The organism is Bacillus sp. BSL6 (assembly GCF_052928345.1).
Genome location: NZ_JAVGCW010000009.1, coordinates 1 through 56336 on the forward strand (window position 1 = coordinate 1; position 56336 = coordinate 56336).

Below are 56336 nucleotides of genomic sequence, written 5' to 3' on the forward strand. Positions count from 1 at the left end.
CCAAGGGATTAAGGTGCCTAGGTTACTTTTGTTACCTATTTTGAGCATTAAGCCCCCTAATAGAATACTTATATATATATTTATTTTTTGTTTATATATATTTTTAGTAACAAAAGTAACAAAAAGAATATAAAAAGTACCTTGAGCCCTTATGTACCAAGGGTTTTAAGTAATTTTAAATGTGTTACTTTTAGTAACACTTTGGCTATTTTCATCGTTTTTCAGTAACTTTTGCTGCTGAAAAGTATTTTTTCGGTCTGTTAAAGTAACACCTTTGATGTAATACTTATTTTTGTTACCACGTTCTCTTTTGAATCCTTGGGATTCTAAAATTCGGTAAAATGCTCTATTTTTCAATTGATGCTCACCATTTCGGAAACACCAATTGGAATAAACTTCATATAATTCTTTTGCTTCAATTTGAACATCTTCTCGTTTAAAACAACATTCGAACATAAACGGACCGAGAATATCCATTTCCTCTTTGTAATCACCTGTTGCTTTCATAACAATTGCTGGATCGTTTAGTCCCGACTTCTGCCACTTCAAGCAACCCTCAATCGCCCAATTCAGAATGCCAGGCATTTCAAGACTTATCTTCTCTGGTAATTTCTTATCACGCTTCTCTTTTGGAAGTTGTAAGTTAAATGGAATCAAGCGAATACGTCTCCAAATACCTTCATCAACACCTTTAATTACTGGCTTATGATTTGTAGTGAAGAAGACTTTAAACTCTGGTATGAACTCAAAATATTCTTGTCTAAGGAAACGAGCCAACACTGGTTCACCACCTGTAATTTGCTTTACAAAAGCTTCTGAGAGTTGTTCACCCTCTTCACTTTCTATTGCAGATACAAAACGAGCTCCCACTAATCTAGCGATATCATTATTGGCTCCTGTTTCTTTCTTCTTGATGAAAGTATCTGATTTAGCTTGTTTACCGTATTCACCCAAAAGGTCCTTAATCGTATTAATAAAGGTCGATTTTCCATTGGAACCTCCACCAATCAAGAACACCATTATTTGCTCCGTAATTTCCCCTGTTAGTGAGTAACCAATTAACCGCTGCATGTATTCAGTCAGTTCCTTATCACCTTGGAAAATTTGATCTAAGAAATTAAGCCATTCAGGACACTTTGCATTTTCATCAAAAGCAATATTAGTAATTTTAGTTAAACCGAGTTCACGATCATGTTGCTGCAGCTTCCCTGTTTTTAAATCAACAATACCGTTCTCGACATTGAATAAATATTTATGTCTATCAAAGTCCTCACGTTCTCCTGGTACTAATGGCATAAGGTCCTTAATACTGTTCATTCGGATGTTTCTACGCTCACACATGCGCGCCCATTTCGCTTCTAATTCATCTTCTGACTTATAAAGACTTCTAAGAACTTTTGCTGTAATTCTTTCAATCTCTTTTTTTGTATCCAACTTCCAACGTTTGCCGTCCCATATATACCAACCGATGTCGCTGACATATTTGATTACATGTCCATATTCATATGCGATGCGTTCAGCGTTTCCTAGCTCAGTTAAACGGAATTTCTTTTTTGGCTTGTCCTCCACAACTTCAACCGCATCTTCATTAATGAAATCAAAGGAAAATTCTTCGAATTGTTGCTTATTATCTAAAATAGTTGTGGAAGTAGATGAAATGGCTGTTCCTATCGTTCTTTCGCCGTACGTTTCATTTGTATCGCTAAAATGAATAACATCCCATTTATCACGAATTAAGCTAGTCTCACGGAACATCGTATCCATTCGAGTTGCTGATTTACCTGTCCAGAAAGCTAAGTGGTTACATAAAGCAAGATCAGTTGCCGAATGGTCATTATTTATTAAGTTGCCATTGTATAACGAACGAATTTCATCACCATTCTTACTTCTAAACATTCTTTCCCATAGAGCATCGTTCGAAATTTTGATTTCATCTTTTTCAAACTCTGCTAAATTCACACGACCTTGAATGTCGCTATCATCAAAATATTTTTCGAATACTTCAGCTAGTTCATCCGTTCGCTCATATACATCATTGGAATTCTCACGATTTCCAGTAAAGGTAAAGAAGCGGCCGTATGAATAAATTTCTAAACCATGCTTTGTATTTTTCCGTCCAGTACCTAAAACAGATTGTGGAAGACCACCTCTGATAATGATGTGAATCCCATTTCCTGACGGCGAAAATTCTGTATAGCTATCTAATGTATCGATAATCTCTGTTGCAAAAGTATTTGTTTTTCCATCCACAACACACTTATCAATATCTATACCGATGTAATTGTCTTGCCTGCTGAACACGAAACCTATTCCGTCATAGTCACCTTCTAAGTAAAATTTGACCGCTGTTGCAAATGTTGACCAAGTACGCCTGTTATTTGCTTGGGCCATTTCGCCAGTGACCTGGCACGGAACTTTTGTCTTCTTGCCATTTCGCGTTTCGAACTTCCACAAGATCCATTGAGGAAGGGCCTTTAACTCGGCAGGAATTTCATTAAAATTGTATGGATTCTTTTTCATTTTGCCCTCCGATTATTTGCTATTCTTCTAAATAATCATTAATATCTGCTCCCAGTGAATTGCATGCCCTTTGCAACGCTTCTCGCAGCTTATTGTTTTCATTTTGTAAATCTTCCTGTTGTCCCATTAAAGCAATTAACATTTTTGAACCTGGAGGATTATTAACCCACTCTTCGCTATTTCTTAAAAATTTAACTTCATAGTTTTCTGTCAAAACTACATTGTATTTTCCATTTTCAACTGGGATATTATAGATGTCTTTCACCTTTATTCGCCTCATTTCGCTGATTTAGGGTATAAAAAAGAGAAGTCGACAAAACCGACCTCTCTATTTAGTTATTTAGAATGGTAAATCATCATCGCCAACAGTAATCGGTGGTCCACTTGGTTTAGGTGGCGTTACATTCGATGGTGCTACAAACTTAACTTTAGCGAATGTTTTCTCATCCTTATTTGTTTCATGTTTTACATAAGCTAAAACCGTTTTACCTACAATCTCACGCACAACAACAGTTAGGTCTAATTCTTGTTTCCCTGTGTAGCCACAAGCTTTTAAGAATGAGTTGCGTTTTCTTTCAGTGTCTTCTTTATAATCTTGAATATTACTAGTTAGATATAGAGTGTTATATAGGATTTTTGCTCCTTGATGTTTTTGTTCAATATCTGAACGGATTTCTACATCAAAACCGATAGAATATTGACCTTGCCATTCTTTTGCTTCTGCAGTAATAATCGTAACTTCATACTTGCCTTCTTCTACCAATCCAAACCCTTGTGATACATTTTCTTCATCGAAATTAATTTTGAAACTCATTATTTATTTCCCCCTGTTTTTTCATTTGTGGATGTCACTATTAATTCTCCTTGTACGCAGCCTTTACGCTGATCCAGATGATTCTTCGCATAAGTACTTTGGTCTCCTTCTAAGACAAATCCTCGTGTACCATCTGCCTTTTTTGTTAACCTCGCGACAACACTAACAACACCTAAAATATGATTAACAATTTTATCCCGAATATCTGGAATGAATTGTGTATATTGCTGACCATTTTCATGTGTAATAGTTTGCGTTGTCTCCCAAGCTGTGAAAATAATATTTGCATCTAAGGCTTTGAATGTTTCTACTAACTTTAAAAGATGGTTATCTAGTAAAGCGTAATCCTTCAATTCAGGCATACCGCTTTTTGTATTTTCCCCTTTCTTCAATAACCATAACTTTTGATAATGTGTTAGGTTATCGACAAAGATATTGTCGTATTTATTGATGTTCGCTTTAGCATGTCCATAGAATTGTAAAATGCTATCATGTGGATTACTTTCATCAATCTCCGCCACATCTACATTTTCATATCCTTCTAAAACTTGACTCGTCCCATCGATATCAAGGACTAATGTTTTCCCTGGTAACAATCCAGCAACTGTTGTCTTGCCGTCACCTGGTTTTGAATACATGATAATTTTTGCCCTTTTACTTTTGGTAATTTCAGTACCGTTTTTGGTTTTCATTTAATTCACTCCTTTTTCATCTAACAAACCAAGGTTGTATGCAGCTTTCGCTGTTCTATGGCCAACAAGATGCCCGCCAACAGTATTCGCATAAGGTGATAACATCTTTTTAGATGGATCATAAAAACCTGTTTCTAATTCTTTTTTGGTAAATGGAGCATTATATCTTAATATTGGATAACTATTAGATTGAAGCTTTGCCCCCTTGCCACGTTTAGCCCAACTGTAATACTTTCGTTTACCTTGAAGATAGATTTCATTCCCATCTCTATTTTTGTAGTACCAATCATTTAGTTCAGGACCAATTTCACTAGCTCCACATTCGTAACAATGATATGGACCACATTGCACCATCCCTACTCCTACATCCACCCAATCAGCTTCCATTTTCGATTTACAATACGGACACTCTTGTGTCGGTGTATCGTATGCACCCATTCTTATACCTCCACACTATAAGAAATCATCTCTGGTTTAACCGTAACCCCTGTTTTCTTTAAACCACTTATTAAATCCATACCTCTCAATCCTTTCTTGTATCTTGTTTTGACAGCATCATAATTAACTGTATATTTCTCCGCTATTTCGGATAATGTAAGAGATTCATCATTTACACTAGTTACTACATTAGTTCGTATGTTTCTTGCTTGTTCTTTTGATGTGGCCCATCGGCAATTATTTGGTCTATAACCTTCATTTCCGTCTATACGATCAATAGATAGGTTATCTTCATATCCATTGTTCATACTCCAGTCATAAAACAATTGAAAGTTATTAAACCATTCATTACATACCCTTATTCCTCGAGCACCATAGTTTTGATAGTCTGGTCTATTTGGATTAGTACATCTATCTTTCATGTTTCTCCAAATTCTATATAGACGAGAGCATGATTTACCATGTTTGTAATTCCTATTTGTAACTTTCTCTTTCTGCAAACAACCGCAACTTTTTGTTTGACCATTTACTAAACTCGCACCAAGTACTACTTTTTTTGTTCCACAATCACAGCAGCATAACCAAGTTATTTTTTTGTGCTTGTTCAATCCGAATTTCTTAATAACTGTTAACCTATTAAATTTCTTTCCTGTCAAATCTTTAAAGCTAGGCAAAATATTTACCTCCCTTTATACTTCTACACTGTACGTAATTGTTTCTGGCTTAACTGAGACTCCAGGAACTAATTGTCCATCCCCATCAACAATTACTTTCTCATCACCAATTTGAACAATTTTTAATGTCTTCTTTAAATCAGCCCACTTAACACTATTTTTAATAAATTCAGCAAGGTCATTTTGAATAACATAATCTAGAAGCAACGCTTCATCACCTTTATCAGGGGTTTCCTTACTCTTACGAGTTTTTGATTTACCGTAAGGCGTACTAATTGTTTTCTGTTTTGGATCCACTGCAAGTTGTTCCGCATGATAACGTTGAATATGACTTTCAAAGAAGGTGATACTATTGTGGACGGAAATCAACTCACCTTTTTCCCATTCAGCAATGCGATCACGTTCAACATTTGCTAATTGGTTAATTTCCTTTTCCTTTGATTTAAGAGCAGACAATTTACGGAATGCCCAATTTAAACCGTTAATATCCGTAATTTCAAATTGTTGCTCCGCATCTTGTAATTGGTCCACTTCCATTAATTCATTTTGTTGTAATGCATTCATCGATATTACCTCCAAATGTATTTTTAAATTTCTTTGCATCGTAAACAGCAAAGTATGTGAAGCCATTTTTCGTGAAATTAACTCGAATGGGATAATCCAAACAATCACGCTTCACTACTTCTAGATCTCCTTCTTCATTCAGAAGTTCTTCTAACAATCGATAATTCACATGAACTTTGTTATTATCGAAAATCCCCAGAACGCCATTGGCATAAGCTGCATTCATAGCTTGTACCTGTTTCTCAATCACACTAATATCCATTAAAATTCCACCACCTTGGCATATTCCACTGTTCTGCGGATAACTTCTCCACCAACATCATTGGCTACTTGTTTTGATTCTTCATATTCAAATTCCATTGCACTTTTCACTAACTTAGTTACGACCAATGGATTTGCTTTACTAACAAACAAATTACCTACACTTACTAGATATATAGTTTTAGGTGCTAATTGTTTATCCATGCAGATTCCCCTCGCTTAAAAGTAAAATCAGGTCCATTTGCTTTCCCTTTACGTCCAGCTTCAGCTTTGGACATCTTAGGCATAGTTATGGCCTCTTCTATGCTCATCTTCATTTTGTTACTTGTACGTGTATATAAAAGTGATTTACTAATTCCATTAGCGGCTGCACGTTCAATTTGTTCCAGCGTAAATTTACACATTGATATGTAATCTCCTTTACACGAAATCAATTCATGCTATAATGACTGTGAATATTTTTACTTAAATCACCTGTTGGCGCAGGTGGTTTTCTTTTTATACTGCTTTAAAGCATTCAACATTGTGTTGCTCAATTAAGTATTCCGTTAGATTTTCTTTAAGTACGATATCCTGTCCGAACATAAAATACTTATCATCTTGTTTAATTTCACAACCATAGACATCTTCAATTGGATGATCAGGTTCCTTAACTTCCTCTTCAGCAATGTCTTCCACAAAGATTGCATCGATATTGCTCATACCAATGTGAAGTGGTACCTTTCCAGTAATACCTTCCCATTCTATTTTTGATAATGCACCAAAACTATTGTTAAATGTTTTAAATTGTTCAGCTGTAAAACTAACCTTTGCACCTGACTTAAAAACCAACGTTACTTCCTTCAACTAACTCACCTCCCTTCGAGATGAAACCTTACGGTTCATTTCGTATAGCTTACGTTTAGCCTCTAATTCCATAGCTAGTAACAATGTAGGACTGTTCTTTGCTTCAGCACATCTTTTTCGTACCTCATGCCCTTTCATGATTCTTGTTGCGGATAATACTCCGTTCATTTTTGTTCACTCTCCTTGTTTATTTTTCAAATAGATCATCCACAGTTGTCTTAAAGTGTTTAGCTAATTTTTTCGCTTCTGTTAAAGTAAAATCACTCTTTCCTGTTTCTTTTAAGTAATAGGTCTGTTTCGATATATTTATTACTTTACTGGCGGCTTCCTGAGTCATTCTATTTTCTCTACGAGCAATAAAAAGATTTTGATACATAATCTCATCACCTCATTTCGACAAGGATTCTCTTAAAAGAACAAAGCGTTCTTTATAAAGTGACAAAATTCGACATTTTGTTTTGAAAAAAAAGTGAGGATTCCTCCTCATGAACTAATTATTTTCATTCGACTTCTGTTAAATCGTTTTTCTCTTGGTATTCGAAAAGATATTCCAAACTATGTTTTGGAAAAAAATTATTTTTGATTTCAAGGGCTTCATTGTAATAAAAACGAAACTTACCATTTATTTTGTCACTTACGGTTGCATACCTAAGATCAAGATGTGTCGCTAAATCTGAAATCACTATACCTTCTCGAGCCATCTCCGCACGCAAATTCGGATACATTTGATCACCTCCTAATTACTTTTGAACTAATTTTCGTTCACAAACCAAATATAAACGAAGTTTCGTTTGAAGTCAACGAAAAAAATAGTAATTTAAACTAATTTTCGTTCAAGTTACTATTTACAGCATTACGTAATTGAGTTATGATGTTATTGGATGTACGAAAAATCGTACACTAAACACCTGAAGAAGGGAGGTGTTTACAGTGGAAAAGTCTGAAGTTATAAAACAATTAATAGAGAAGTCTGGGTATAGTAGAAGAGCTTTTGCTGAAAAAATCGGTCTTCCACCGACTACATTGCAATCGATGTTATCAAGAGGAATGGGAAAGGCAACAATTGATAATGTAATAAAAGTTTGTAAGGGGTTAGGGATTACAATTGATGAACTAGAAAATATGGCTGAAAATGATTCTTTACAAAGTAACTTGCCTATATACGAATCAATAGATAAAGAACATTCCAACATCACTTACATTCCAATTATCGGTTCAATTGCAGCAGGATTACCTATATTGGCAGAAGAGAATATTGAAGGATACTTACCTATGTTAGACACTTTATTAAACAAAAGAAAAAAATACTTTTACCTTACCGTTAAAGGTACTAGCATGAATCTTGAATTCCCTGATGGAGCATTCGTTCTTGTGGAAGAAACCCCATTTGTGGAAAATGGACAAATTGCAGTAGTAAAAGTGAATGGTTATGACGCGACTGTAAAGAAAATTTCTAAGTCAGAGGATGTCATTACTTTGATACCATTGAGCAACGATCCTATACATGAACCCAAAACATATAATCTTATTAAAGATGATGTTAAGATCGTTGGTCGTGTTATACAAGCCGTTAAGACATATTAATAACCACCTAAGAGTAGACAATTGTCTGCTCTTTTGTAATAAAAGGAGATTCTTATGACTATTTACAAAGATGAAAAAAGAGGCACTTATTACTTTGTAGTAAGGGTTAGACAATATGATGGCACTTTAAAACAAGTAAAACGTCGTGGATTTAAAACAAAAAAGGAAGCCCGTGAAGCTGAAGCGAAGATGTTAGTTGAAAAAGAAACCACTTCAAGTTTAACATTCGCCCAATTAGCGGATAGTTATTTTGAATGGTATTCACAAAGACGCAAACAGTCTTCAATTAACACTATAAAAAACGCAATTTATAATCATTTATTAAAAGAGTTTGGTAACATGAAAATGGATCAAATCACTGCAAATCATGTAATGCATTACCAAAACAAAATGATGAGTAAATACTCAGCTGAGTACTTAAAGAAATTTCATACAACACTTTCAGCTATATTTAACTTCGGAATAAAATTCCATGGGTTAACTACCAATCCTGCCAGAATCGCTGGTAATTTTGAAAAAGACTCAAATAAGAGGATAAATTTTTGGGAGTTTGAAGAGTTTAAAAAATTTATTTCAGTTGTGGACGATCCATTATACAAAGCCTTTTTTACAACCCTTTATTATAGTGGTGCCAGAAAAGGTGAACTGTTAGCTTTAACATGGTCAGATATTAATTTCGAAGAGAAGACAATTGATATTAATAAAACAGTATATAACCGTCAGGTCACAGAACCAAAAACAAAGTCTTCTAAACGAATTGTCATGTTGCCTAATTTTACAATGGATTTATTAAAAGACATAAAAAAAAGGGCCAATTTATCGGTCCCAATTAAAAATGATTATGTTGTGTTTGGTGAATTCTATGACTGTATAGCTACGACTACACTACATAAAAAATATAATAAATATCTAAAGGCAGCTGAAGTTAAAGAAATAGTAATGCATGAATTTAGACACTCTCATGCATCTTATTTAATAAATAAAGGCGTCAGTCCACTTGTAGTAGCTCAACGCCTAGGTCATTCAGATGTAGCAACAACTTTAAATACTTATAGCCATTTATATCCATCAAAACAATCGGAAGTAGTTGCATTTATGGAGAGCGATTTGGTATAATCGTTACCAAATCGTTACCATGAACGTTTAAACCGTTGATAGTATAGCATTAGTAAAGACCCTGTTCGTCAATTCCTTTTTTCTATCTTATTTTGCACCTAATTTTTCTTTCACTTTTGCAGGAAGCTCGTCTTTCTTAACTTCTTCCCAAGCTGTTACACCTTTTTTATCTGAATTGTATACGCGTAAGAATGCTTCTTTACGAAGATTTTTTTGAGCATTAAATTCTAATTCTTTTTCTTTTCCGTCTTTATCAAACCCTTTTAATTTATACTCAAAATGTTTGTATGGCTCTCCATTATCAGACTTACCATTATACTCTTTTCCATCTACTGTAATTTGAACGTAGTACTCATCTTTACCCATACGATTTAAATCACAGCCAACTAAAAGACTCGCAAATACAACTAAAATACTAAAAAGTGCAATATATCTTTTCATTTCCTTCACCTCATGTGTTTTTCTTATATTGTTATCTTAAAGCCCAGAGCTTAAAGAAGAAATTCAAAAACATGACATGAACATTACACTTTTGTAAGATAGTAATTATTTCTTCACTTTAGAAACCGCCATCCCGTCACCAATTGGCATGAGTACAGATTCTAAATATAGATGAGTTGCTACTACTTCATTATAAAAAGCCTTAAGGGAAATGAATGAATCATCTCCCTTAAGGCTTTTTATCCTCTATCTCTTTACTGCCAATTTTTTATGTACCTATTACCGCCAATAACGTCTTTCACGCCACTTTCGCCACTTATCACGTAATTTCCTTATACCGTTTATTACACCTTCTATTATGCATTCTATTATAATATCTATCACAAGGTATCTTATACATCTAAAAATAGGACCTATAACGTACTTCAATATAAATTCAAAAATATCTTCCAGCATATATCCCCTCTTTCTACCCTTCAATTATAACTGGAAAAAAGAGAACTTTAAAAGAAGATCAAATAAATAATCATGCAAGATTTGACCAACTTAAAGCTACTTCAGCAGCTATTTTTTGTATCAACTAGCAATTTCGTTTTCAATATGTGAAAAGGGATTTCTAAATGATGAAGTGAATATATATTTATTGTTTTCTAGCTCTCAGGTGATTTTTTACATAAATTTAATTATATCCCAATTAAAGGTTTTGAGAGGAGAAATAATATGAATCCTATTTTATTAGATGTTCCGTTACAAATAGAAACAGATAGACTCATTCTTCGAGCACCACTGCAAGCTGGTGAAGGGAATGTATTACACGAAGCTATTAAAGATTCCATTCGTGAATTAAAGCAATGGTTGTCTTTATTCCAGTCCATTCCTACTGTTGAAGAAACGGAAATTCTTCTGAGAAATGCCCATATAAATTTTTTGAAAAGAGAAAGCTTTCGCTACCTTATCTACCATAAGGAGACGAATAATTTTATTGGAACAGCTAGCCTTCACCGAATTGATTGGAATGTTTCTAAATGTGAAATTGGATACTGGGTTAACACGCAATTTAGTGGCAGTGGATACATAACAGAAACAGTACGTGCGTTAACAAACCTTGGATTTCAGTTATTTAAATTTAGAAGGATTGAAATCCGATGTGAAGCTAGTAACACGAAAAGTCGTGCGATCCCTGAAAAATTAGGTTTTGAGCTTGAAGGGGTATTACGTAATGAAGATGTTTCAGCTGACGGCAAACAACCAGCTGATACTTGCATCTATGCAAAGATAAATTAGTTTAAGATTTTAAAATTTGTTATACAAATATCTTAAGGCTCGTTTCTAAATTTAGAAGGCGGCTTTTTGATTTTTTACTGTAAAAGAAAAGACCTCCTTAACGATTGCACTCCATCGCTAAAAAGGTCTTTCTCTATTTCAACTAAAAACTTAGCACTCTTCTGGCTTACCAGCATTCGTCGCTGTACGGAAAGATGATCCACATCCGCATGATGCAATTGCGTTTGGATTATCAATTGTGAATCCGCCGCCAAGCATAGATTGTTTATAATCAATTTTTACTCCTTTAACAATCGGAGCACTTTCTTTATCGATAACAAATTCGACACCGAAAAACTCAAGAACTGTGTCGTCTTCTTTTGGTTCTACTTCAAATCCTAAGCCGTAAGAAAGACCACTACATCCGCCGCCGTGTACAGCAAGGCGCACGTACTTCTCTCCATCTTCAGCATCTTTTAACATATCTTTAATTTGAAAAGCTGCTTGTTCTGTTACTTCAATCATGAAATACACCATCCTTTCTGTTCTCGTTCTATTATACATCTTTACGCTTCTATCTTGTACTCATACACTCCGTGGCAAATTACTTCTGCTGGTCCTTTCATTAACACGTTGCCTTCTTCTGTCCATGCAATCATTAAATCGCCACCAGCTAAATGAACTGTAATTTCCTTACCACGTTCCATTTTTCCATTTAAAATAGAGGCTACAACTGCAGCACACGCCCCTGTTCCGCAAGCTTGTGTTACACCAGATCCACGTTCCCAAACGCGGAAGTTCATCTCTTCCTCATTCAAAATCTCAATGAATTCAACATTTACTCGTTCTGGGAACATTTCATGTGTCTCAAGAACTGGTCCAAGTGTTGTAAGAGGTGCTTGTTCTACATCATCCACAAAAATAACTGCATGCGGATTTCCCATTGAAACAGCTGTAAATGCATAACGATGGTTATTGTATAAGAAGTTTTCACGAATAAATGGTGTTTCACCTTCGCCAAGCATCGGTATTTCTGCACGCGTTAAACGCGGTGCTCCCATATCAATTTTCGCTAACGTAACTTTCCCTTCTTCTACCGTTACTTCAGCCGTTACAATGCCAGCTAACGTTTCAATTGTGAAAACTGTATCTTCTACTAGTTTATGCTCATACGCATATTTCGCTACGCAGCGTAGACCGTTACCACAGCTCTTTCCTTCTGATCCATCATTATTAAACATGCGCATTTTCACCGGCGCTACGTCAGACGGACAAATTAAAATCATTCCATCTGCTCCAATACCAGTATTAATATTTGAAACCTTTTCCGCCACAAGAGCTAAATCTTCTTCAGGAATTTGTTCTTCAAACATATTTACATATATATAACTATTGCCAAGACCATGCATTTTTGTAAAAGAAAATTGGCTCATTTGTATTCACTCCAAAAATAATTTGTTATTTCAAGTATAAAATGCACGCTTTTAGAACACAATATGAATGTCCCCCGTTTCTCATATTTGACAACATTTGGCGATGAGCCATTCTTGCGCAAATTGTGTAAGAAAAAAGCCCTTCTAAAAAGGGCCTTTTTTATTTATATACAATATTATCCTCCCCTGCGAAATAAAATTTTATCTAATAGAAAAAGAAAAAGGTGCTGCCGATTGCAACACCTTAAAACATTGGATTTTCATCCAAATACTCATATACATTATTAACAAGTTCTTCTACTGTAGCCCCTTGTACCACTTCACCATTTACAAGAGCAAACGGTCCTTCAAAACAAATACCACAATATCCTAAACAACCATACTCCATTACATCTAAATTCGGATCTTTTTCTAATTTCTCTAAAGCGGCTTGTGAACCACTCGCAAGGTTACCTACACAAAATTCAATTAATGGTTTAATCAAAATTCTCCCCCCTGTACTACAAAACAAATTACTTTCTGACTTCATCTATAAGAAAAAAACTAAGCTGTTTCTTGTTGTTTTCATTACACCTTCTAAACTATTTAGTTACTTCATTATTTCACTTCAAAATAGATGATTCCTTCTATATAACATGCTATTTACGATGAAATGGTAACTAAATAATGCAGATCGTTTACTCTACTTTTCTTCTTATTGTACAACAGAGTATTCATTCATGCATTGTTATTTGTTCACAAATTCGATATAATTTGATTGAGTAAAGTCAAAATATTTTATTAATATAAAATTTTATGATTAGGGGATATTTCAACAGAAAAGGGGTAATCCATCATGAAACACCTCGTAATATTAGGTGGCGGCTACGGTGGAATGAGAATTCTGCAGCGGCTACTTCCAAGCAACCAACTTCCGGATGATGTACAAGTGACATTAATCGACAAAGTACCATATCATTGCTTCAAAACTGAATATTATGCATTAGTTGCGGGTACTATTTCAGAAACGCATATTCGTATACCGTTTCCTGAACACCCACGCCTCAATATTCAATACGGCACAGTAACAAATATTGATCTCGAAGAAAAAGCTGTTCATCTCGATGGCGGCGAAGCGATCCAATATGATGATTTAATTATTGGACTTGGCTGTGAGGATAAATACCATAACGTTCCTGGGGCGAAGGAATATACACATAGCCTACAATCGATTGAACAAACACGTAAGACATATGAACAATTAAATAGTCTAGAACCAAATGCAACGGTAGCTGTCGTTGGTGCTGGATTAAGTGGCGTTGAGGTTGCAAGTGAACTTCGCGAAAGCCGTTCTGATTTAAAAATTTACTTATTTGATCGAAAAGATAGAATTCTATTCCCATATCCAGAGAAATTAAGTAGATATGTAGAAGAATGGTTCGTAAAACATAAAGTTACTATTATACGAAACTCTAACATTACAAAAGTAGAGCCAAATATTGTGTACAACCACGATGAACCACTTGAATGTGATGCAATCGTCTGGACAGCTGGTATTCAAGCAAATGAAGTTGTTCGAAACCTTCCAGTTGAACAAGATGGTAGCGGACGGGTTGTTTTAACAAAATATCACAATATTCCAAATAATGAGCACGTATATGTTGTAGGAGATTGTGCAGCACTTCCACACGCACCATCTGCACAACTTGCTGAAGGTCAAGGGGAACAAATTGTCCAAATATTATTAAAACGTTGGCATAATGAACCACTTCCTGACGAACTACCTGTCATTAAATTAAAAGGTGTTCTCGGCTCTCTTGGTAAGAAGCACGGCTTCGGTTTACTCGCAAACCAACCACTAATGGGACGTGTACCGAGGTTATTAAAATCCGGTATCCTCTGGATGTACAAATATCATAACGGTTAATACTTAAAAGGCTGTCTACTAATTAGACAGTCTCTTTTATGAGTTAAAACATAATTATCAGACACATTTTTCTCAATATAGATAATAATTTATTTTTCATTTTTATATTAAAAACTATTGATGAACAGTGTATGCTATTTATAAGTTGTTTTATTTCCTTTAAGACCGAAGTCATTCGGTCTTATTTTTTGTGTTGTAAATACTTTTATAGGAGGCATTTCATTTCACTTATGAACGTAACGAAACTAAATGATCGCATAGAAGCGAAGAAGAAAGAATTGATCTATCTCGTTGAAAAGTACGGATTCACTCATCATAAAGTAATTTCTTTCAGCCAAGAATTAGATCGTTTACTTAATTTATTAATAGAACTCAAGACGAAGAAAAAACGTTGCTCTTTATAACCGTTATCTTCTCTTTTTTGATACGATATAACTAGAATCAGAAAGGAGCCATCTATGTTTATATTAAAAGACGTTACATATAAAGATATACTGCACATTCCTTATTTACAGATTCAAAAAGAAAAAATTACATGTATTATCGGTGAGAGTGGGAGCGGAAAAAGTACATTGCTCCGTATGTTAAATGATCTACAATCTCCAACATCTGGAATAATTGAATATAACGGAAAACTAATTTCTGATTATCCCCCTATTCAATTACGACGTGACGTAGTCATGCTTGGGCAAACACCACCTATTTTTGATGGAACCATTAAAGACAATCTATTAATGGGACTTCGTCTTTCTGAAAAACCATTTCCAAATGATGCTGCCTTGCGAAGTGCATTAACGACTGTTAGCTTGGAAAAAAATTTAGAAGACAACGCTGATTCATTATCAGGTGGCGAAAAACAACGACTTGCTTTTGCACGTATCGTACTTATGGATCCACCTGTCTATTTATTAGATGAACCAACTTCGGCGTTAGATAGCGATACAGAACGACGCGTTATGAAGCAATTCACTACGCTAGCAAGAGAAAAGAAAAAAACAGTTATCTTCATCACACACTCACAACAACTTCCAGAAGAAATTGCAGACGATATTATTGAGATTAGTAAAGCAAACGGTGCAACTAGAAAGGAAGTGCTCTCAGTTGAAGGGCGTGATTGAACTCCAAATTTGGCAACTTGCCGCTGCATATATTTTCATTCTTATTTTAATCGGGCTCGTGAAATTAAAAGGGATACCTCGCGAAAAACAAATCGCGCTCGCAACGTTCCGTATGACGATTCAGCTCGTACTCGTTGCATATGTCCTTACATACGTATTTGAAAACAGTAATCCATTTTATACAATTGCTCTTATTACTTCTATTACTACCTTTGCAATTTTTAATATTTATAAACGAGTGAATATCCCAATGTCTAAAGAATTAAAACGAGTAGCCGCCCTTTCCATGGTAGCCGGATCAATTGGGCCACTTCTACTATTTATCTTTGTTATTATCGGTCATGACCCTTGGTATGCGCCGCAATATATCGTTCCGATTACAGGAATGTTAGTTGGGAATGCAATGACTGGTGTTTCTCTCGGTGCAAATACGTTCTTAAACAATATGAAATCACAAAGAGGTCAAATTGAAGGAGCACTTATGCTCGGCGCCACACCGAAAGAAGCCGCTGCTCCGCTCATTCGAGACGCTTTTGACTCGGCTATTTTACCAACGATCAATTCTATGGTCGGAATGGGGATTATAAGCTTACCGGGCATGATGACTGGTCAAATCTTATCTGGTGTATCACCATTTACAGCTATTCAATATCAAATCGCAATTATACTCGGTATTTCAGGAAGTACCGCTTTTGCTGTTATTATCTTCTTGCAGCTTGGATATAAAACTTTCTTTAATAAGCGGTGTCAGTTGAAGGAGATTGACTATGGCGGACGGTAATCTAGCTTTTTGCTCGGTAAATGATGCACCTTTCTCGGTGAGTGAAATTATATCGACGATTTTTCGAATATATCTATCATAACTCAAAATATATCAACGATTTTTGAAATATATCGACGATTCGACAAGGAATATCGACTTACCGACAAAAAATGACATAATAAAAAGAGGAGGCCTATACGCCTCCTCTTTTTATTTACTTACGCCTTCTTAACAAATTGTGATTTTAACTTCATAGCTCCGAAACCGTCGATTTTGCAATCAATATCGTGATCGCCATCAACTAGACGGATACTCTTTACTTTCGTACCGATCTTCACAACTGAAGAAGTTCCTTTTACTTTTAAATCTTTAATGACAGTAACAGCATCGCCGTCTTGAAGAACGTTTCCGTTCGCATCTTTTACAACTTTTGCACCATCATTATTTTCAGCTTCTGCTTCTTGGCCCCACTCATGAGCACATTCTGGACATACGAAAAGAACGCCATCCTCATACGTATATTCTGAATTACATTTTGGACAATTTGGTAAAGTAGCCATAAATTTATTTCCTCCGTTCATTATTTATACGTAAAAATCAAAATTGATGTTTACATCTCGATAAATAAAATTTGTATAGCATTTCTATATAGTGCCATAGTCTCACGTTATTGACAAGCTTACCTCAAATTCTCATTTTTTATTGTATTTTACAAATTTTCAATTCGTATGGTGTTTCCAAGTAAAAAAGAAGAACCTTCACAAGATTCCCCTTTTCAAAATGAACGAGTTCTCACTAGAACCCCCAACCATTTTCTTCAATGTAAAATTGATATTCTTCTAACTCTTCTTCACTTAACTTCTTATTATTTTCATGTACTTCTTGCCATTCAAAATAGTCTTCACTAAAATAAACAGCAAATTTAATTTTCACGTTCTTCTTCTCTGTATAATCATAGCCAGTAAATTCTACTACATCATAATCTTGTTCTTTCTTCACAAACTTCCAAGTTGGATTATCCGTCATAATCTCTAAAGTAATACCTTCACTACTTGAACGAACGACATTTTTAATATTCGGCTCAGTTGGTAAAAGTGAGAGTCCGAACATAGCCCCACCAAACACGATTCCAACTATAACCTGGAAACCAACCATACCAGCAAAACTAACTCCACCCTTTGATTGTAAGTAATACGCCTTCTCATGATCTGGCATATCTTCTCCCTTATGTAATACACGAACAGCGTGCTTATAATATAAACGATTTCCTTGCCATCCAGTAAATATCATCGTTCCTAACTGAAGGACTAAACTACATGTTAAATAAATCCCATCTGGAATATCTATAAAAGGAGTTACAACGATACTAGGTACCGCCAATAACGTAAGTATCATAAACAACTTATACATTTTACGATAAGCTAACCAAAAAGTTGGGAAGAAAAAGGCCACCCAATTCCACGTATTCCTTTGCGCTGGATTTTCTACTTTCCCCCATTTAAAGTCATAATAAGCTGTATTCTTTTGAACAACTTTATGCAACTCTTGCGGGGAATTTGTTTCTTGTAAAACAGTGTCCTTCACGTACATCATCCTTTTCTTCTTTCTACATACATGTATTTTATAGAAAAAAAAGAAGGAATCTAACAAAAAGTACATATATTTCATAAAAATGAACATAAATCGAATATATTCCTACAATTTCCCGTTTATTATTCCATTTTACTTTTAAATATATTAGAATACTTATGAATGATAGGTTTAATACACTAAGTTAATTATTTTATATATTCACTAAAAAGGATGCATCAAAATCATTTTATACATCTTTTTTAGTGAATATATACTACTATTTTAAAACAAACATCTCGACTTAAGAGAACTCACAAATTAGCTTTCTACTATTTCAAACATATTTCCACTTACGCAACTAATGAATAACGCATCATTGACTTTCTCCATTGCTACAATAAAATCTATTGCAACAACATTTTTAGGCAGTTTAATTATATCTTTTACCTCCCCACATGCAGCATCAAGTATTATCAATTCTAAATTTGAAGTTGCAATATAAATTTCTCCACCTTTATATAACAAAACCTCTGTAATATCATGTAGAGTATTATTGTTCCAAAGCACTTTACCTGTTTGAATATTAATACCACAAATTCTGCCTTCTCCTAAGGACAATACCATCATCTCTCCGATAAGAAATCGAGGCAATTCAATTTCAGACGGCATATTTACTTCATATAATTTTTGACTATTCTTATGATCATAACATTGTATTTGTCTACTTATATCTTCATATCCATACTCTGTTCTTGTTAATATTATTTTTGATTCATCTGATGCAATGTGAGAATACCAGGCCTCATCAAGAGCTTTTTCAAAAATTAAGTTACACCCCTCTTTTCCGTATTCCCACTTTTGTAATACCTCCATTGCTACACATATAAAATGTTCATTAGTTAAAGCAACTGGTTCATTTGGATTACATTCTTCAATTGTTTGTTTCCATCGTGTAGAAGCGTCTAATAATTGAATGGCAATTGTAGCGTTACTATATACATCCATTTCCCCATCTTCATCAGAAGGATTCCCTGCTAATACATAGTAATCTGGGCCCAGATGGCACTGCAATTTTTCTCCTCCGACTCGAACATTCTTTTCCCATACTTTTACTCCACTTTCAAGCTCTAATAAAACATTGTAGCCTTCCTGTGTAATAACTAATAAACGTGGTAATTCTTCCCTCGTAGTTTTTACATCTTGTATAATATGTCCTTCTATTTCTAAATTCCATAGAAACTCCCCAGAACTTGATGAAATAGCGTACAATTTCGCAATATTTCCTCCAAATCTATTCGCATGCCAAATAACTGTGACACCATTCACAGTTATGCAATTACAATCTTCTACTAGTGGAATATGACACTGCCAAATCTCTTCTTTCGTTTCACTATCGAGTTTACGAATTTTGTGGTTATTTTCCTCTACATAAAAGATACTCTTCTCATCATGAGATAGTACCGGAGTAAATATCGGTTCAACCTCTATCCCCTTTAAATAATTCCAGTTTAATTCATACTTACCACTTGTAGAATGATATGTTCGGTACATAATTGCGTTATTTCCATTTACAAGTTCAGAAAGAAATGGCTCAATTTCTAAAATTCTATGATACATATCTTTTATTCGGAAAGAATCAACTCCACTTATGTAAATCTGCTCTATCTCCTTTTTAAGAAACGAAAAGATTACTCGTAAAAATTGCTCGCTAACAACACTAGCTAACTTTTTTCCTCTCTGATTAATAATAAGAAAGTCCCCATCCTTCTTCTTAAACTCTACCTTTTTTTCATATCCATCTAAAAAAATCACAGCACCATCATCTTTAAAACATTCACCCCATGCGTCAAACAACTGACAAATCGGGTCGACTATGTCTGTTTTTTCTTGCAACACAATACTCTCATCTATACTAATTACTATTTCTCCGGTATTTTCTGTCGGCAGTTTATTTAGTTCGATTTGAAACTTTTTCATTATTTCCTCCCTCTATTGCTCGTTATTCAAACTAACTATAATATATGACATAAGATTCTTAAAACTATTATTTGAGGTGATCCAATATGAAGACTACAATTTGGACAGAAGATGATTATTTAAAACTAGCACCCATTAACGACGAACTAATCAAAAAAGCAGAAGAAGTACTGAATGTAAAGCTTCCAGAATCGTACATAAACCTTCTAAAAGAACAAAATGGAGGAACGCTTCGCCTTGATGCTCATCCTACTTCAGAGCCGAATTCTTGGGCAGACGATCACGTTAATGTTTCTGGCTTATATGGCATTTCTTTTGATGAAAATGAATCTAGTATTTTAGAGAGCCGTTATTTCATTCAGGAATGGGGAATGCCTGAGAATCTCGTACTTTTATCTGGGGACGGACATACATGGATTGCATTAGACTATCGAAATGTTGCTGAAAATCCTCCCGTTATATTTATTGATAATGAGGTTGAGCAAATTATTGAATTAGCACCTAATTTCGAGAGTTTCTTACAAAACTTAACTACGTACAATTATGACGAAGAGTAATTCTCTCTAAAGGAGTACGCAATAGTGCAAGATTTCATTATTAGTTTACACACTGCTTTAAAACCACTTGGATTTAAGAAAAAAAGAAACACATTTTCCAAAGCTGAAAACGGATTTTATAAACTCATTAACATACAAAAAAGTCAATTTGGAGATGACTTTTATATACATATAGGAGTTCATCCTATCGGTCTCCCGCAGCTTATCACGGACCAATTACTAATTAAAGAAAACATCTCAATATTCGATTGCATTCTGCGAACGAGAATAGAGCCTATACATATGAAACAGAACCAGTTATTGCATAATGTTTCACATGAAACTATCGACATTCCGAATTATCTTTCTACTATTTTCGACTGGTTTCAAGTGTGAGCATCTTATGAGAATTTAGTAAAAATAAATATACATTCCGTTACTCCAGTACTAGCCGTCGTTCCAATATTACAGGAAAAAGCGTTTTTGCTTCTTACTTGTTTCTCTTTCTACAATTTAAAACAGTACGAGCAAGCTAATCACTACTTCCAGCAATATTTGCAATGTGCTGTACATCTGAATACCGAGGAAAAAGAGCCCGTATTCTTTCACGAAGTTGACATGTATATGAAAAAACTAGTAGAAAACGCAATGTGATTTCATATTGTGCTTTCTACTAGTGCTTTATCACACTTTTATATCCTTCTCCTACAACGCCCAAGTAATATTCATTTCTTCAAACGACTCTTTACTAACTTTCAATCCTTCACTATCATCCATTCCGATCATTGCTACTTCTTCTTTAGACAACATAATTTCTTCGTTTGGATTTTTGATTTTTCTCTCATATACAAGTTGTACAAGCTCTATTTGTTCCTCTGTCAGCTCATACTCTTCTTCTAGTCTTTCCATTGCTGATTCTGTATCAAGTAATGGAATTTCTAATAAGAATCCGCCATGCTCTTCCATCTCTTCAAATGAATCAATTGAATACGCACCGCTATCCTCAATCCAAAATGCAGTTGTAATAAAAGGAACTGTTTCACCTTCTACTTCTTCTAATACATATTGAAGTGCTTCTTCTTTCGCAATATCTATTACTTCCGAAGGTGCCCCTTCAAAATAACTTTTCGCATCAATCCACTCATCAATTCTCTCACTATTCACATCTTGAAGACATACAATCGTATAATCCGGATGAAACGTAATTGTCCCTCTTCCACCTTGACTATCTTGCATACTGTAGTTACATCCATCCCATGAACTTTCATGCGAGAAATCAGGAGCATGTGCTACAAAGATTGCATTTGCAATTGAATTTAAGATGCAGCCTTTCCATAATTGTTCTCTATCTATATGTAATTTATATTTACTCATCGTCTTCCTCCACACACATATTTTTTCTATTATCTTTCCTCTACATAATACTTGTAAAGCCTTTCCCACCTACTACATAATACGAAAGACGCCCTTTCAAAAAGGCGTCTTTTTTACAGTTGAAAATTTACTAATAAATAAAATGAATTGTTTAATACATGAATTCCAATTGGAACGAGTAAATTGTTTGTTTTCTTATAGGTGTAGGCTAAACTTATCCCTATACCAAAAATATATAAAATACTCCCTACTGTAAGGGGATGCCCTAAAGTAAATATGAAAGCACTTATAACGGCACTACTAAGTGTAGAGAAGCGCTGAGATAATTTCATAAAAAACATACCTCGGAATACAAGCTCTTCCCAAATCGGCGCAAAAATCGTGAGTACAACTACATATAAAATGATTTCATTTTTAGTAGGCTCTATTACTATATTAGATTCCTCCACACGAAGCCCATGTGGTAAAACTAAATTTAATACCGCAAGATATATAAGCAGTACGATCATCGTCATTATTATTGTTACATAATGTTTTGAGTTATTGAATTGTATTGATTTTAGTAAATGCACACAGTAATTTCTTGCCGGTGCATACATTACAATAATCATACAAAACGTGAAGGGTGAAATGAGATGATTTACATACCACGGATATAATGAGAATTCATATAAAAAGTTCAAATAACCAATTCCATACATTACCCCAAAAATAATTACTATCATACCGATTACTTCTAGCATACTCATTTGTACATTCTTTTCTTTATATGTAACTAATTCCGTGTTCACCATATCCCCTCCAGTATAATTAAACCTTTTTAACCATTATATACCAAATCAAACGTAAAAAAAGACAATACACTCAACTGTATTGTCTATTTTCTTCCCTACCATTTCTCTCTGCACGTCTCAATTAAGTGCAGCAAATACCTCTTCGTCATATCTGCCCTTCTCCACCTTGAGAGCATTCTCTTTTCTTTTGGGTTCTGCCGTATTCTCGCTACTTCTTTTAATAAAAGCTCCCATTCTTCCGATGAACGTTCTAATAAGTATTGCAATCCTCTATCTTTTGAAACGATTGTTTTATAATTTAGTGTATATAAAATGCGCCCCATCGTAACAACCGCTGATTCTACCCATTCTTCTATAAAGAATAAATATGGCTGCTTCGCCTTCCCACTCCAATACTGTTCTACGTTGTATTTCATCGTATTTACTACATCATCCCACCTTATTTGGAATGAAAGTTCTTCTGCTTCTTTCCCGATTACTGTAATACCTTGATTTTTCAAAGTCCACCATGTGACTGCATTAATATCCCAATGTCCTATATTCGCCTTACCATCCGCACAATACACGTACTCATTCATTTCATCATTGTACTTCCCTAAATCAGCAAGCGGAATATACATACCATCCATTCTTTTCCCTAACGTACTACCACTAAGTTTCTTATGCAGTTCTACCAGTTGCTGTTTTTCAGCTTCATTCACGGAATCACTTATTACCGTAACAAAATCAACATCGCTCGTTTCTGCATGAAATGCACCGAGTGCGATGGATCCGTAAATGTATACCCCGACTATTTTTTCATCTAAAAAAATTTCTTTTAACCCTACTATGTACTGCTCCATCAACTGCTCTACTTCTTTCGGTAACGCATGCTTTACTACATTCTCCACATCTATCCCTCCAATAAAAAAAGCCTTTGCAAATTCGCAAAGACTTCCTGCTTTATAAATATTTCTCGATTTCTTCGTAAACATCCTTCAAACGAGGATTTCCTTCTCCAACAATTTCTCCATTTACAAGAACGACCGGATAAAATAAATCTTCCTCCACTACGCGCTCTGCGAATGCTTTTTTCTCTTCATCTTCTTGTTCTTCTTGAAAATCAATATACTCGAAATTAAATTTATTTTCTTGTCCTTCATATTTACGACCAATCGCCGCTTGTAACCACTCAAACGTTTCTGTTGAAGATGGCATTCCAACGCAGCTCGCACAAATTACTTTCGTCCCATACACTTGCACATTAACCATTTCTTCTCCCCCACTTCTTGTTCTAACAGTATATTCAGATACCTTATTACATAAGCACATCATTTTACAAACTTATTCCATACCCCTATACTGAAAAAACACGTTGTAAACATGATAAAAAATTTCGGCAATAAAACAAGAACAGAAAAAATAGATTTTCCCCTCTATCTTGATTATAATAAAACTGATGAAAGGAGTCGATAAAAATGGAAAACCCACATATGCAAGAACAAGTACTAGAAGTATTAGATAAATTACGTCCATTCTTACTTCGCGATGGCGGAGACGTTGAGTTAGTAGACATTGAAGAAGGTATCGTAAAATTACGCCTTATGGGTGCATGCGGAAGCTGCCCAAGTTCTACAATCACACTAAAAGCTGGTATCGAGCGCGCATTACTTGAAGAAGTACCAGGCGTTATCGAAGTAGAACAAGTATTTTAATTAAAAGCAGAAGCGGCTCGTTCAGAACAGGAGGTCATTGGAGCTCCTGACAAAGAGGCGCTTTTTGCCTCACAGGAAGGCGCGAAATGGCCGACTGTTCTAGCCGCTGGAGCTAGATATTAATTAAAAGCGGAAGCGGCTCGTTCAAAATGTGAGGGGGATGAAGCTTCTGACATAGAGGCGCTTTTTGCCTCGGCGGAAGAAGCGAAGCCACCGAACATTTTAGCCGCTAGAGCTAGATATTATCTAGCGGCTCGTTCAAAGCCACTTGCTAAAAGGAGACCAAATTTGGTCTCCTTTTTTTATACAAATCACATTTATCCGTTAACATCATAAAACAAAATTGGAAATCCTTCTCAAAAAATGCGATAATTGATACTATATAGTGAATCGTTCACACATATAAAGTAAAAAACATAGGGGGACGACACATGCCAAAAATGGGGAACACGTTTTTAACAATTCAAGAACTAGAAAAGAAAAAAGAGTATTTATTAGACCTTTCATCCGTTATACCAACATGGAATGCGAGCTATCAATTTTTATTTAAAGAAATCCAGCAAGAATTATTGAGTAAAGTAAATGAAAAAATCGAACAACATCAATTCATTTTAAATATATGTGCAGATCAACAAGTAGGGGCATAATGTATTACATACAATTGTGGTATATAAAAAAGAGACCTCAATCGGTCTCTTTTTTATATTTTTAAGACAGCCAATCTAATTTTCTAATCCCAAGCTTATCAACTGGTAAACGGAGTGAGCCATAAAAATGCTTCATAAATTGCTCAGAGCGGTTCACATCGTGTAGAATGGCTTCTAAGCGATCTCTATATATGCTTTTTTGTTCTTCGTTTCCAGTTTGGTAATATCGTTCGACTGTTTCAAAATAGTGAAGTGGGAACAGCAGTCTTGCAAATAATAGGCGCCACCCAAATGAGGATAGCGAATAATTCCGTTCATAATCTGTAACAAATTGAACGATTGTTTGCTCCCAGTCTTTCTTTTTTTCAATCATCATATAGCGGATTAATTCTGCTATATCTCGAGTCGGGTGATCATACACCCAGTCAAAAGGAAGTTTGAGACGCTTCGTTTGATGCCATAATAAAGGTGTGAATCGTTCTTGGCAAATTGTTGCTGCATCCGTTAGTTGCGGTGTGTCATCCATTTCTGTATCAACAACATATTGAATGGCATTTTCCGCAACTCCTAAGTAATACGGGAAGGATTCAATAAACAATTGATCGAATACGTCTGTAGGGTGGTTCATTACTTGTGATTGCCAAAACTTTTCTAACTGATCGAGCCTTTTTTCCCATAACGCTTTCCATTCACCAATGCGGCTTAATTGCTCAATTTCTTCTGGAAAGAATGCACCTCGTTTATGGAATATAGAAAGCTCACTTCCTAATGACGTAGCATGTCGTTCTAACGCGCGCATACCTTTTAATAAGCAGTAATTTTGTTCTTCTATCTCACTTACATAGTAGCCGTGTATAGTCGGAACGAAAGTCGCTACAGTTATATCCCCTTGCTGGTTCATATAGTCACTGAGCTTTTTCATCTCTACAAGTACTTCTTCCTCCATTTCTCCAATTGGAACAAGTACATAAATTTTGTTGCGAATCCAAAAGCTTTTATAGGGGCCAAGGGGGATTAATTCTTTAACATGCATATGATAATGCTCATAAATATGATGAATCATCGCAGTCGCCACCTATGGTTTTTCTTTATATATATGAGCTTGTGCTCGCCTTTCATTCCTATGCACATGATAAAGCAACGAAACGTATACAAATACTAAAAAGAAAAAAAGGTGATAAACATGAAAGAATCAAATCAACTACAAGAAAGAGCATTACAACTATTACAAGAACGCGGTGTAACAATTGACGATATTGCTGAGCTTGTTCATTTTCTTCAAAAAAAATATCATCCAAATTTAGAGATGTCAGAATGCCGTTATAACGTTGAGCGTGTATTATCAAAACGTGAAGTACAAAACGCACTAATTACTGGTATCGAACTCGATGTTCTCGCTGAAAAAGGAATGTTAAGTGAGCCGTTACAAGATATCGTAAAACGTGATGAAGGCTTATACGGAATTGATGAAGTGATCGCACTTTCTATCGTTAATGTGTACGGCTCTATCGGTTTCACAAACTTTGGATATATCGATAAATTAAAACCTGGTATTTTAGAATACTTAAATGATAAATCAACTGGAAAGGTGCATACATTCCTTGACGATATCGTTGGTGGAATCGCTGCCGCTGCTTCAAGCCGTTTAGCACATAGAGCTGAGCATTCGGAGTGAAATATGAAAGACCGTCAGTTTCATACTGACGGTCTTTTGTATTCCATGAGCATAAATTCTCTTCCGCGGCTCAAAAAAATAGGACCTTGTTGAAAACCTATTTTTTTATATAGCGTAATCGCTCTTGTATTAAATGTCGCTACGCTAAGTCGAAACGTTTTCGGCTTAAATTCTTTAACAGCAAAGGCTATCCCAGCTTGAAAAAATTCTTGCCCCATTCGCTTCCCTGTTAACGCCGGCTTCATGCCAAGTCCGATATCAATTACATCTTCTCCACCATATAAATGAACATCTCTTCCCCCTGGCACTTGTGCATTTTCTCCAAAGCAAAAATAGCCGATAAACTCTCCCTTATCGTCACAACAACCATAATACGTCCCATCTAATAATTCTTCTATTACTTCTTCCTCACCTGAAAAACTATACAAATGATAAGGTTCTTCATACATCCACGTATTTATCTCATTCGCTTCTTCTACCGTTAACTTATGTATATCCATCCTTCTCTCCCCTAATCAAATATTCTATATATACTCATTCATTTTTAGCGCCTCATTTCCCTCTAATCGAAATATGCATAATTACATACGCACACCTATGAAACAAATGGTACAATTTATTTGAATCGCTGTTGCTACACTTCTTGATCAAAGAAAAGGCGTTAAAACGGATATTAGCGCCTTATCAAACTCAAGCAATTGGCATATTTTGTCATCTTGAAAGACACTCAAAGGAGTGTCTTTTTTTCTATACCTCACAAGGACTTACTCATTTCAAAGCATCAATACATAAACTAATGTAACTCTTTACATGCACGAATCCTTTTCTCAAAGTTTTGAAGTAGACTCAAAATAAAAAAGCACTCTTGCCTAGAGTGCTTTTTACTTTCAAATCAGGAGGTTACATATATGGATAGTACTCTCGTATTTAACTTCGGCATTGGTATTATCATTATTTTATTTGTTTTCTTTGTTCTTTGTATGAGTGGTGTGTAACAGTCTTTTATGCTGATAACTCTTTTAAAGTATCACTTAATTTGAACTTTCTTAATTGTAATGATGCAATCAATGCTGCCCCCGCTCCAAGCATCACGCTAGCTAAAGCCAGTATGACAACTTGATTATACGGAATAATAATAACCGTTAACTCTAAGCTTGATAACACGATATAACTAAACAAAATCCCACCAAAAATGCCAATGCAACCAGCTATCGCTCCAAGTAAAGTTCCCTCTAATAAAACGATCCTTCTCATTTGCTTTGGGGTAGCTCCTACCGCACGAATCATACTAATTTCAGCACGTCTTTCATGTAAACTTGCGACTATCGCATTCATTAATCCTATACCAGAAATAATGAAAACAATTACAACTAACAAGCGAATTAACATCATCATTTGTGATAATAACTGCTCTTGTTCTTTCAATAAATCATGACTATTTATAACTTCTATATTCTCTTTATTCTTTGTAATTTCTTTTACTTGCTTCTTAATTGCTTCAAATGACTGATTAGAATTTGTCATAATTTGAATCGCTTCATATCCTTGTACGTGAAACTTATCGCGAGCCCATTGTTCATTTACAAAAACATCTAACCCTCTTAACCTTAATCCTTGCTCAATAATCGAAACGACTTTAATCGTTTGTTTTTCTTTTCCCTTTCCTTGTACTTCAAACGTATCTTGCAACTGAAGCCCTAAATTTTTAGCCACTTCCTTCGTAATGACTCCCTCACCATCTTGTAACGGCTTACTTAAACTTTGCCCTGAAATCACTTTCGCCTTTGTTACTTTCTGATACGCTACAATATCATTACCTACAACTTCCATTGAATCAGAGTTCAAATTGTTTTTTTTCCTAAATTCATACCATTCTTGATTCGCTTTTTTAAAGTCATAATTCACAAGCTTTGCTGTAAAGTCAGTAGCATTCCCAACACTCGCCTCTACACCATCAATTTTTTTAACCTTCTCCATCCAACTAAACGGTAATGTTTCTATTCCTTGCGACTCTACTGGAATTCTTACTACTAAGTCCGCTGGTAAATGTTTTTGTAATCCTTTTTTCATACCTTCATACATAGAGTTTACATACATCGTTCCAACAAGTGCTAACATAAAACCAAATGCTAGTATAGCAACCGACACAGCTGCCTTATTTCGATAACGAATGACATTCCGGCTACTAATCGTCGTTTCAATTCGTAATATCATTTGAATCGGTTTTGCAATCACTGGTGCTATCACGCGAATAAATAACGGAATCGCAAATAACAAACCGACCGCAAATAAAAGCGCTCCTATCGCACTTGGATTAAAACCGATATACTCCTCTAATACGCTACCTGCTAGTCCAATAACAGTACCAATGATTAAAATGCTAAGGCTAAAAGCACTCCATCTTTTTTCTTTTCTCTCATTACTAGGAAGACCTGGGCGGAGTGCTTGAACTGGTGGAATCTTTCTAACCATAAAAGCTGGTATAATAGCCCCTAGGATAGACATAACAATCCCTAGTAAAAAAGTAATGAGTAAAATCTCACTTGAAATCGCGAATGATGCTTTCCCTGCTTCCTCAATATTCACCCATTTGTTAATGAATGATGCTGCAATTGTTTGCGTACCTGCTCCAAGAATAACTCCTGCTAGTGATCCGATTGCCCCAATACATAAAGCCTCTAATAAAACGACTACTATAATTTGATTTGGGTTACTACCGAGTGCACGTAATAATGCCCATTGCTTAAATCGACTTCTGACAGATAAGAAGAAACTTCCCATTATTAAAAGGGCTACTACAAATAAGGCAATACCACCTAAACTAAAAATTAAAGGCTTCATTACATTTAGTCGTTCAAATGCCTTATCGACATAAGTACGTTGATCCACCTTTATATTTTCTATCTTCTTATTTACCTCAAGAGCAATCGTCCTTTTCACATTTACATCGGCTGTTTTCACTTGAACGAGATTGAACTGATTTGGTAGATTTAATTCTTTTTGAAGCCAATCGATTGGAAAATAAGCACTATGTCCCATTGCTGCCATTAACGGCGGATTTAAAATGCCGACGACTTTCACATTCTTTTCTCCATGCTGCGGAAATGGCAACTGAATCGTATCTCCTATCCGTATATTTTCACGTTCTGTATACCCTTTTGTCAGCGCTACTTCAGCCCCTTCTTTCGGATATCGACCTTCTACTATTTTATAAGAATGCATTTCTGGAGAATCTTGCTCAACACCCCAATAGGACGGCTTTCCTGATAGCTCTTTATAATTTGGAAAAGGATACGGTATAAGTACTTTTGATATTTTTTCAGCATTTTCTAAGCCATCTATTCCTTTTAAACTTTCATTATTTAAATACATATCGTTTTTTATATAGCCAAATTGTAAATTATAATCTCCATATCGGCTTACTACTTGTTCCTTCACACTCTTCTCTACTGATTGATTTCCTAGCAATAACATCGTCGCTAACATAACACCTAAAGCTGCACCGAGAGCAATCAACATATTTCGCAGCCAATTTTGTTTCATCGATTTTACCGCATATTTAATTACCCATTGCATCACCTTTACCTCCTACTTTAAAGTGGCGATTCATAATCTCTTGAATATGAGTAACTTGTTGCGGGATATTTCGAAATTTCCATCCTTTACTTTCAGCATGTTCATGAATCACTTCACCATCTAATAAGAAAACAACTTTATCCGCATGAGCCGCTACGAACGGGTCGTGCGTTACAATAACAGCTGTTTTCCCTAACTCATCACACGCATTGCGAAGTGCCGCAATTATGTTTTTGCTATTTTCCGAATCTAATGCCCCTGTTGGCTCATCCGCTAATATAATTGCCGGTTCATTTGCAAAAGCTCTTGCTATCGCAACCCTTTGCTGTTGCCCGCCTGATAACTGTGCTGGTAAATGTTTTTCTTTTCCCTTCAATCCAACAAGCTCTAATAAACGAGTTGCTGTCACCGTTGCCTTCTTTTGCGATACATTATCTAACAGTAACGGCAACCCCACATTCTCCTCTGCACTAAACACCGGAATCAAATTAAACTGCTGAAAAATAAAACCGATTTTATGCCGTCTAAATAAAGCGAGCTCTTTTTCTTTTAATGTGGAAATCTCTGTACCGTCTACTCGAATACTACCTACCGATGGAATATCTAATCCACCTAACAACTGAAGTAAGGTCGTTTTACCCGAGCCACTTGCTCCCATAATACAAACGAAATCTCCTTTTTGAATTTGAAGATTAATGCCTTTTAATATTTTGACTTTACTATCCCCAATATCAAATGATTTTTCTAACCTTTCAATTTCAATAATATTCATCCCCATATCCCCTTCTCTCTCTATTTACCAATCTATATATTCTATTCAGAAATGCAAAATCCCTACTATTTTGTATTTTTTTGTCACATACTAACATTTGTTTATCACAGCAAAAAAATTGACTCTTACAAGAAAAGTAACCACAATAGTTACATGAATACATAAAAACCATTCACATATCCACAAATAGGAGGAATAACAATGAAACATGTAATCGTTTATGCACACCCAAATACAGAAAGCTTCAACCATGCGATTTTAGAAACGGTAAAAAATGAATTAGAAGAAAAAGGTCATGAAGTACGCGTTCGCGATCTATATGAATTAAACTTCAATCCAGTATTAGGCGCTTCCGATTTCATCTCATTTTCTCAAGGAAACACACCAGCAGATATTAAAGAAGAGCAAGAGCATATCTCTTGGGCTGATACCATTACATTCATTTACCCAGTTTGGTGGGCGGGACTTCCTGCTATTTTAAAAGGATACGTTGACCGTGTATTTAGCCACGGCTTCGCTTATGCTTACGGTGAAAATGGCATCGAGAAGTTATTAAGCGGTAAAAAAGGATTATTATTATCTACAATGGGAAATACGAAAGAGGCATACACAGCAGGCGGTATGTTTGAAGCAATGAAAAAAACAGCTGATGTTGGTATTTTTGAATTTACAGGTATTGAAACAATTGAGCATACATTCTATACGAGTGTTCCTTCTGTGGATGACAGTGTGCGTAAACAATATCTTGAAGAGGTTAAAGATGTTGTGAGTCGTGCATTTTAAATAAAATTATATCAGCACAACTCAGATTATATCGGCGATTTTCTAAATATATCGACTTACCAACAAAAACCGACACTAATCACAACTGAATATTAGCCCACACCAATCGGGCTACCCGCAAATATTAGAAAAAAAGCTGCTCCAAAGTTTGGAACAGCTTTCTTCATTACATCTTCTCAATCCACTCCGTCAAGTTATGCACAACTTGCGTCGGTTGAACTTCGTATTCTGTTAACTTCTCCACAGTTGTTACTCCAGTGTGGACAAGAAGCGTATGCATGCCAGCATTTATTCCTGCTAAAATGTCTGTGTCATAGTTATCCCCAACCATTAATGCTTCATTTTTTTCTATGCCAAGCACTTTTAAAGCTTGTTCCATAATGATTGATTCTGGTTTTCCGATAAAGATCGGATCCACACCTGTTGATACTGCTACAACTGATGTTAATGAACCGTTACCTGGTAATAATCCGCGCTCAGTCGGAATGGCAATATCTCCATTTGTAGAAATAAACGTTGCGCCGTTACGTACAGCAAGACAAGCTTTTGCTAACTTTTCATATGTGATGTCACGATCTAAGCCAACAACAACGAAATCAGGATTTTCATCTACAAGTTCAAATCCTTTTTCCACAAGCGCATCATGTAAACCTTCTTCACCAATCATATATACAGTTGCGTCTTGTTTACGTTCGTAAATGAAGTTTGCTGTTGCCATACTCGTTGTGAATACTTGCTCTGCTTTCGCTGGAATATCGAAACGAACAAGTTTTTCTGCCACTTGTTCTGGTTTACGAGTTGAGTTATTCGTAACGAATAAATACGGAATGCCGCGCTCTCCTAACGCTTTGACGAAGTCGCTTGCTTCTTCAATTTGTTCTTCTCCGCGATACATTGTACCGTCTAAGTCAATTAAGTAACCTTTATACATCGATTATGTCTCTCCTTCTATGCTAACGTTCTCACCTTATCATATCACTCTTATATTACCCGCTTTTCCAAAAGAAAAAAACGCTTTACCTTAAAGCGCCCCATAACGTTCATTTTTTCTCTTTTATTTGGTAAGAACAACTACAATCGCCCTCGCACATGTTTGCTAGCGTTTTCACATCTGCGTTCGCAAATAAACGATTATACATCTCTTTTTCATCTTCACACACTTGCGGGAATCTCTCGGCAATTTCCTTTAACGGACAGTTTTGCTTTTCAATTACGAAAGAATTCTCTCCGTCTCTCTTAATTTGAACCATATAACCATTTTTCTCTTGCATAGCTGCTATCTCTTGCACTTTATATGCTAAATTCTTTTGATTACTTACGCGCTTTTGTAACTGTTCTTCCATACGCTTCGTTCTCTCTTTTAAAACGTAACGAAGTATTTTTTCATCGCCCATTCGTGCTAAATCTTCTAGCATATCAATCGCAAATTGCTTATACTCTTTCGGGAATGTATCTTCTCCCTTTTCGCTTAATCCATACAAATAAGTTGGTCTTCCGACATGTTGCCTTACCATCTTGGAATAGATGAAACCATCTTTCTCAAGATTACTTAAATGTCTTCGAATTGCCATTTCTGTGATCTCTAAAACTTCAGCTAGTTCCGCTACGGTGTGCTCTCCCTTTACTTTCAACAACTGCACAATTTCATCTTTCGTCGTACGTGCTTCCCCCATGTTTCACCCTTCTCCCTCACATACAATATAAGACCCCCAAAAGCATTCTCTGGGGATCTTATAAGCATAATTATTCTGGTACAAATGCAGATACAGGTCCTAATTCCTTTTCTAAATAACTGCGAATATTTGCTGGGTATTTCCCTACCACCGCAATATGTTTTTGAATCGTCTTATATAATTCATCATGATTCATTTGAATATAATCTTGCGTAAGCATTTTTCGAAGAAGAATCACTTCTTTCATTCCTTGTCCTTCTTCTGCACTTATCACTCGCTCGTCCATTAAAATATCGATAATATCTTCATAACTTCCTGGATCGCGCATAATAAATCCATCAATCATCGCATTTCCTACATCTAATACAGAATCAATCATTAGATGCGCTATGCGTTCTAATGCGTAAAATTCAAACTCGGTTTCATATATCTTTTTCTCTTGAAATGTACTTGTTGCTCGTTCTAAACATACTAGCATTTGTTCTATTTTCTTTCTGTCTACAAAATACATGAATGTCACCTACCTGGAAATTAAAGCATTTACATTTTAATTGTAACGCTTTCTTCTGAAAAAATCGACAATTTTTCGAATTCACCTTTTCCCCGTAATTTGTTATAGTTATATTTGTATGATTTTTGAAATTGGAGGAATGGAATCTTGGAACGTGAACTCGCACTAGAAATTGTCCGTGTAACAGAAGCAGCAGCATTAGCATCCGCACAGTGGATGGGCCGCGGAAAGAAAAACGAAGCAGATGATGCAGCAACTACAGCAATGCGTGATATGTTCGATTCAGTAAACATGGCAGGTACAGTTGTAATTGGTGAAGGAGAACTTGATGAAGCACCGATGTTATATATTGGTGAAGAACTAGGAACAGGTAACGGTCCAGAAGTAGATATCGCCGTTGACCCATTAGAAGGTACAAACATCGTTGCAAAAGGTCTTGCAAATGCAATGGCAGTTATCGCAATCGCAGATAAAGGAAACCTTCTTCATGCTCCTGATATGTACATGGAAAAAATCGCGGTTGGTCCAAAAGCAGCTGGTAAAATTAGCTTAGATGATCCAATTGAAAAAACAATTGAAATTGTAGCGGAAGCTAACAATAAAAAGATTCGCGATCTAACAGTTATCGTTCAAGAACGTGAACGTCATCAAGATATTATCGATCGTGTTCGTGCAAAAGGTGCACGCGTAAAATTATTTGGTGACGGTGATGTTGGTGCGTCAATCGCAACAGCACTACCTGGAACTGGTATCGACTTATTCGTAGGTATTGGCGGAGCTCCAGAAGGCGTTATTTCTGCAGCAGCATTAAAATGCCTTGAAGGTGAAATGCAAGCTCGCTTAGTTCCAATGAACAAAGAAGAAGAAGCTCGTTGTCGTGAAATGGGATTAGAAGATCCTCGTCAACTTCTTATGTTAGACGATTTAGTATCTGGTGATGATGCAATCTTCTCAGCAACTGGTGTATCTGCTGGTGAGTTATTAGACGGCGTGAAATTCCTAGGCGGAGATTTAGCTGAAACATACTCTATCGTAATGCGTTACAAAACAAGAACGGTACGATTCATTAAAACGCATCACCATTTAGATCATAAGCCACACTTAAACTTAGATATTTAATAAAAGGAGCCATGTGTATGGAAGAACGTTTCTTTCTGTACGACGACACTGTCGCTACAAAAACTCGTTTCGTTAGCTTTATGGGAGAAAATGAGCGTCATGATTTAGCGCTACTATACTCCGATCGTCATTACGGTAAAACAATTGTCCTTGATATGCAGCGTAATAAATTTGCAATCATCGGCGCCGACGATTTAAACGAACCAGGCTACTTAGAGCACGCATTTTCTATGACTGAAGAAATTGCAGAAGAACTACGCTCATTTTTATTTGAACTTATATAATTTATCTTAGGCACCAGCTTTTTAGCTGGTGTTTTTTCGCTTTAAGTATTTTGAATTTTCAAATATTCATGTTATAATGAAGAATAAATCTATTTGGATAGAAAGGACGTTATCTACGTATGCCAACATTTACTTTGTAATGGACCAGCAATTGGATAGCATTACTCTCAAAAAAGCACCACGCTTTTTCAAGGGAGTAGTCTGCCCATTCCCATTACAAAGGAGCGTAACGCATCTGTAGTATGATGTTTACGGAGGTTCCTCTTTGGGGAATCTCCTTTTATTTTTATCTATTTCTCCTGTCTTCATACTACAAGACATCCAAATAGCTGTATTACGTTCCTTTACCACTACTATAAGAGGTGAAGGAAAATGCAGAAAGTACAACTTTCTTGGAGTTTATATGAAAACGAGCAAAACACAATCGAAAAGTATTGTAAAAATTGCAGACGCACTACCCTATTTACCGACACAAATATTCGTAGGCATAACGCCAACGGAAAAAACATATATCGCTTTGCTATTTATAAATGTCCGAAAGATCATACGTGGAATCAAAAATTGCGTATTTATAAATCATTTACTGACCACGTTGAAACAGTTGATATGACGCAGCAAGATCAAACGGAAACAACTACTACTATTTCCATTACACAGCATAAAGAAAGTGGCATAGCTGAAATTACGATTGTATTAGACCTCGTTTTCGGTTCCCACCGGATGGATAAAGCTTTATCCACATATATTTCAGATTGGAGCCGTACACTCATTGTGGATAAAATTAAAAACGGGGATATTCAATTGAACGGGCAACAAATGAAACCAAATACAATACTTTCTGAAGGCGATCGTATCTCGATTTGTTTATAAATGAGAATATGCAAAAAATCCTCTTACAATCGTAAGAGGATTTTTTTATTTCTTCACTTTTCGTAATACGAAATGTGCACAACCGAAGTTACAGTACTCGTATAAATACTCCGATAACGTACTAATTTTCGTATCATATGTCGCACGCTGGTTACTATCATCAAAGAATCCGCGCAATCTAAGTTGCTCATAACCCCAGTCCCCAACAATGTAATCATATTTATTTAAAATTTCTGCATAGCGCTCTTTAAATGCTTCTTCACTAAAACCGTCACGAAAGTTTTTAATTACTTCGTACTGCACATTATTAATGCTCACCGTAGCATGAATCTCCTGCTTTTGCTCCATCATTAACTTCCTCTCTAAGCATTCTTCTTTTTATCGTATCACAAAGCATACCAACCAACAATTTCAAATACAAAAAATTGAAAATTAGTGCATGCTATGGAGAAGGAGGTGATACATCGTGAAAAAACAAATTATACTTTCTCTTCTCACTCTTTCCTTATTTGCAGGCTGCCAATCAACGAATAAAGCCGAAATGGAACGTGAAGAAGGAAGTCGTGTTCTTGTTTCCAACAAAAACGACATGTATCATACGGAAAATACAAATACACGATTAACGAGAGTCGGCTATTCATCTAAACAAAAGCATGAAGTATCTAATAAACAAGTAGGAGCCATTAACCGTGAGAAAGTCGCTGAAATGATTACAAGTATGACAGTCAAACTTCCTGACGTTACAAACGCTGCTACGCTCGTTACAGACGATGAAGTATTTGTTGTATACCGTGCAAACACAACGGATCCGAAACTCGTAGCGGATCAAGTATATAGAGCTGCTTTGTCCATCGTCCCTCGTTATTATAAAGCATATGTATCAACAGACCAAAAGTTGATTTCTCAAATTCAAGGGCTTCAATCTGGCGCATTAAATGATACAGAATATACGCAAAGCCTCGATATGTTAAAGCGCGAAATGAGCAAAAATCCTCATTTGAATAATACAGAGAATCAAACTTTGAATAATATGATTAAAAAGTAAAACAGGTGGAGAAAAACTCCACCTGTTTTACTTTTTCACTATTTCTTACGATCCGCATAAACTTCCATCGCATCACACATAAACTGAGCTAATCCTTCACCAAACTTATCGATATTTTTCGTAAAGCGCTCATCAGCGACGTACATTTGACCAAGTCCTTTAAAAGCATCTAATGAATATTCACCGAATTTTTGCAAGTAATTGTACCATACTCCAATTGCTTCTTGTGCCTCTTTAGAATCTGGTGCTCCGTGTCTAAGCGCCGCTAAGTTTCTGTAAATCGTATTAAACTCTTCTTGGTTTTCTTTAGACATACCTTTCGCATATTCATTCGCTTTATCTACAGCTGCGTCTCCCCATCTTTCACGCGCTTCTTCTTCGTACGGATTATGGCTGAAATCGAAGCCTTCAAATTTCTCTTTATTCGTCATTTCAATCTCTCCTTTTGTATGCTGAATTGTTTTATCAATCGTCGCAATCACTTTATCTAACCTAGCCCGCTTTTCAAGAAGCATTTTCTTATGAAGCTGCAATGCTTCTTCCCGGTCAAATGATGGACTCATGATAATTTCTTTAATTTTCTTCAAAGGGAAGCCTAATTCTTTAAAAAATAAAATTTGCTGCAACGTCTCTAAATTTTCATTGGAATACAGACGATATCCAGACTCTGTCGTCTCGTCTGGGATTAACAACCCAATTTCATCGTAATGATGCAGTGTGCGCACACTAATTCCAACTAAATTAGCTACTTCTTTTACCTTCATTGCCATGTGTATCTCCCCCTTAATACATACGATAAAGTATGACGCAACGTTAGAGTCAATAAGTAAATTCATTTTCTTTATAAAATATTTCATGCATAATAGATATGTACATATATTAGAAAGCGGTGAAAATATGGTTTCAAATACTGTAATTGCCAGCATCATCTTTCAACTCATTGTCTCGATTCTGGTCCCAATTATTGTACTCGTTTATTTCCGTAAAAAATATAATATAAATTGGAAAGTAGTCGGTGTTGGTGTTCTTATCTTTATCGGATTTACCCAAATTCTCGAAACACCATTCCACCTATTTATGCGCGGTAATCCAGCAATCGCTCCAATTTTAGAAAATCCATTTGTTTTCGCACTGTATGGCGGACTTACTGCTGGTATTTTTGAAGAATTAGGACGCTTCGTTGCCTTCTTCTTCCTACTAAAAAAATATCAAGAATATAAAGATGGCTTCGCTTACGGAATCGGTCACGGCGGAATTGAATCCATTTTAGTTGGCGGATTCTCTGCATTCCAAGCACTTATATTTGCGAATTCAATTAACAACGGTAGCTTCGCCCAGATGGTCGAAAAAATGCCAGAACTAAGCCGCCTACAAGACATGTTAATTCAGCAACCTGCCTACTTATATTTCCTTGGTAGCTTAGAAAGAATTATGGCACTCGTACTTCAGATCGCCTTTACAATGCTTGTTTTATACGCAGTAAAACAGAAGAAATATATCTTCCTTGTGTACGCTATACTATTCCATGCATTCGTAGATTTCTTCGCAGCACTTTACCAAACGAAAACAATTAACATCTTTGTTGCAGAAGGAATTACCCTTCTCTTCACAATTGGTGCTATCATTCTTATTCGTAAAATGAAAGAGAAATTAATACGTGTACCGGAATAAAAATAACCCGCCAATTGGTGGGTTATTTTTTGTATGGATTACCACAATGATGATAACTTTTACCTGCTCGCAGCTCCCTTTTTGTTTCTGCATCTATAACAATGTACTTATGTAACTCTTCTACTTCATTTTGAGAAAAGGAAGCGAAAAAATAAACTTGGCGATCAGGGTGAACGAAAAAATCTTGAAGCACCACTTCCCCCCGACAACCCGCGGCTGTTTTTTGTAGAAAGGAAAACTCTTCGTCGGGTACTTCTTTAAATAAAATCTTTTTTCGAACACTATACGCTGCATTATTGTATTCTTTATAAATTTTCTTATCTAATTGTTCGTAAAACACACGCTCACTCACAAATGACTTATTTCGATTGCTTGGATAATCTACCTTTTGATTGGATTGTGCATATGTTGTGGACAGTTGCGAGAGAAAACAAATCATGAATACAATACATATCATTTTTTTCATCATTGCACCTCAATTTTTATTATCCACATTACTTTTCCACATATTTCAATCAATATGCCATTTCCAATAAAAAGGAATATTTTCCACATTTGTCGAAGTATATAGCGTCAACTTGAAAGATGGGGATGAATTATGAAGAAAATCATTGTAATACGACATTGTTCAGCAACTGGCCAAGAACGTGATGCCGAATTAACGACCGATGGGAAAAACCAAGCAAACACCCTTGCTACATTCCTCTTAGAGCACCATCTACAAATAGATCATATTATTTCAAGCCCATTTGTGCGTGCTATCGATTCTATTCGGCCCTATGCGCTCCAAGCTAACTTGTCTATCCAAAAAGATGAACGACTAGCTGAACGCATATTAAGTGACGTTCCAATGGACGATTGGATGCAAAAACTAGAATCTACTTTTACAAATATAGATATTGCCTTTTCAGGCGGAGAGTCAACAAAACAAGCAACGGACCGTGCTATATCGCTTATCCAAGACGTTTTAAAATTAAACCATACTACAACACTACTCGTTACACATGGCAACTTACTTACGCTTATTTTAAGGCATTTTGATCATACAATCGGCTTTCATGAATGGCGAACTTTAACGAATCCTCATATGTATGAAATTACAATCGATGAACAATATGCCCTAAAACGATTATGGGAAGCACCGTCCAAGTAATATCTCTTTCCAACACATTCAGTTGACGCCACGAGAAGAAACTGTACTAACAATAGAAAGGGGTATCACTCCATATGTACGAAGATGTACTTGCTTTACTACATAAAACAAATGCTTCTTACGAAAAATTCGAACACGAACCAGTACTCGATTATGAAACAGATCGTATCGTACGTGAAAGGCTTGGCTTACAAGGCACTCCAAGTAAAAGCTTATTTTTAAAATCAAAACCCGGAAATTATTACGTATTTTTCACGTTAGAGGGCACAAGGCTCAACAGAGGAGAGATGAAAGAACTAACAGGAGAACGCTTATCTCTCTGTTCTCCTGATGAACTGCGAGACAAAACTGGTTGCACGCCGGGATGTGTCGCTCCTTTCGGGTATTCACACGATGTAACAATTATTGTGGATAGCGCTATTTATACGTACGATAAAATTTTAATTACACCTGGTGTACCTGAATTTACAATTGAATTATCCACAGAAGAATTAAAAAAGATTTTATTAACATGTTCAAATACTGTTTTGGAGTATAAACAAAAAGAGAGCTAATCGTTAGCTCCCTTTTTTCATTATTTTGCTTCTGCTGTTTTTTCTTTTGCAGAACGAACTTGCTCGTCCGCATGGTAAGAAGAACGCACAAGTGGGCCAGCTTCACAGTGGCTAAAGCCTTTGCTAAGTGCAATTTCTTTCAGCTCTGCAAATTCTGCTGGTGGATAATATTTAAGAACTGGTAAATGCTTCTTAGATGGTTGTAGGTATTGTCCAAGAGTTAAAATATCCACATTGTTTGCACGTAAGTCATCCATTGCTTCAATTAAATCTTCTCTCGTTTCACCTAAGCCCACCATAATGCTCGATTTAGTTGGAATATCAGGCTGCATTTCTTTCGCTCGACGTAAAAACTCTAATGAACGATCATATTTTGCTCTAGCGCGAACTCGGTCAGATAATCGACGTACTGTTTCAATGTTATGGTTTAAAATATCTGGTTTTGCATCCATTAACATTTTTAAGTTTTCTTCTACTCCACCCATATCAGATGGTAATACTTCAATTGACGTAAATGGATTTTTGCGACGAACAGCGCGTACTGTTTCAGCAAAAACACCTGCTCCCCCGTCTTTTAAATCATCACGTGCAACCGCTGTTATAACAACGTGCTTTAAGCCCATTTGTACTACAGAATCTGCTACGCGTTCTGGCTCTTGTAAATCAAGCTCTGTTGGTAAGCCTGTTTTAACCGCACAGAAACGACAAGCACGTGTACATACTGCTCCTAAAATCATAAATGTTGCTGTTTTTCTTACAGCCCAGCATTCATGAATATTCGGACATTTCGCTTCTTCACAAACTGTATGAAGATTCTTAGAACGCATCATTTTCTTTAAGCCTGTATAGTTTTCATTCGTGTTTAACTTAATTTTCAACCATTCGGGCTTGCGCTTATATTCTGTTTGTTTTGTCATGGTTATCAACTCCGCACAATATGAAATAGTTTACCGTGTTCGCTTCTTTCAATGTAACATATCTATTCTAACGTATGAAAGCGATTTGCTCAAATGAAGATTCTAAGATTTTTTCCAATCGTTCCCTATAATGAAATACTCCGTATATCCCACACTAAAAAGAGTGATGATGTGAAAGGAGTCTATTTCATGCTTCGAAAAATTTCTCTTTTGCTTTCGATTTGCTTTCTTCTCCACCAAAACATCGCTTACGGTGAAGATAATCAGCAAAGCATATACGAAAAGCGCATGGCACTATATAAAGAAACCGAGCAATCTTCAGGCATTCCGTGGTATTACTTAGCTGCAATGGATCAATATGAAAGAAATATACGGAGCGTAAGAAAAGATATTCCGAAAAAACCAGATGCCATCATTTCCCTTTATTTCAAACGAGAAATATGGGCTGGACCTGTTAATGGTAACGATACTCTTCCCCATACAATTTCTCTATTTGGCGGGTTAGGTTTAGATGGTGACAAAGATGGATTTGCAAACGCAAATAACGACCGTGATCTTCTGCATACAGCAGCAACGATTTTAAAGAAACAAGGAACGTCAGAAGAACGTATTAAAATCATGCTTTGGGAATATTATAGACGTGCAAAAACAGTTGATTTAATTACCGAATACGCCCAAATTTATAAACATTACGGACGTATTAATTTAGAAGGAAATGCGTTTCCTCTTCCGATTCGCAGTGACCATAGCTACCGTAGTACTTTCGGCGCTGGAAGAAGTTTTGGGGGAAGAAGAGTTCATGAAGGAACCGATATATTCGCAGGCTATGGCGTACCAGTAAGATCCACTTGCTATGGCATTATTGAAACAAAAGGCTGGAACCGTCTTGGCGGATGGCGCATCGGCATTCGTGACCTTCATAACAATTACCATTATTACGCTCATTTAGGCGGATTCTCAAAAGAGATACAGCTCGGACAAATTGTCGAGCCTGGAAAAGTAATCGGATTTGTTGGTAGCACCGGTTACGGCCCTCCCGGCACAGCTGGAAAATTCCCGCCCCACCTACATTTCGGCATGTATAAAGACAATGGTTATACAGAATGGGCTTTCGACCCCTACATGCACTTAAGTCTTTGGGAGCGAAAAGAACGCGCGAATACAAAACGATAACCGTAGCACATTGCTACGGTTATTTTTTATATTCGACTAACTATCCGTTTTCTTTTTATCAGGTACAACAACACTTCCGCTTCCATAATACGTAGGCACTTCCCCTTGAACAATGCGCGTCGCAATTGGAACATTTTGTGTCACTTTTATTTCTTTCGTATGAAATGGAATAATGACTTGCAACGTAACTTCCATCTCCATAATAATTTGAATCGCTGTCGTATTAATCCCGTGTGGTTCAATTTTTTGTTTAATATCCGTATTTACATGACCAATCGTCGTGAAATCAATTGGAATATCGGGTCCTATATTTCCAAAAAGCGCATTATTTGTTACACGACCAAAAGGAACTGCCATCGTTGCCCCATTTTTTTCAGAAATACCTAGTCCCTTCAAATTCCCTTGTTCTACTTGCTGTAAATATTTTTCTATGTATGTGGTCGTTGACGTTACGATTTCATTTACTTGCTTCGTATTTAAGTTAATTGTGGATACTTTTCCGTTTTTATCATTTTGTACTTTCATTAATGAATCGACATCGAACCCTTCATCAATTCTATCTTTTACCGCCTTCGTCATAACCGCTGTCGCCATTTTATGTGTCTCTACTTCTCCATATTTCATTAATGTCGGCTGAATGCTGCTATTCACAATCCATAATCCTTGCACGAGCAATATGACAAAAAGAATAAACGACATAAGCAGTATGTGCCGAAAGGAAATAGGCCCCCCTCGAAACCGCGAATTTTTCGAACGAAATATACTCATAAAAAAACCTCCTTCTTATATCATTTCTATGCAAGAAGGAGGGACGATATATGCTTATCTCATTTTTAATAATGCTTCTTTTCCGATTGTACCAGCCGTAATACCTAAAGCTTCGGCTTCAATCGTTACTGATTCTAGCGGTGCTTCAAGAAGTTGTTCAATCGTTCTTACACCAACCGCGCGGCCAGCAATAATACCACGATCTCCTAACTTCTCATTTAAAAGACCTACATCTAATGCACCGCACATAATATATCCTCTATCGCTCATTACAGCTAGCAAATTTGTCTTTGGAAGTTTGACGCTAACCGCAATAAACGTATAATTATCGATTATAATCGGCTCTACATTAACCATAGTTCACACTCCTCTCTTTCTTATCTGTATGACAAGAGAAAAATGAGTGTTACAAGTTAACTAGCCTATAGTTTGACAGAAGATGTATAAGTTATTAACATGTCTGCTAACACATCTCTAAGTAGTTCTGGCATATAATATTGTTTGTTAGAAAGTGTGGATAGCTCTGGGTATAAGTAACCAAATGTGAACATATCAATCGTTCCTACTGTATATATACGTTCTAATTCCAGCGATTCCCCGTTAATTAATACATCTTCGAGTAAAATTTTATTCCCAGGAATCGTATCTGGAATGACTTCTACACCAGCATAAATCATTTTCCCCATCACTTTCCCGCGGAATCCGAATCCTTTTACCTCAAGGTTCTCCATATTCGAGCGACGTGCTTTCAAGATCACTTCTCGTAACGTTTTCCCCGGCACTTTCAATAAACATGGATTAATGGGATGTGGACAAATTCTGTGAATATCTCCGCGCGTCACAACGCCTTCTTCTAATCCTTCAAGAAGTACACCGGCGTTTACCATACCAATTTCTGCATCGCACCACGTCTTCAGCGCATTTGCTAACATGTGCGAAAATGCTGTCTCATGAAACCAATTAACCGGTAATGATTCCTTTAAATGAACGACAGGCTCTTCCATAGTATGTTCACTTTCTTCCTGCAGCGCTTCAATTGTGGATAACGGTTTGCTATAAGCACCTAAACGTTCAGTCTTAATCGCTCTACCGTCCTTTTTCAACAGCTTCTTCGTCTCTTTATCCACAATAAGCTGAACGTGCCCAACGTAACGTCCCCACTTTTCACAACAGCAAAGTAACGTACTATTCATAAGAACACCACGCTCAAATAAATGATGCGTATGTGCCCCTAAAATAACATCTATATCATAATGTTCCGCCATATACTCATCCATACTTTTTCCAAGGTGAGAAAGGACAACCGTTATATGAGCCGCATCTCTCACTTCTTCTAAAATAGACTCTAAATGCTCAATTGGATCTTCAATATGCCAATCTAACATTTGATAAAACTCTGGATACGCAACCGTTAATCCGATAAAAGCAATCGTAATCCCATCTGTCGTTGTATGTAATTTATAAGGCTTTGCCCACTCTGGACGTACCCCTTCTTTTTCAAATAAATTCGCGACAAGCACCTCAAATCCAGCATCATCATATAGACGATTCAAATGCTCCTTCGCTAACGTAATTCCTTCATTGTTTCCGATCGTTACATAATCATATAACGCCTCATTTAAAAGCTTCGTATTGCCAAGCCCATTCGTCGCTTCCGAAATACTATGAAAACGATCCACATGATCGCCGATATCTACAGTCAAAACAGTCTCTCCCGCTTCCTGTCTTCGCTTTTTCTCTCCTTGTACAAACCGAGAAATTTGCGGCCAATTTTCAAAATGACTATGTATATCGTTTGTATGATAAAGGTGGATAATTGTTTCTTTATTTATATTCAGAGAAAAAACCTCCTCTCAGTTCCTTACTGCCATTTACGCTATGCGCACGCAATAATCCTGTAAATACTTTTCGTCTTTTCTTGCTATTTTACATTGTACTCGCATTGTGAGAAAAAGCAAAAGATTGCCCTTTTTCATATGAGAAACTTTCTTTTTTAGTTGTTGGATTCGTTGGTAGAACGGGAGGGGGGATTTGTCAGAAAGTTTGTTGAGTGGTTTTACGAAGAGTTTGGTGGATTTCCTTGTGGGGTTTCCGTGTGGGGGTTTCCGTGTGGGTTTTTCAGTATCTTAGCTTAAATTACTTCCATTCGGCGCTTTATGAATAGGCGCTCCTCTGTCATCTAAATATTGAGGGGTATATGCCCCGCTCTGCTATGTCGTAATTTGTTGATAAGTCGATATCCTTTGTCGAATCGTTGATATATTGAAATAATCGCCGATATATTCGGAGTTATCGTCGATATATTTGAAAAATCGCTGATATATTTAGTCAGAAACCCACCTGGGTATCTCGGCTAACCCCACCCCAAGCCCAGCTCACACAATAAAAAAAAGCGCCCTGCACAGCAGGGCGCTTTCTTTATATATTATCCAGTTCCAGCGGCTAGAATGTTCGGTGGCTTCACTTCTTCCTATGAGGCAAAAAGCGCCTCTACGTCAGAAGCTCCATCCCCCTCACATTCTGGACGAGCCGCCTCCACTTTAAATATGTCCAGCTTCGCCTCCTAGACCCTCATGTCTAAGAACCTTCCGCACCAGAAGATAAAAAGCATCTTCTGTGCGAAAGAACCTTAGCCAACGGGTCTGAACAGTCGGCTCCGCATTTCTATTTAACCGATAGAACCTTCCATCTCAAACTTGATTAGGCGGTTCATTTCAACTGCGTATTCCATTGGAAGTTCGCGAGTGAATGGCTCGATGAAGCCCATTACGATCATTTCTGTAGCTTCTTGCTCAGAAATACCGCGGCTCATTAGGTAGAATAATTGTTCTTCTGATACTTTAGATACTTTCGCTTCGTGCTCAAGTGAAACGTAATCGTTTTTGATTTCGTTGTAAGGAATTGTATCAGATGTAGATTGGTTATCCATGATTAACGTGTCACACTCGATGTTAGAGCGAGAGTTTTTCGCTTTTGGTCCGAAGTGTACGATACCACGGTAAGTTACTTTACCACCATGCTTCGCAATCGATTTAGAAACGATTGTTGAAGACGTGTTTGGTGCTAAGTGAATCATTTTCGCACCAGCATCTTGGTGTTGGCCTTTACCAGCAATCGCGATAGATAATGTTAAACCACGAGCGCCTTCGCCTTTTAAGATAACTGCTGGGTATTTCATCGTTAATTTAGATCCGATGTTACCGTCAATCCATTCCATCGTTGCGTTTTCTTCACAAACCGCACGTTTTGTAACTAGGTTGTATACGTTGTTCGCCCAGTTTTGGATTGTTGTATAACGGCAATATGCATCTTTCTTAATGATGATTTCTACTACCGCACTGTGAAGTGAGTTAGTCGTGTAAACAGGTGCTGTACAACCTTCTACGTAGTGTACGTGTGCGCCTTCGTCTACGATGATAAGCGTACGCTCGAATTGTCCCATATTTTCAGAGTTAATACGGAAATACGCTTGAAGTGGTGTATCAACTTTCACACCTTTTGGAACGTAGATGAATGATCCACCAGACCAAACTGCAGAGTTTAATGCTGCGAATTTGTTGTCTGTTGGTGGGATTACTTTTCCGAAATGCTCACGGAAAATATCTTCGTTCTCTTTTAATGCGCTATCTGTATCTTTGAAGACGATTCCTAGAGCTTCTAGGTCTTCTTTCATGTTGTGGTATACAACTTCAGATTCGTACTGTGCAGATACACCAGCTAAATATTTTTGCTCAGCTTCTGGAATACCTAATTTATCAAATGTAGCTTTAATTTCATCAGGTACTTCATCCCAAGACTTCTCAGATTTCTCAGATGGTTTTACGTAGTACGTAATTTCATCGAAATCTAAGTCGTTTAAGTCGCCGCCCCATTGTGGCATTGGCATTTCATAGAACTTATCCAGTGATTTTAAACGGAAGTCTAACATCCACTGTGGTTCTTCTTTCATACGTGAAATCTCTTCAACGATCTCTTTTGTTAAACCGCGTCCAGCACGGAAAATCGAAACGTCTTTGTCTTTGAAACCATATTTATAATCGCCGATATCTGGCAGTTGCTTCGCCATGTTGGTGTGTCCCTCCTTAGATAACCTCGTTTTTAGGAACCTTTAACATTACTTATCCTCGTTTAAGCCCTTTTCTAACGCTTTCCACGCTAATGTTGCACATTTAATACGTGCAGGGAACTTGCATACGCCTTGTAATGCTTCAATATCTCCTAAATCGATGCTGTCATCGTACTCTTTTCCTAGCATCATGTCAGAGAAAATTTTAGAAAGCTGAAGTGCCTCTTCAATTTTCTTACCTTTTACTGCTTGTGTCATCATTGAAGCTGAAGACATTGAGATAGAACATCCTTCTCCTTCAAACTTCGCTTCTTGCACAATACCTTCTTCTACTTTCATCGTAAGTTGAATACGATCGCCGCAAGTTGGATTGTTCAAGTTAACTGTAACACTATCTTCTAACACGCCATGGTTACGAGGATTCTTATAATGATCCATAATAACTTGACGATATAACGTATCTAAATTATTAAATGACATTTGTGAAATACTCCTTTGTCTTGATTAGCGATTCAACAAATGTATCAATTTCTTCTTTTGTATTATATAAATAGAAGCTCGCACGTGCTGTTGAAGAAGCTTTCAGCCACTTCATAAGCGGTTGTGCACAGTGGTGTCCTGCGCGAACCGCAATACCTTCTACATCTAATACTGTCGCTACATCGTGAGGATGTACGTCTTCAATATTAAATGTAACAAGACCAGCGCGATGCTTTGGACCATAAATTGTAACGCCATCTACTTCTGATAGTCTTTCTAAAGCGTATTGCGCTAATTCATGCTCATGCTTTTCAATATTATCAAGACCGATTTCTTCTAGGAAATCAATTGCCGCACCAAGTCCGATTGCATTACCGATAATCGGTGTACCTGCTTCAAACTTCCACGGAAGCTCTTTCCAAGTAGATTCTTGTAAATCTACGAAATCAATCATTTCACCGCCAAATTCAATTGGCTCCATATTGTTTAGCAATTCTTTCTTACCATATAATACGCCGATACCTGTAGGGCCGCACATCTTATGAGCAGATAATGCGTAGAAATCACAATTTAAATCTTGTACATCCACTTTCATATGGGGTGTACTTTGTGCACCGTCAACGACCATAATTGCGCCATTTTCGTGTGCAATTGCTCCGATTTCTTTTACAGGGTTAATCGTTCCAAGTACATTAGAAACATACATGATAGAAACGATTTTTGTATTCGGTGTAATTGTTTGACGAGCATCTTCTATTGAAATTGTCCCATCTGGTTGAAGCGGAAGATATTTTAAAGTTGCACCAGTTTTCTTCGCAACTTGCTGCCACGGAATGATGTTACTATGGTGCTCCATGTAAGAAATAACGATTTCATCGCCTTCTTTTACATTTTCAAGACCATAGCTAGCCGCTACTGTATTTAATGCAGTTGTCGTTCCGCGTGTGAAAATAATCTCTTCCATTGATTTCGCATTAATAAACTTGCGAACTTTCTCGCGTGCACCTTCATACGCGTCGGTAGCTTTCGTACCGAGCGTATGAACACCGCGATGCACGTTAGAATTGTATTCTTTATAGTAACGTTCTAACGTTTCAATGACTTGAATTGGTTTTTGAGAAGTTGCTGCACTATCGAAATAAACAAGTTGTTTGCCGTTCACTTTTTGATCAAGAATTGGAAACTGTTTGCGTATTTCATGAATATTCATTAGCGAACTTTCCTTTCAATTACCTCAACAAGCTGTGCTTTTACTCCTTCAATTGGAAGCTCATTAACTACAGGTGCTAAGAATCCATGGATGACTAAACGTTCTGCTTCGCGTTTTGGAATACCACGGCTCATCAAGTAGTATAGTTGGACTGGATCTACGCGACCTACTGACGCTGCGTGACCTGCCATTACATCATCTTCGTCAATTAAAAGAATTGGGTTTGCATCACCGCGTGCTTTCTCATCTAACATAAGAACGCGAGAAGATTGTTGTGCATTTGATTTAGATGCACCGTGTTCAATCTTACCAATTCCGTTAAAGATAGATGTTGCACTATCTTTTTGTACACCGTGTTTTAAAATCCAACCTTCAGAATGTTTACCGAAGTGAACAACTTTAGTTGTAAAGTTTTGTGTTTGGTTACCACGGCCAATTGTTACTGTTTTCGTATCAGCATATGAACCGTCGCCCATTAGGTTTGTAACGTTCTCTGAAATTGTGTTTCCGTCATTCATAAGGCCTAGAGCCCAATCAATACGGCCGTCGCGTCCTACAACCCCGCGGCGGTTAACATAAGTTGTTACGTCTTTTGCTAATAGATCAACCGCACCGAATTTCACTTGTGCGCCTTGTTCCACGATTACTTCTGCTACGATATTTGCAATACCTTTAGCATTTTCATTTGCAACGTAGTTTTCTACATAAGTTGCAGTACTGTTCGCATCAGCTACGAATAATACGTGGTTATATACGTTAGCTTCTTCGCCGTCTACTAAGAATACAGCTTGAAGTGGAGTTTCAAGAACAACGTTTTTCGGAACATATACGAATGCACCACCGTTGATTAATGCAGCATGAAGTGCAGTTAGACGATGCTCGTCTACCTTCACGCCGTCTTTCATTAAGTACTTTTGTACTAGTTCAGCATGCTCAGTTGCAGCTGTTACGATGTCTGTGAAAATAACACCTTTTTCTTTTGCTTCGTCTGCTAAAGAAACGAATGCAGTTGTACCAGTACGTTGCACTAATACACTGTTATTTTCATCGATTAAGTTTTTCACTGCTTCTGGAAGCTCTGTTAAAGAACTTACAGGCTCTTGCTTAGCAGCGTCGCCTTTTCCGATAAAGTCCCATTTGTCAATTTTCGTTTTATCAGGAGTTGGCATTGGAAGTTCAGTTGCTTGTGCAAGAGCTTGTAAGCGGAACTCAGTCAACCAAGCTGCTTCGTTTACTTCGCTTGCGCGTTGACGGATTGTTTCTTGATCGAAAGGTAATGTACCGATTGTCATGTTTATGCTCCTCTCTTACGCTTCTTGCTCTGTTGTTTCGTCTTCAATACCTAATTCTTTTTTAATCCAGTCGTAACCTTCAGCTTCTAGACGTTGTGCAAGCTCAGGTCCACCAGATTTAACGATACGACCGTTCATCATAACGTGAACGAAGTCTGGAGTGATGTAGTTTAATAAACGTTGGTAATGCGTAATCATTAGGCAACCGAAGTCTTCGCCGCGCATTTCGTTAATACCTTTAGATACAACTTTTAATGCATCGATATCAAGACCTGAGTCAATTTCGTCTAAGATTGCGATTTTTGGCTCAATCATCATTAATTGAAGAATTTCGTTACGTTTTTTCTCACCGCCAGAGAAACCTTCGTTTAAGTAACGTTGTGCCATTTCTGGATCCATTTCTAGGAATTCCATGTTTTTATCTAATTTACGGATAAATTTCATAAGAGAAATTTCATCGCCCTCTTCACGACGTGCGTTAATTGCAGAACGTAAGAAGTCAGCGTTTGTTACTCCGCTAATTTCACTTGGATATTGCATTGCTAGGAATAGACCTGCTTGTGCGCGCTCATCTACTTCCATTTCTAATACATCTTCACCGTCGATGATGATGCTACCTTCTGTTACTTCATATTTTGGGTGACCCATAATTGCAGAAGATAAAGTTGATTTACCTGTTCCGTTAGGTCCCATAATTGCGTGGATTTCTCCACCTTTTACTTCAAGGTTTACACCTTTTAAAATTTCTTTGCCATCAATTGATACGTGTAAGTCTTTAACCGTTAATGTAGAACCAGCCATCTCAATACCTCCATTAATCCTATATATACATTTTAAAAATTCCTAAAACGTTCATATTCTCATTTTATTCTCATTCTAATTTTATATCAAATAAAATGATATCGCAAACGATGAAAAAAAGTAACAATTTTTTCACAAATGTATATAAGTATTTCACTTGCATCCTTATATGATACACCTTTCTTCTTATTTATATAAAGAAAAAAGGACTGGTAAATTTCCAGCCCTTTCCTTATATTTATTCACTTACCGGAAGTACAGCACCTTTATATTCTTTATTAATAAAATCTTGAATTTCTTTTGAATGCAGTACTTCTACTAGCTCCTTAATTTCTTTTTTCTTCTCGTCACCTTTACGAACTGCAATAATATTTGCATACGGAGAGTCTGATCCTTCAATCGCAATCGCATCCTTTGTTGGATTTAATTTTGCGTCAATTGCATAGTTTGAATTAATAAATAATGCATCACCTTCATTATTTTCATATAACTTCGGTGAAAGACCAGGCTCTACATCTGTTTTAAACTTTAAGTTTTTCGGATTTTCTACAACATCTTTTACTGTTGCTTTCACAACATCTACACCGTCTTTTAGTTTAATAATGCCGCCTTTTTGTAACAGTGCTAGCATACGGCCACGCTCCGCTACGTTATTACTCATAATCACTGTCCCGCCATCTGGTAAGTCTTTTAAGCTTTTATATTTCTTCGAATAAATACCCATTGGCTCTAAATGAATTTTTCCCGCGTTTACAATTTTATATCCTTTTTCTTGGATTTCTTTATCTAAATAAGGAATGTGTTGGAAGTAGTTCGCATCAATTTCCTTATCCGCTAACGCTTTATTTGGCAACACATAATCTTGGAATTTTTTAATTTCTAATTTAATACCCTTTTTCTCTAATATTGGCTGTGCCTTTTCTAAAATAACAGCGTGCGGCACGTTAGAAGCTCCCACAATAAGCTTATTCTCCTCTTTCCCTCCGCAAGCAGCTAATGTAAATACAGACAGCGCTGTAACAACTGACAATAGAATCTTTTTCATATGATGTCCCCTTCTCCCGTATAATTATGTAGTTATAAAAAGGGCCGGCATACACCAGCCCTTCCCCAGCAATTATTCTTTTACAGGAACAACTGCCCCTTTATATTCTTTATTAATAAAGTCTTCAATTTCTTTAGAATGTAATACTTCTACAAGAGCTTTAATCTCTTTCTTATCTTTATCGCCTTTACGAACAGCTACTACGTTTGCGTATGGTGAATCATTACTTTCAATTGCAATTGCATCTTTTTCCGGGTTTAACTTCGCATCAATTGCATAGTTCGAGTTAATTAAAACCGCGTCGCCTTCTTTATTGTTATACACCTGTGGTAATAAACCAGGCTCAATATCCGTTTTAAATTTTAAGTTTTTCGGATTATCTGCGATATCTTTTGGAGTTGCTTTAACTGGATCCACCCCATCTTTAATTTTTAAAATGCCTTCTTTTTGTAAAATTGCTAAACCACGTCCATGATCAGCAACTGAATTACTCATAATAATTGTCGCTCCGTCTGGAAGTTCTTTTAAGCTCTTATATTTTTGAGAATATACACCAATCGGTTCTAAATGAATTTTTCCTGCTACTTCAAAATCATATTTTTTATCTTTCATTTCTTTTTCTAAATACGGAATATGCTGGAAGTAGTTTGCATCTAAATCCTTATCCGCTAACGATTTATTTGGTAATACGTAATCTTGGAATTTTTTCACTTCTAATTCAATTCCTTTTTTCTCAAGTAACGGTTTTGCCTTTTCTAAAATTTCAGCGTGCGGTACGTTAGAAGCACCAACAACTAGTTTCTTTTCATCGTTATCTTTCCCGCCACAAGCAGCTAACCCAAAAATTGAAGTTGAAATAAGTGCTGTCAGTAATAATTTTTTCATTTGAAACATCCTCCCGTTTTTTATTATCGTTTATCTATTCGAGTCGTTACACGATCACCAATCCACTGAATGAAAAATACAACTAGTAATACACAAATTGTCGCAACGATTGTTACATCGTTATTCCCTCGTTGGAATCCTTCTAAATAAGCAAGTGTTCCAAGACCACCAGCACCAACAACTCCCGCCATTGCTGTATAGCCTACTAACGCAATTGTCGTAACCGTAATACCAGATACTAATGCTGGTAACGATTCTGGAATCAATACTTTTAAAATAATTGTACTTGTTTTTGCTCCCATCGCTTTTGAAGCTTCAATTACACCTTTATCAATTTCGCGAAGTGCAATTTCAACCATTCTTGCGTAAAACGGTGCTGCTCCAATAATTAAAGCTGGAAGTGCAGCGCTCGCTCCAAGAATTGTTCCAAGCAGAATCTTTGTAAATGGGATTAATAAAATGATTAAAATAATGAACGGTATCGAGCGGAAAATGTTTACGAACGCTCCAATCGCCGTATTAACCGCTTTGTTTTCCCATAAATTATCTTTCGCTGTCATAAAGAGTAACAATCCTAAAATGAGTCCTAAAATAAATGTGGCAAGAGCTGCGATTGCCGTCATATATAACGTTTCACCAGTTGCTTCTAACATTTGATTCCAATCAACATTCGTGAGTAACTTATCCATGTGCAATCACCTCCAGCTCTACTTGATCTTGATGTATTCCCTCTATTGCTTGCTGAATCGCTGTTTCCTCACCATTTAAATGAACAACTAAACTACCGTAAGAACCGTTATTCGTTTGTGCGATATTGCCTTGCAAAATGCTAACTTCTATATCACTGCGCTGCATTAATCTTTGAAGCACTGGTCTTTCTACAGCTTCACCGATAAACTGCAAACGAACTACTTTACCATCTGGATATTTCTCAATTAAACTTTCAATCGTTTCATTTGTATCTTCAGAATCCGTTAACTGCTGTACAAATCGTTTTGTAATGTCCTGCTTTGGATTACGGAACACATCAAGTACTGGACCTGTTTCTACAATCTTTCCTTTCTCCATTACCGCAACGCGATTACAAATCTTTCGAATTACGTGCATCTCATGTGTAATAAGTACAATTGTTAAGCCGAGACGTTTATTAATATCTAATAGTAAATCTAAAATTTGATCTGTCGTTTCTGGATCAAGAGCTGACGTTGCTTCATCACATAAAAGTACTTGTGGATTATTAGCTAACGCTCTTGCAATTCCAACACGTTGCTTTTGTCCTCCGCTCAGCTGAGATGGATACGCGTCACCTCTTCCTTCTAATCCAACAAGATGAATTAACTCATCAACGCGTTTCCTTCTCTTCGCTTTATCAACACCTGCAATTTCAAGTGGGAACTCGATATTTTCACGTACAGTTCGTGACCAAAGTAAGTTGAAGTGCTGAAAGATCATTCCGATTTCTTGCCTTGCCTTACGAAGCTCGCTTCCTGTAATGGCTGAAATGACACGATTTGCGATTGTAATTTGGCCAGAAGTTGGTTTCTCCAACTGATTGAATAATCGAATTAAAGAACTTTTTCCAGCGCCACTATATCCGATAACACCAAATATTTCACCTTTATCTATTTTTAAATTGGCATTATCTACAGCAGTGACATCACCGCTTTTTGCTTTATATATTTTCTTTACATTTTCTAATAGAATCATGGTGTATCACCCCTTTTTTTAATAAAAAGCGTAAGCGGCTCGCTTAGAACAAGAGGGCGCCCAAATCCCAGACGTAGAGGCGCTTTTTGCCTCATAGGAAGGGATGAAACGACCGACTGTTCTAGCCGCTGGAGCTAGATTTTTGATCGACTCCGCAATTTTTTATTTTTGATGCGTATAGCCCACCGTTATCATTACTTTTATTATTTGAATGTCCTCCACATTCAAACAACAAAAAAACCTTTCCGCTTTAGAGAAGCAGAAAGGTTTATATGCGTATATAACAACATTATCCCTCTCTCTCATCTCTCAAAGCATTTGCTTTGCAGGAATTGGCACCATTTCAACATAAGTTGACGGTTGCCGGGCTTCACAGGGCACAGTCCCTCCACCTCTCTTGATAAGAGAAATCAGATTACATTTTCGTCTGATTTGTAATTTATGAAATTGTCTATATTTTATGAATTGAATTGTATCAATATCCACACACCATGTCAACAGAAATTTTCGTAAAAAACGAAACTTCAGAATTTTAAGCACCTACTGACATCGGTTTACATATATGAAACATCGATTCAATTAATAACATCGTTCGATACGTTCCCGAATATTGTATACGTCCATCGTTCATTAACGTTTGCAATCGTACATTGCCATTCACCAATTGTTTTACATCTTCTTCATCTACACAAACGATTTGCTCCGTTCCTCTTTCCTCATGTAGCAACTCTATATAATCTTTTGAAATTTGTAACGAACAACTTTCATCCCCAAAGCGGAAATTAACAGTTTTTTCTCCTTGTCTTAAAAGCGGCTCTAAATGATATTGACCATTAGCGTAATTTACAAATGACTGAAGCAAAGAATATAATTTCACTCTAAATCACATCCTTCATATCACTTTCTATTACACATACCATTCCCTCTTACTAAAGAGCAATCCTGTTACTTTCGCTCGACAAATACTGTAACCACCCTGCATCTCGACATATTTCCCAAGAAATATGTCGAGGCGGCAAAAACTTTGCCGCCTACTTTAATTCCGTATATAAATATTCAACCGAATGAAATGCATATATCTTCTTTATCAGTGTCCCATTTTCAAAAACAAGTAAACACGGTACACTTTCAATTCCATACTCTTTCGCGAAATGCGGAGCATAATTTAAATCTAACATCCCAATTTTCAAATCTTCAATTGTCATCTCAACGACTGTTAACATCTTTTTTGCTAATTGGCATGTTCCACACATTGGAGTATATACATATAACACTGTTT

69 protein-coding genes, 2 pseudogenes and 1 riboswitch (1 of these 72 running past the window's edge) are annotated in these 56336 nt (G+C 36.5%); of the genes and pseudogenes, 21 read left to right on the forward strand and 50 right to left on the reverse strand.

Annotated features, from left to right (window positions below):
* Positions 1-165: 165 nt before the first annotated feature.
* From RCJ96_RS22915 to RCJ96_RS22980, 14 genes are all read right to left on the reverse strand, one after another.
* Positions 166-2520, reverse strand: coding sequence for a phage/plasmid primase, P4 family (locus RCJ96_RS22915; protein ID WP_446699849.1), 2355 nt, complete (start codon positions 2518-2520; stop codon positions 166-168).
* A 19-nt stretch (positions 2521-2539) separates the two neighbouring features.
* Positions 2540-2785 (reverse strand): hypothetical protein, encoded by a 246-nt coding sequence (locus RCJ96_RS22920; protein WP_410976417.1) that lies wholly within the window; start codon positions 2783-2785, stop codon positions 2540-2542.
* A 75-nt stretch (positions 2786-2860) separates the two neighbouring features.
* Complete coding sequence (locus RCJ96_RS22925; protein WP_410976416.1) at positions 2861-3334, reverse strand: DUF669 domain-containing protein; 474 nt, start codon at positions 3332-3334, stop codon at positions 2861-2863.
* Positions 3334-4026 (reverse strand): AAA family ATPase, encoded by a 693-nt coding sequence (locus RCJ96_RS22930; RefSeq protein ID WP_446699850.1) that lies wholly within the window; start codon positions 4024-4026, stop codon positions 3334-3336. The genes RCJ96_RS22925 and RCJ96_RS22930 overlap by 1 nt, the downstream gene beginning before the upstream one ends.
* A complete protein-coding gene (locus tag RCJ96_RS22935) occupies positions 4027-4464 on the reverse strand; it encodes a hypothetical protein (RefSeq protein ID WP_446699851.1) in 438 nt (145 codons plus the stop codon).
* Positions 4465-4466: 2 nt separating this feature from the next.
* Positions 4467-5138 (reverse strand): hypothetical protein, encoded by a 672-nt coding sequence (locus tag RCJ96_RS22940; RefSeq protein WP_446699852.1) that lies wholly within the window; start codon positions 5136-5138, stop codon positions 4467-4469.
* 15 nt (positions 5139-5153) lie between these two features.
* Entirely contained in the window at positions 5154-5702 is a 549-nt protein-coding gene (locus tag RCJ96_RS22945; protein WP_446699853.1) for a host-nuclease inhibitor Gam family protein, read from the reverse strand.
* Complete coding sequence (locus RCJ96_RS22950; RefSeq protein ID WP_446699854.1) at positions 5680-5964, reverse strand: hypothetical protein; 285 nt, start codon at positions 5962-5964, stop codon at positions 5680-5682. The genes RCJ96_RS22945 and RCJ96_RS22950 overlap by 23 nt, the downstream gene beginning before the upstream one ends.
* The gene (locus RCJ96_RS22955) at positions 5964-6167 is read right to left on the reverse strand and encodes a hypothetical protein (RefSeq protein WP_446699855.1); all 204 of its coding nucleotides are present in this window, start codon (positions 6165-6167) and stop codon (positions 5964-5966) included. The genes RCJ96_RS22950 and RCJ96_RS22955 overlap by 1 nt, the downstream gene beginning before the upstream one ends.
* A complete protein-coding gene (locus tag RCJ96_RS22960; protein ID WP_446699856.1) occupies positions 6152-6367 on the reverse strand; it encodes a hypothetical protein in 216 nt (71 codons plus the stop codon). Before RCJ96_RS22960 ends, RCJ96_RS22955 begins: the two co-directional genes overlap by 16 nt.
* A 94-nt stretch (positions 6368-6461) precedes the next feature.
* Positions 6462-6809, reverse strand: coding sequence for a YqaI family protein (locus RCJ96_RS22965; RefSeq protein ID WP_446699857.1), 348 nt, complete (start codon positions 6807-6809; stop codon positions 6462-6464).
* Positions 6810-6977, reverse strand: coding sequence for a hypothetical protein (locus tag RCJ96_RS22970; RefSeq protein ID WP_446699858.1), 168 nt, complete (start codon positions 6975-6977; stop codon positions 6810-6812).
* 19 nt (positions 6978-6996) lie between these two features.
* A complete protein-coding gene (locus RCJ96_RS22975) occupies positions 6997-7185 on the reverse strand; it encodes a helix-turn-helix transcriptional regulator (protein ID WP_446699859.1) in 189 nt (62 codons plus the stop codon).
* 124 nt (positions 7186-7309) lie between these two features.
* Entirely contained in the window at positions 7310-7534 is a 225-nt protein-coding gene (locus RCJ96_RS22980; protein ID WP_446699860.1) for a hypothetical protein, read from the reverse strand.
* Between the two features lie 205 nt (positions 7535-7739).
* Between RCJ96_RS22980 and RCJ96_RS22985 the strand changes: the two genes are divergently transcribed.
* Both RCJ96_RS22985 and RCJ96_RS22990 read left to right on the forward strand, forming a co-directional pair.
* Entirely contained in the window at positions 7740-8393 is a 654-nt protein-coding gene (locus RCJ96_RS22985; protein ID WP_446699861.1) for a LexA family protein, read from the forward strand.
* A gap of 54 nt (positions 8394-8447) precedes the next feature.
* Positions 8448-9509, forward strand: a complete 1062-nt coding sequence (locus tag RCJ96_RS22990; protein WP_446699862.1) for a tyrosine-type recombinase/integrase — start codon at positions 8448-8450, stop codon at positions 9507-9509.
* Between the two features lie 87 nt (positions 9510-9596).
* On the opposite strand, the gene RCJ96_RS22995 is transcribed toward RCJ96_RS22990, so the two are convergent.
* Positions 9597-9950, reverse strand: a complete 354-nt coding sequence (locus RCJ96_RS22995; protein ID WP_000833158.1) for a YxeA family protein — start codon at positions 9948-9950, stop codon at positions 9597-9599.
* A gap of 720 nt (positions 9951-10670) precedes the next feature.
* Between RCJ96_RS22995 and RCJ96_RS23000 the strand changes: the two genes are divergently transcribed.
* Positions 10671-11234, forward strand: coding sequence for a GNAT family N-acetyltransferase (locus RCJ96_RS23000; RefSeq protein WP_416504341.1), 564 nt, complete (start codon positions 10671-10673; stop codon positions 11232-11234).
* A 150-nt stretch (positions 11235-11384) separates the two neighbouring features.
* Here the strand turns inward: RCJ96_RS23000 and RCJ96_RS23005 are convergent, their stop codons facing one another.
* From RCJ96_RS23005 to RCJ96_RS23015, 3 genes are all read right to left on the reverse strand, one after another.
* Positions 11385-11738, reverse strand: coding sequence for a HesB/IscA family protein (locus tag RCJ96_RS23005; protein WP_000573822.1), 354 nt, complete (start codon positions 11736-11738; stop codon positions 11385-11387).
* Between the two features lie 41 nt (positions 11739-11779).
* The gene (gene dapF, locus RCJ96_RS23010; protein WP_000077385.1) at positions 11780-12646 is read right to left on the reverse strand and encodes a diaminopimelate epimerase; all 867 of its coding nucleotides are present in this window, start codon (positions 12644-12646) and stop codon (positions 11780-11782) included.
* Positions 12647-12890: 244 nt separating this feature from the next.
* On the reverse strand, positions 12891-13130 hold the full coding sequence (locus tag RCJ96_RS23015) for a YuzB family protein (RefSeq protein ID WP_000595026.1): 240 nt from the start codon (positions 13128-13130) through the stop codon (positions 12891-12893).
* Between the two features lie 351 nt (positions 13131-13481).
* On the opposite strand from RCJ96_RS23015, the gene RCJ96_RS23020 reads away from it, so the two are divergent.
* The 4 genes from RCJ96_RS23020 to RCJ96_RS23035 all read left to right on the forward strand — a co-directional run bounded on the left by RCJ96_RS23020 (position 13482) and on the right by RCJ96_RS23035 (position 16451).
* Positions 13482-14552, forward strand: coding sequence for an NAD(P)/FAD-dependent oxidoreductase (locus RCJ96_RS23020; RefSeq protein WP_000682073.1), 1071 nt, complete (start codon positions 13482-13484; stop codon positions 14550-14552).
* Positions 14553-14782: 230 nt separating this feature from the next.
* Positions 14783-14956 carry a Spo0E family sporulation regulatory protein-aspartic acid phosphatase gene (locus RCJ96_RS23025; RefSeq protein ID WP_001103330.1) on the forward strand — a complete coding sequence of 58 codons (174 nt, stop codon included), beginning with the start codon at positions 14783-14785 and terminating at the stop codon, positions 14954-14956.
* A 54-nt stretch (positions 14957-15010) separates the two neighbouring features.
* Entirely contained in the window at positions 15011-15670 is a 660-nt protein-coding gene (locus tag RCJ96_RS23030; RefSeq protein WP_074606389.1) for an ABC transporter ATP-binding protein, read from the forward strand.
* Entirely contained in the window at positions 15654-16451 is a 798-nt protein-coding gene (locus tag RCJ96_RS23035; protein ID WP_000679255.1) for an ABC transporter permease, read from the forward strand. The genes RCJ96_RS23030 and RCJ96_RS23035 overlap by 17 nt, the downstream gene beginning before the upstream one ends.
* A 200-nt stretch (positions 16452-16651) precedes the next feature.
* Here the strand turns inward: RCJ96_RS23035 and phnA are convergent, their stop codons facing one another.
* The 3 genes from phnA to RCJ96_RS23050 all read right to left on the reverse strand — a co-directional run bounded on the left by phnA (position 16652) and on the right by RCJ96_RS23050 (position 19982).
* Positions 16652-16993: an alkylphosphonate utilization operon protein PhnA gene (gene phnA, locus RCJ96_RS23040; RefSeq protein WP_000212737.1), complete on the reverse strand. Its 342-nt coding sequence runs from the start codon at positions 16991-16993 to the stop codon at positions 16652-16654.
* Between the two features lie 235 nt (positions 16994-17228).
* Positions 17229-18023, reverse strand: a complete 795-nt coding sequence (locus tag RCJ96_RS23045; protein ID WP_416504340.1) for a DUF2628 domain-containing protein — start codon at positions 18021-18023, stop codon at positions 17229-17231.
* 300 nt (positions 18024-18323) lie between these two features.
* Positions 18324-19982, reverse strand: coding sequence for an outer membrane protein assembly factor BamB family protein (locus tag RCJ96_RS23050; RefSeq protein WP_416504339.1), 1659 nt, complete (start codon positions 19980-19982; stop codon positions 18324-18326).
* 86 nt (positions 19983-20068) lie between these two features.
* Here RCJ96_RS23050 and RCJ96_RS23055 point away from each other — a divergent pair, with 86 nt between their 5' ends.
* Positions 20069-20539 (forward strand): SMI1/KNR4 family protein, encoded by a 471-nt coding sequence (locus tag RCJ96_RS23055; RefSeq protein WP_416504338.1) that lies wholly within the window; start codon positions 20069-20071, stop codon positions 20537-20539.
* 24 nt (positions 20540-20563) lie between these two features.
* Positions 20564-21172, forward strand: a pseudogene (locus RCJ96_RS23060) (DUF4304 domain-containing protein).
* 51 nt (positions 21173-21223) lie between these two features.
* On the opposite strand, the gene RCJ96_RS23065 reads toward RCJ96_RS23060, so the two are convergent.
* From RCJ96_RS23065 to RCJ96_RS23080, 4 genes are all read right to left on the reverse strand, one after another.
* Positions 21224-21892, reverse strand: a complete 669-nt coding sequence (locus RCJ96_RS23065) for a hypothetical protein (protein WP_353822469.1) — start codon at positions 21890-21892, stop codon at positions 21224-21226.
* A gap of 113 nt (positions 21893-22005) precedes the next feature.
* Positions 22006-22683 (reverse strand): CPBP family intramembrane glutamic endopeptidase, encoded by a 678-nt coding sequence (locus tag RCJ96_RS23070; RefSeq protein ID WP_416504337.1) that lies wholly within the window; start codon positions 22681-22683, stop codon positions 22006-22008.
* Between the two features lie 98 nt (positions 22684-22781).
* Positions 22782-23576: a nucleotidyltransferase domain-containing protein gene (locus tag RCJ96_RS23075; RefSeq protein ID WP_416504336.1), complete on the reverse strand. Its 795-nt coding sequence runs from the start codon at positions 23574-23576 to the stop codon at positions 22782-22784.
* A gap of 52 nt (positions 23577-23628) precedes the next feature.
* On the reverse strand, positions 23629-23937 hold the full coding sequence (locus tag RCJ96_RS23080) for a DUF1462 family protein (protein ID WP_000248594.1): 309 nt from the start codon (positions 23935-23937) through the stop codon (positions 23629-23631).
* A gap of 206 nt (positions 23938-24143) precedes the next feature.
* Here RCJ96_RS23080 and RCJ96_RS23085 point away from each other — a divergent pair, with 206 nt between their 5' ends.
* Both RCJ96_RS23085 and RCJ96_RS23090 read left to right on the forward strand, forming a co-directional pair.
* Positions 24144-24380, forward strand: a complete 237-nt coding sequence (locus tag RCJ96_RS23085; protein ID WP_000431159.1) for a NifU family protein — start codon at positions 24144-24146, stop codon at positions 24378-24380.
* A gap of 431 nt (positions 24381-24811) precedes the next feature.
* Positions 24812-25027: a hypothetical protein gene (locus tag RCJ96_RS23090; RefSeq protein ID WP_001125488.1), complete on the forward strand. Its 216-nt coding sequence runs from the start codon at positions 24812-24814 to the stop codon at positions 25025-25027.
* A 61-nt stretch (positions 25028-25088) separates the two neighbouring features.
* Here the strand turns inward: RCJ96_RS23090 and yutH are convergent, their stop codons facing one another.
* Positions 25089-26090 carry a spore coat putative kinase YutH gene (yutH, locus tag RCJ96_RS23095; RefSeq protein WP_000581272.1) on the reverse strand — a complete coding sequence of 334 codons (1002 nt, stop codon included), beginning with the start codon at positions 26088-26090 and terminating at the stop codon, positions 25089-25091.
* Between the two features lie 120 nt (positions 26091-26210).
* Between yutH and RCJ96_RS23100 the strand changes: the two genes are divergently transcribed.
* Positions 26211-26702, forward strand: a complete 492-nt coding sequence (locus RCJ96_RS23100) for a phosphatidylglycerophosphatase A family protein (protein WP_000665103.1) — start codon at positions 26211-26213, stop codon at positions 26700-26702.
* Between the two features lie 20 nt (positions 26703-26722).
* Here the strand turns inward: RCJ96_RS23100 and RCJ96_RS23105 are convergent, their stop codons facing one another.
* The 3 genes from RCJ96_RS23105 to RCJ96_RS23115 all read right to left on the reverse strand — a co-directional run bounded on the left by RCJ96_RS23105 (position 26723) and on the right by RCJ96_RS23115 (position 31050).
* The gene (locus tag RCJ96_RS23105; protein WP_074606398.1) at positions 26723-27202 is read right to left on the reverse strand and encodes a GNAT family N-acetyltransferase; all 480 of its coding nucleotides are present in this window, start codon (positions 27200-27202) and stop codon (positions 26723-26725) included.
* Positions 27203-27704: 502 nt separating this feature from the next.
* On the reverse strand, positions 27705-30278 hold the full coding sequence (locus RCJ96_RS23110; RefSeq protein WP_446699863.1) for an FtsX-like permease family protein: 2574 nt from the start codon (positions 30276-30278) through the stop codon (positions 27705-27707).
* Positions 30262-31050 carry an ABC transporter ATP-binding protein gene (locus RCJ96_RS23115; RefSeq protein WP_074606402.1) on the reverse strand — a complete coding sequence of 263 codons (789 nt, stop codon included), beginning with the start codon at positions 31048-31050 and terminating at the stop codon, positions 30262-30264. The genes RCJ96_RS23110 and RCJ96_RS23115 overlap by 17 nt, the downstream gene beginning before the upstream one ends.
* Before the next feature lie 201 nt (positions 31051-31251).
* Here RCJ96_RS23115 and RCJ96_RS23120 point away from each other — a divergent pair, with 201 nt between their 5' ends.
* Positions 31252-31833, forward strand: a complete 582-nt coding sequence (locus RCJ96_RS23120) for an NAD(P)H-dependent oxidoreductase (RefSeq protein ID WP_416504334.1) — start codon at positions 31252-31254, stop codon at positions 31831-31833.
* A gap of 166 nt (positions 31834-31999) precedes the next feature.
* Here the strand turns inward: RCJ96_RS23120 and RCJ96_RS23125 are convergent, their stop codons facing one another.
* The 3 genes from RCJ96_RS23125 to RCJ96_RS23135 form a co-directional block, all read right to left on the reverse strand.
* The gene (locus tag RCJ96_RS23125; RefSeq protein WP_000276467.1) at positions 32000-32764 is read right to left on the reverse strand and encodes a TIGR01457 family HAD-type hydrolase; all 765 of its coding nucleotides are present in this window, start codon (positions 32762-32764) and stop codon (positions 32000-32002) included.
* Between the two features lie 109 nt (positions 32765-32873).
* Positions 32874-33506 (reverse strand): helix-turn-helix transcriptional regulator, encoded by a 633-nt coding sequence (locus RCJ96_RS23130; protein WP_000503356.1) that lies wholly within the window; start codon positions 33504-33506, stop codon positions 32874-32876.
* A gap of 70 nt (positions 33507-33576) precedes the next feature.
* Entirely contained in the window at positions 33577-34017 is a 441-nt protein-coding gene (locus RCJ96_RS23135) for a DUF86 domain-containing protein (RefSeq protein WP_000274014.1), read from the reverse strand.
* A gap of 147 nt (positions 34018-34164) precedes the next feature.
* On the opposite strand from RCJ96_RS23135, the gene glpX reads away from it, so the two are divergent.
* The 3 genes from glpX (at position 34165) to RCJ96_RS23150 (ending at position 36290) form a co-directional block, all read left to right on the forward strand.
* Positions 34165-35136: a class II fructose-bisphosphatase gene (glpX, locus tag RCJ96_RS23140; protein WP_033696597.1), complete on the forward strand. Its 972-nt coding sequence runs from the start codon at positions 34165-34167 to the stop codon at positions 35134-35136.
* Between the two features lie 17 nt (positions 35137-35153).
* Positions 35154-35420 carry a DUF3055 domain-containing protein gene (locus tag RCJ96_RS23145; RefSeq protein ID WP_000392606.1) on the forward strand — a complete coding sequence of 89 codons (267 nt, stop codon included), beginning with the start codon at positions 35154-35156 and terminating at the stop codon, positions 35418-35420.
* A gap of 372 nt (positions 35421-35792) precedes the next feature.
* The gene (locus RCJ96_RS23150) at positions 35793-36290 is read left to right on the forward strand and encodes a cytoplasmic protein (RefSeq protein ID WP_242304757.1); all 498 of its coding nucleotides are present in this window, start codon (positions 35793-35795) and stop codon (positions 36288-36290) included.
* A gap of 45 nt (positions 36291-36335) precedes the next feature.
* Here the strand turns inward: RCJ96_RS23150 and RCJ96_RS23155 are convergent, their stop codons facing one another.
* Complete coding sequence (locus RCJ96_RS23155) at positions 36336-36638, reverse strand: YutD family protein (protein ID WP_000435941.1); 303 nt, start codon at positions 36636-36638, stop codon at positions 36336-36338.
* Positions 36639-36756: 118 nt separating this feature from the next.
* Here RCJ96_RS23155 and RCJ96_RS23160 point away from each other — a divergent pair, with 118 nt between their 5' ends.
* Positions 36757-37335, forward strand: coding sequence for a YhcN/YlaJ family sporulation lipoprotein (locus RCJ96_RS23160; protein ID WP_087968577.1), 579 nt, complete (start codon positions 36757-36759; stop codon positions 37333-37335).
* Between the two features lie 38 nt (positions 37336-37373).
* Here the strand turns inward: RCJ96_RS23160 and RCJ96_RS23165 are convergent, their stop codons facing one another.
* On the reverse strand, positions 37374-38105 hold the full coding sequence (locus RCJ96_RS23165) for a MerR family transcriptional regulator (protein ID WP_074606410.1): 732 nt from the start codon (positions 38103-38105) through the stop codon (positions 37374-37376).
* An 85-nt stretch (positions 38106-38190) separates the two neighbouring features.
* On the opposite strand from RCJ96_RS23165, the gene RCJ96_RS23170 reads away from it, so the two are divergent.
* Positions 38191-39006 carry a YhfC family intramembrane metalloprotease gene (locus RCJ96_RS23170; protein WP_270796180.1) on the forward strand — a complete coding sequence of 272 codons (816 nt, stop codon included), beginning with the start codon at positions 38191-38193 and terminating at the stop codon, positions 39004-39006.
* A gap of 22 nt (positions 39007-39028) precedes the next feature.
* Here the strand turns inward: RCJ96_RS23170 and RCJ96_RS23175 are convergent.
* Positions 39029-39501, reverse strand: a pseudogene (locus RCJ96_RS23175) (hypothetical protein).
* 103 nt (positions 39502-39604) lie between these two features.
* Between RCJ96_RS23175 and RCJ96_RS23180 the strand changes: the two are divergent.
* Positions 39605-40159 carry a histidine phosphatase family protein gene (locus RCJ96_RS23180; protein ID WP_416504333.1) on the forward strand — a complete coding sequence of 185 codons (555 nt, stop codon included), beginning with the start codon at positions 39605-39607 and terminating at the stop codon, positions 40157-40159.
* A 74-nt stretch (positions 40160-40233) separates the two neighbouring features.
* Positions 40234-40713: a YbaK/EbsC family protein gene (locus RCJ96_RS23185; RefSeq protein WP_270796178.1), complete on the forward strand. Its 480-nt coding sequence runs from the start codon at positions 40234-40236 to the stop codon at positions 40711-40713.
* 20 nt (positions 40714-40733) lie between these two features.
* Here RCJ96_RS23185 and lipA read toward each other — a convergent pair whose 3' ends face one another.
* A complete protein-coding gene (gene lipA, locus RCJ96_RS23190; RefSeq protein ID WP_062922604.1) occupies positions 40734-41630 on the reverse strand; it encodes a lipoyl synthase in 897 nt (298 codons plus the stop codon).
* A gap of 189 nt (positions 41631-41819) precedes the next feature.
* Here lipA and RCJ96_RS23195 point away from each other — a divergent pair, with 189 nt between their 5' ends.
* The gene (locus RCJ96_RS23195; RefSeq protein WP_270796174.1) at positions 41820-42803 is read left to right on the forward strand and encodes a M23 family metallopeptidase; all 984 of its coding nucleotides are present in this window, start codon (positions 41820-41822) and stop codon (positions 42801-42803) included.
* Positions 42804-42839: 36 nt separating this feature from the next.
* On the opposite strand, the gene yunB is transcribed toward RCJ96_RS23195, so the two are convergent.
* The 14 genes from yunB to RCJ96_RS23265 form a co-directional block, all read right to left on the reverse strand.
* On the reverse strand, positions 42840-43571 hold the full coding sequence (yunB, locus tag RCJ96_RS23200) for a sporulation protein YunB (protein WP_242304760.1): 732 nt from the start codon (positions 43569-43571) through the stop codon (positions 42840-42842).
* A gap of 54 nt (positions 43572-43625) precedes the next feature.
* A complete protein-coding gene (locus RCJ96_RS23205; protein ID WP_046198699.1) occupies positions 43626-43928 on the reverse strand; it encodes a YunC family protein in 303 nt (100 codons plus the stop codon).
* Between the two features lie 65 nt (positions 43929-43993).
* A complete protein-coding gene (locus RCJ96_RS23210; protein ID WP_446699865.1) occupies positions 43994-45409 on the reverse strand; it encodes a bifunctional metallophosphatase/5'-nucleotidase in 1416 nt (471 codons plus the stop codon).
* An 830-nt stretch (positions 45410-46239) separates the two neighbouring features.
* The gene (sufB, locus tag RCJ96_RS23215; RefSeq protein WP_001118823.1) at positions 46240-47637 is read right to left on the reverse strand and encodes a Fe-S cluster assembly protein SufB; all 1398 of its coding nucleotides are present in this window, start codon (positions 47635-47637) and stop codon (positions 46240-46242) included.
* Between the two features lie 48 nt (positions 47638-47685).
* Positions 47686-48117 carry a Fe-S cluster assembly sulfur transfer protein SufU gene (gene sufU / locus RCJ96_RS23220; RefSeq protein WP_000009523.1) on the reverse strand — a complete coding sequence of 144 codons (432 nt, stop codon included), beginning with the start codon at positions 48115-48117 and terminating at the stop codon, positions 47686-47688.
* Positions 48107-49327, reverse strand: a complete 1221-nt coding sequence (gene sufS / locus RCJ96_RS23225; RefSeq protein WP_001020761.1) for a cysteine desulfurase SufS — start codon at positions 49325-49327, stop codon at positions 48107-48109. Before sufS ends, sufU begins: the two co-directional genes overlap by 11 nt.
* Complete coding sequence (gene sufD, locus RCJ96_RS23230) at positions 49327-50619, reverse strand: Fe-S cluster assembly protein SufD (protein WP_000152167.1); 1293 nt, start codon at positions 50617-50619, stop codon at positions 49327-49329. Before sufD ends, sufS begins: the two co-directional genes overlap by 1 nt.
* A gap of 15 nt (positions 50620-50634) precedes the next feature.
* Positions 50635-51420, reverse strand: coding sequence for a Fe-S cluster assembly ATPase SufC (gene sufC / locus RCJ96_RS23235; protein ID WP_000929157.1), 786 nt, complete (start codon positions 51418-51420; stop codon positions 50635-50637).
* Between the two features lie 238 nt (positions 51421-51658).
* Positions 51659-52465: a methionine ABC transporter substrate-binding lipoprotein MetQ gene (gene metQ, locus RCJ96_RS23240; protein WP_416504332.1), complete on the reverse strand. Its 807-nt coding sequence runs from the start codon at positions 52463-52465 to the stop codon at positions 51659-51661.
* 72 nt (positions 52466-52537) lie between these two features.
* On the reverse strand, positions 52538-53350 hold the full coding sequence (metQ, locus tag RCJ96_RS23245; protein ID WP_000735115.1) for a methionine ABC transporter substrate-binding lipoprotein MetQ: 813 nt from the start codon (positions 53348-53350) through the stop codon (positions 52538-52540).
* 23 nt (positions 53351-53373) lie between these two features.
* Positions 53374-54039, reverse strand: a complete 666-nt coding sequence (locus RCJ96_RS23250) for a methionine ABC transporter permease (protein WP_000359553.1) — start codon at positions 54037-54039, stop codon at positions 53374-53376.
* The gene (locus RCJ96_RS23255; RefSeq protein WP_071729923.1) at positions 54032-55057 is read right to left on the reverse strand and encodes a methionine ABC transporter ATP-binding protein; all 1026 of its coding nucleotides are present in this window, start codon (positions 55055-55057) and stop codon (positions 54032-54034) included. The genes RCJ96_RS23250 and RCJ96_RS23255 overlap by 8 nt, the downstream gene beginning before the upstream one ends.
* Before the next feature lie 299 nt (positions 55058-55356).
* Positions 55357-55464: riboswitch (SAM riboswitch) on the reverse strand.
* Between the two features lie 125 nt (positions 55465-55589).
* Entirely contained in the window at positions 55590-55934 is a 345-nt protein-coding gene (locus RCJ96_RS23260) for a hypothetical protein (protein ID WP_000781212.1), read from the reverse strand.
* A 154-nt stretch (positions 55935-56088) separates the two neighbouring features.
* Positions 56089-56336 carry the 3' portion of a thioredoxin family protein gene (locus RCJ96_RS23265; RefSeq protein ID WP_001982629.1) on the reverse strand. 61 nt of this gene lie beyond the right edge of the window, so the window shows 248 of its 309 coding nt (coding positions 62-309); its start codon lies beyond the right edge, outside the window; the stop codon is at positions 56089-56091.

What these genes read in the sequence shown, in the direction of transcription:
- RCJ96_RS22915 (WP_446699849.1), bottom strand. Translation starts at nt 2,520, where the DNA reads ATGAAAAAGAATCCATACAATTTTAATGAAATTCCTGCCGAGTTAAAG.
- RCJ96_RS22925 (WP_410976416.1), bottom strand. Translation starts at nt 3,334, where the DNA reads ATGAGTTTCAAAATTAATTTCGATGAAGAAAATGTATCACAAGGGTTT.
- RCJ96_RS22930 (WP_446699850.1), bottom strand. Translation starts at nt 4,026, where the DNA reads ATGAAAACCAAAAACGGTACTGAAATTACCAAAAGTAAAAGGGCAAAA.
- RCJ96_RS22935 (WP_446699851.1), bottom strand. Translation starts at nt 4,464, where the DNA reads ATGGGTGCATACGATACACCGACACAAGAGTGTCCGTATTGTAAATCG.
- RCJ96_RS22945 (WP_446699853.1), bottom strand. Translation starts at nt 5,702, where the DNA reads ATGAATGCATTACAACAAAATGAATTAATGGAAGTGGACCAATTACAA.
- RCJ96_RS22950 (WP_446699854.1), bottom strand. Translation starts at nt 5,964, where the DNA reads ATGGATATTAGTGTGATTGAGAAACAGGTACAAGCTATGAATGCAGCT.
- RCJ96_RS22955 (WP_446699855.1), bottom strand. Translation starts at nt 6,167, where the DNA reads ATGGATAAACAATTAGCACCTAAAACTATATATCTAGTAAGTGTAGGT.
- RCJ96_RS22960 (WP_446699856.1), bottom strand. Translation starts at nt 6,367, where the DNA reads ATGTGTAAATTTACGCTGGAACAAATTGAACGTGCAGCCGCTAATGGA.
- RCJ96_RS22970 (WP_446699858.1), bottom strand. Translation starts at nt 6,977, where the DNA reads ATGAACGGAGTATTATCCGCAACAAGAATCATGAAAGGGCATGAGGTA.
- RCJ96_RS22975 (WP_446699859.1), bottom strand. Translation starts at nt 7,185, where the DNA reads ATGTATCAAAATCTTTTTATTGCTCGTAGAGAAAATAGAATGACTCAG.
- RCJ96_RS22980 (WP_446699860.1), bottom strand. Translation starts at nt 7,534, where the DNA reads ATGTATCCGAATTTGCGTGCGGAGATGGCTCGAGAAGGTATAGTGATT.
- RCJ96_RS22990 (WP_446699862.1), top strand. Translation starts at nt 8,448, where the DNA reads ATGACTATTTACAAAGATGAAAAAAGAGGCACTTATTACTTTGTAGTA.
- RCJ96_RS22995 (WP_000833158.1), bottom strand. Translation starts at nt 9,950, where the DNA reads ATGAAAAGATATATTGCACTTTTTAGTATTTTAGTTGTATTTGCGAGT.
- RCJ96_RS23000 (WP_416504341.1), top strand. Translation starts at nt 10,671, where the DNA reads ATGAATCCTATTTTATTAGATGTTCCGTTACAAATAGAAACAGATAGA.
- RCJ96_RS23005 (WP_000573822.1), bottom strand. Translation starts at nt 11,738, where the DNA reads ATGATTGAAGTAACAGAACAAGCAGCTTTTCAAATTAAAGATATGTTA.
- dapF (WP_000077385.1), bottom strand. Translation starts at nt 12,646, where the DNA reads ATGAGCCAATTTTCTTTTACAAAAATGCATGGTCTTGGCAATAGTTAT.
- RCJ96_RS23020 (WP_000682073.1), top strand. Translation starts at nt 13,482, where the DNA reads ATGAAACACCTCGTAATATTAGGTGGCGGCTACGGTGGAATGAGAATT.
- RCJ96_RS23025 (WP_001103330.1), top strand. Translation starts at nt 14,783, where the DNA reads ATGAACGTAACGAAACTAAATGATCGCATAGAAGCGAAGAAGAAAGAA.
- RCJ96_RS23030 (WP_074606389.1), top strand. Translation starts at nt 15,011, where the DNA reads ATGTTTATATTAAAAGACGTTACATATAAAGATATACTGCACATTCCT.
- phnA (WP_000212737.1), bottom strand. Translation starts at nt 16,993, where the DNA reads ATGGCTACTTTACCAAATTGTCCAAAATGTAATTCAGAATATACGTAT.
- RCJ96_RS23045 (WP_416504340.1), bottom strand. Translation starts at nt 18,023, where the DNA reads ATGTACGTGAAGGACACTGTTTTACAAGAAACAAATTCCCCGCAAGAG.
- RCJ96_RS23050 (WP_416504339.1), bottom strand. Translation starts at nt 19,982, where the DNA reads ATGAAAAAGTTTCAAATCGAACTAAATAAACTGCCGACAGAAAATACC.
- RCJ96_RS23055 (WP_416504338.1), top strand. Translation starts at nt 20,069, where the DNA reads ATGAAGACTACAATTTGGACAGAAGATGATTATTTAAAACTAGCACCC.
- RCJ96_RS23065 (WP_353822469.1), bottom strand. Translation starts at nt 21,892, where the DNA reads ATGAGTAAATATAAATTACATATAGATAGAGAACAATTATGGAAAGGC.
- RCJ96_RS23080 (WP_000248594.1), bottom strand. Translation starts at nt 23,937, where the DNA reads ATGGTTAATGTGCAAGTGTATGGGACGAAAGTAATTTGTGCGAGCTGC.
- RCJ96_RS23085 (WP_000431159.1), top strand. Translation starts at nt 24,144, where the DNA reads ATGGAAAACCCACATATGCAAGAACAAGTACTAGAAGTATTAGATAAA.
- RCJ96_RS23090 (WP_001125488.1), top strand. Translation starts at nt 24,812, where the DNA reads ATGCCAAAAATGGGGAACACGTTTTTAACAATTCAAGAACTAGAAAAG.
- yutH (WP_000581272.1), bottom strand. Translation starts at nt 26,090, where the DNA reads ATGATTCATCATATTTATGAGCATTATCATATGCATGTTAAAGAATTA.
- RCJ96_RS23100 (WP_000665103.1), top strand. Translation starts at nt 26,211, where the DNA reads ATGAAAGAATCAAATCAACTACAAGAAAGAGCATTACAACTATTACAA.
- RCJ96_RS23105 (WP_074606398.1), bottom strand. Translation starts at nt 27,202, where the DNA reads ATGGATATACATAAGTTAACGGTAGAAGAAGCGAATGAGATAAATACG.
- RCJ96_RS23110 (WP_446699863.1), bottom strand. Translation starts at nt 30,278, where the DNA reads ATGCAATGGGTAATTAAATATGCGGTAAAATCGATGAAACAAAATTGG.
- RCJ96_RS23115 (WP_074606402.1), bottom strand. Translation starts at nt 31,050, where the DNA reads ATGAATATTATTGAAATTGAAAGGTTAGAAAAATCATTTGATATTGGG.
- RCJ96_RS23120 (WP_416504334.1), top strand. Translation starts at nt 31,252, where the DNA reads ATGAAACATGTAATCGTTTATGCACACCCAAATACAGAAAGCTTCAAC.
- RCJ96_RS23125 (WP_000276467.1), bottom strand. Translation starts at nt 32,764, where the DNA reads ATGTATAAAGGTTACTTAATTGACTTAGACGGTACAATGTATCGCGGA.
- RCJ96_RS23130 (WP_000503356.1), bottom strand. Translation starts at nt 33,506, where the DNA reads ATGGGGGAAGCACGTACGACGAAAGATGAAATTGTGCAGTTGTTGAAA.
- RCJ96_RS23135 (WP_000274014.1), bottom strand. Translation starts at nt 34,017, where the DNA reads ATGTATTTTGTAGACAGAAAGAAAATAGAACAAATGCTAGTATGTTTA.
- RCJ96_RS23145 (WP_000392606.1), top strand. Translation starts at nt 35,154, where the DNA reads ATGGAAGAACGTTTCTTTCTGTACGACGACACTGTCGCTACAAAAACT.
- RCJ96_RS23150 (WP_242304757.1), top strand. Translation starts at nt 35,793, where the DNA reads ATGCAGAAAGTACAACTTTCTTGGAGTTTATATGAAAACGAGCAAAAC.
- RCJ96_RS23155 (WP_000435941.1), bottom strand. Translation starts at nt 36,638, where the DNA reads ATGGAGCAAAAGCAGGAGATTCATGCTACGGTGAGCATTAATAATGTG.
- RCJ96_RS23165 (WP_074606410.1), bottom strand. Translation starts at nt 38,105, where the DNA reads ATGGCAATGAAGGTAAAAGAAGTAGCTAATTTAGTTGGAATTAGTGTG.
- RCJ96_RS23170 (WP_270796180.1), top strand. Translation starts at nt 38,191, where the DNA reads ATGCATAATAGATATGTACATATATTAGAAAGCGGTGAAAATATGGTT.
- RCJ96_RS23180 (WP_416504333.1), top strand. Translation starts at nt 39,605, where the DNA reads ATGAAGAAAATCATTGTAATACGACATTGTTCAGCAACTGGCCAAGAA.
- RCJ96_RS23185 (WP_270796178.1), top strand. Translation starts at nt 40,234, where the DNA reads ATGTACGAAGATGTACTTGCTTTACTACATAAAACAAATGCTTCTTAC.
- lipA (WP_062922604.1), bottom strand. Translation starts at nt 41,630, where the DNA reads ATGACAAAACAAACAGAATATAAGCGCAAGCCCGAATGGTTGAAAATT.
- RCJ96_RS23195 (WP_270796174.1), top strand. Translation starts at nt 41,820, where the DNA reads ATGCTTCGAAAAATTTCTCTTTTGCTTTCGATTTGCTTTCTTCTCCAC.
- yunB (WP_242304760.1), bottom strand. Translation starts at nt 43,571, where the DNA reads ATGAGTATATTTCGTTCGAAAAATTCGCGGTTTCGAGGGGGGCCTATT.
- RCJ96_RS23205 (WP_046198699.1), bottom strand. Translation starts at nt 43,928, where the DNA reads ATGGTTAATGTAGAGCCGATTATAATCGATAATTATACGTTTATTGCG.
- sufB (WP_001118823.1), bottom strand. Translation starts at nt 47,637, where the DNA reads ATGGCGAAGCAACTGCCAGATATCGGCGATTATAAATATGGTTTCAAA.
- sufU (WP_000009523.1), bottom strand. Translation starts at nt 48,117, where the DNA reads ATGTCATTTAATAATTTAGATACGTTATATCGTCAAGTTATTATGGAT.
- sufS (WP_001020761.1), bottom strand. Translation starts at nt 49,327, where the DNA reads ATGAATATTCATGAAATACGCAAACAGTTTCCAATTCTTGATCAAAAA.
- sufD (WP_000152167.1), bottom strand. Translation starts at nt 50,619, where the DNA reads ATGACAATCGGTACATTACCTTTCGATCAAGAAACAATCCGTCAACGC.
- sufC (WP_000929157.1), bottom strand. Translation starts at nt 51,420, where the DNA reads ATGGCTGGTTCTACATTAACGGTTAAAGACTTACACGTATCAATTGAT.
- metQ (WP_416504332.1), bottom strand. Translation starts at nt 52,465, where the DNA reads ATGAAAAAGATTCTATTGTCAGTTGTTACAGCGCTGTCTGTATTTACA.
- metQ (WP_000735115.1), bottom strand. Translation starts at nt 53,350, where the DNA reads ATGAAAAAATTATTACTGACAGCACTTATTTCAACTTCAATTTTTGGG.
- RCJ96_RS23250 (WP_000359553.1), bottom strand. Translation starts at nt 54,039, where the DNA reads ATGGATAAGTTACTCACGAATGTTGATTGGAATCAAATGTTAGAAGCA.
- RCJ96_RS23255 (WP_071729923.1), bottom strand. Translation starts at nt 55,057, where the DNA reads ATGATTCTATTAGAAAATGTAAAGAAAATATATAAAGCAAAAAGCGGT.